Source organism: Streptomyces sp. NPDC046335 (assembly GCF_055587985.1).
In genome coordinates this window covers 167,600-224,509 of record NZ_JBVJFF010000016.1, presented here as the reverse complement: position 1 = coordinate 224,509, position 56,910 = coordinate 167,600, and the positions used below count along the sequence as shown (strand labels likewise).

Annotated in this window: 47 protein-coding genes and 2 pseudogenes (2 of these 49 only partly in view); 17 read left to right on the top strand and 32 right to left on the bottom strand. The window is 71.7% G+C overall.

Annotation, left to right across the window (positions count from 1 at the left end; all coding sequences use genetic code 11):
- A pseudogene (locus ACZ6JY_RS34315) lies at positions 1-83 on the top strand (glycoside hydrolase family 48 protein); its annotated part reaches 1,786 nt to the left of the window's first position; the annotation flags it as partial.
- A 46-nt stretch (positions 84-129) separates the two neighbouring features.
- Positions 130-2,460 carry a WD40/YVTN/BNR-like repeat-containing protein gene (locus ACZ6JY_RS34310; protein WP_469202314.1) on the top strand — a complete coding sequence of 777 codons (2,331 nt, stop codon included), beginning with the start codon at positions 130-132 and terminating at the stop codon, positions 2,458-2,460.
- Here the strand turns inward: ACZ6JY_RS34310 and ACZ6JY_RS34305 are convergent.
- From ACZ6JY_RS34305 to ACZ6JY_RS34235, 15 genes are all read right to left on the bottom strand, one after another.
- Positions 2,418-3,710 carry a pectate lyase family protein gene (locus tag ACZ6JY_RS34305; protein ID WP_469202312.1) on the bottom strand — a complete coding sequence of 431 codons (1,293 nt, stop codon included), beginning with the start codon at positions 3,708-3,710 and terminating at the stop codon, positions 2,418-2,420. The genes ACZ6JY_RS34310 and ACZ6JY_RS34305 overlap by 43 nt on opposite strands.
- A complete protein-coding gene (locus ACZ6JY_RS34300) occupies positions 3,707-4,468 on the bottom strand; it encodes a rhamnogalacturonan acetylesterase (RefSeq protein ID WP_469202310.1) in 762 nt (253 codons plus the stop codon). The genes ACZ6JY_RS34305 and ACZ6JY_RS34300 overlap by 4 nt, the downstream gene beginning before the upstream one ends.
- Entirely contained in the window at positions 4,465-5,805 is a 1,341-nt protein-coding gene (locus tag ACZ6JY_RS34295; protein ID WP_469202308.1) for an ABC transporter substrate-binding protein, read from the bottom strand. Before ACZ6JY_RS34295 ends, ACZ6JY_RS34300 begins: the two co-directional genes overlap by 4 nt.
- A 58-nt stretch (positions 5,806-5,863) precedes the next feature.
- The gene (locus tag ACZ6JY_RS34290; RefSeq protein ID WP_469202306.1) at positions 5,864-7,498 is read right to left on the bottom strand and encodes a glycoside hydrolase family 43 protein; all 1,635 of its coding nucleotides are present in this window, start codon (positions 7,496-7,498) and stop codon (positions 5,864-5,866) included.
- Positions 7,495-8,355 carry a DUF6807 domain-containing protein gene (locus ACZ6JY_RS34285; RefSeq protein WP_469202303.1) on the bottom strand — a complete coding sequence of 287 codons (861 nt, stop codon included), beginning with the start codon at positions 8,353-8,355 and terminating at the stop codon, positions 7,495-7,497. Before ACZ6JY_RS34285 ends, ACZ6JY_RS34290 begins: the two co-directional genes overlap by 4 nt.
- A complete protein-coding gene (locus ACZ6JY_RS34280; RefSeq protein ID WP_469202301.1) occupies positions 8,352-9,596 on the bottom strand; it encodes a Gfo/Idh/MocA family protein in 1,245 nt (414 codons plus the stop codon). The genes ACZ6JY_RS34285 and ACZ6JY_RS34280 overlap by 4 nt, the downstream gene beginning before the upstream one ends.
- Positions 9,593-10,471, bottom strand: a complete 879-nt coding sequence (locus ACZ6JY_RS34275) for a carbohydrate ABC transporter permease (RefSeq protein WP_469202299.1) — start codon at positions 10,469-10,471, stop codon at positions 9,593-9,595. Before ACZ6JY_RS34275 ends, ACZ6JY_RS34280 begins: the two co-directional genes overlap by 4 nt.
- Positions 10,468-11,433: a carbohydrate ABC transporter permease gene (locus ACZ6JY_RS34270; protein ID WP_469202296.1), complete on the bottom strand. Its 966-nt coding sequence runs from the start codon at positions 11,431-11,433 to the stop codon at positions 10,468-10,470. The genes ACZ6JY_RS34275 and ACZ6JY_RS34270 overlap by 4 nt, the downstream gene beginning before the upstream one ends.
- Before the next feature lie 192 nt (positions 11,434-11,625).
- Positions 11,626-13,437, bottom strand: coding sequence for an L-arabinonate dehydratase (gene araD, locus ACZ6JY_RS34265; protein ID WP_469202294.1), 1,812 nt, complete (start codon positions 13,435-13,437; stop codon positions 11,626-11,628).
- Positions 13,434-14,336, bottom strand: a complete 903-nt coding sequence (locus tag ACZ6JY_RS34260; RefSeq protein ID WP_469202292.1) for a dihydrodipicolinate synthase family protein — start codon at positions 14,334-14,336, stop codon at positions 13,434-13,436. Before ACZ6JY_RS34260 ends, araD begins: the two co-directional genes overlap by 4 nt.
- Positions 14,333-15,013, bottom strand: coding sequence for a GntR family transcriptional regulator (locus ACZ6JY_RS34255; protein WP_469202290.1), 681 nt, complete (start codon positions 15,011-15,013; stop codon positions 14,333-14,335). The genes ACZ6JY_RS34260 and ACZ6JY_RS34255 overlap by 4 nt, the downstream gene beginning before the upstream one ends.
- 129 nt (positions 15,014-15,142) lie before the next feature.
- Positions 15,143-15,868 carry a class I SAM-dependent methyltransferase gene (locus tag ACZ6JY_RS34250; protein WP_469202288.1) on the bottom strand — a complete coding sequence of 242 codons (726 nt, stop codon included), beginning with the start codon at positions 15,866-15,868 and terminating at the stop codon, positions 15,143-15,145.
- Positions 15,869-15,970: 102 nt separating this feature from the next.
- Entirely contained in the window at positions 15,971-18,433 is a 2,463-nt protein-coding gene (locus ACZ6JY_RS34245; RefSeq protein WP_469202286.1) for an ATP-binding SpoIIE family protein phosphatase, read from the bottom strand.
- A gap of 156 nt (positions 18,434-18,589) precedes the next feature.
- A complete protein-coding gene (locus ACZ6JY_RS34240; RefSeq protein ID WP_469202344.1) occupies positions 18,590-20,965 on the bottom strand; it encodes an MFS transporter in 2,376 nt (791 codons plus the stop codon).
- Positions 20,966-21,210: 245 nt separating this feature from the next.
- Positions 21,211-21,666 (bottom strand): SRPBCC family protein, encoded by a 456-nt coding sequence (locus tag ACZ6JY_RS34235; protein WP_469202284.1) that lies wholly within the window; start codon positions 21,664-21,666, stop codon positions 21,211-21,213.
- 196 nt (positions 21,667-21,862) lie between these two features.
- On the opposite strand from ACZ6JY_RS34235, the gene ACZ6JY_RS34230 reads away from it, so the two are divergent.
- Complete coding sequence (locus ACZ6JY_RS34230) at positions 21,863-22,888, top strand: Rv2578c family radical SAM protein (RefSeq protein ID WP_469202282.1); 1,026 nt, start codon at positions 21,863-21,865, stop codon at positions 22,886-22,888.
- Positions 22,889-23,066: 178 nt separating this feature from the next.
- On the top strand, positions 23,067-24,671 hold the full coding sequence (locus ACZ6JY_RS34225; RefSeq protein WP_469202280.1) for an alpha/beta fold hydrolase: 1,605 nt from the start codon (positions 23,067-23,069) through the stop codon (positions 24,669-24,671).
- Positions 24,672-24,689: 18 nt separating this feature from the next.
- Here the strand turns inward: ACZ6JY_RS34225 and ACZ6JY_RS34220 are convergent, their stop codons facing one another.
- Positions 24,690-25,271, bottom strand: coding sequence for an adenylosuccinate lyase (locus ACZ6JY_RS34220; protein WP_469202278.1), 582 nt, complete (start codon positions 25,269-25,271; stop codon positions 24,690-24,692).
- Between the two features lie 342 nt (positions 25,272-25,613).
- Between ACZ6JY_RS34220 and ACZ6JY_RS34215 the strand changes: the two genes are divergently transcribed.
- From ACZ6JY_RS34215 to pssA, 9 genes are all read left to right on the top strand, one after another.
- Complete coding sequence (locus ACZ6JY_RS34215) at positions 25,614-27,395, top strand: 3-hydroxyacyl-CoA dehydrogenase family protein (RefSeq protein WP_469202276.1); 1,782 nt, start codon at positions 25,614-25,616, stop codon at positions 27,393-27,395.
- A gap of 112 nt (positions 27,396-27,507) precedes the next feature.
- Complete coding sequence (locus ACZ6JY_RS34210; protein WP_469202274.1) at positions 27,508-28,314, top strand: TetR family transcriptional regulator; 807 nt, start codon at positions 27,508-27,510, stop codon at positions 28,312-28,314.
- A 395-nt stretch (positions 28,315-28,709) separates the two neighbouring features.
- Positions 28,710-30,047: a crotonyl-CoA carboxylase/reductase gene (gene ccrA / locus ACZ6JY_RS34205; RefSeq protein ID WP_469202272.1), complete on the top strand. Its 1,338-nt coding sequence runs from the start codon at positions 28,710-28,712 to the stop codon at positions 30,045-30,047.
- A 21-nt stretch (positions 30,048-30,068) separates the two neighbouring features.
- Positions 30,069-32,096 carry a protein meaA gene (locus ACZ6JY_RS34200; RefSeq protein WP_469202270.1) on the top strand — a complete coding sequence of 676 codons (2,028 nt, stop codon included), beginning with the start codon at positions 30,069-30,071 and terminating at the stop codon, positions 32,094-32,096.
- Positions 32,093-33,052: an HpcH/HpaI aldolase/citrate lyase family protein gene (locus ACZ6JY_RS34195; protein WP_469202268.1), complete on the top strand. Its 960-nt coding sequence runs from the start codon at positions 32,093-32,095 to the stop codon at positions 33,050-33,052. The genes ACZ6JY_RS34200 and ACZ6JY_RS34195 overlap by 4 nt, the downstream gene beginning before the upstream one ends.
- A gap of 4 nt (positions 33,053-33,056) precedes the next feature.
- Positions 33,057-33,578, top strand: a complete 522-nt coding sequence (locus ACZ6JY_RS34190) for a MaoC family dehydratase (protein WP_469202266.1) — start codon at positions 33,057-33,059, stop codon at positions 33,576-33,578.
- Positions 33,575-34,780, top strand: coding sequence for an acyl-CoA dehydrogenase family protein (locus tag ACZ6JY_RS34185; protein WP_469202264.1), 1,206 nt, complete (start codon positions 33,575-33,577; stop codon positions 34,778-34,780). The genes ACZ6JY_RS34190 and ACZ6JY_RS34185 overlap by 4 nt, the downstream gene beginning before the upstream one ends.
- 170 nt (positions 34,781-34,950) lie before the next feature.
- Positions 34,951-35,607 carry a phosphatidylserine decarboxylase gene (locus ACZ6JY_RS34180; RefSeq protein ID WP_447041201.1) on the top strand — a complete coding sequence of 219 codons (657 nt, stop codon included), beginning with the start codon at positions 34,951-34,953 and terminating at the stop codon, positions 35,605-35,607.
- Complete coding sequence (gene pssA / locus ACZ6JY_RS34175) at positions 35,594-36,451, top strand: CDP-diacylglycerol--serine O-phosphatidyltransferase (protein ID WP_469202261.1); 858 nt, start codon at positions 35,594-35,596, stop codon at positions 36,449-36,451. Before ACZ6JY_RS34180 ends, pssA begins: the two co-directional genes overlap by 14 nt.
- 86 nt (positions 36,452-36,537) lie before the next feature.
- Here pssA and ACZ6JY_RS34170 read toward each other — a convergent pair whose 3' ends face one another.
- From ACZ6JY_RS34170 to ACZ6JY_RS34150, 5 genes are read right to left on the bottom strand one after another with little or no spacing between them, the layout of a single operon-like run.
- Positions 36,538-37,797, bottom strand: coding sequence for an ABC transporter substrate-binding protein (locus ACZ6JY_RS34170; protein ID WP_469202259.1), 1,260 nt, complete (start codon positions 37,795-37,797; stop codon positions 36,538-36,540).
- Positions 37,794-38,900 (bottom strand): branched-chain amino acid ABC transporter permease, encoded by a 1,107-nt coding sequence (locus ACZ6JY_RS34165; protein WP_469202257.1) that lies wholly within the window; start codon positions 38,898-38,900, stop codon positions 37,794-37,796. Before ACZ6JY_RS34165 ends, ACZ6JY_RS34170 begins: the two co-directional genes overlap by 4 nt.
- Positions 38,893-39,783, bottom strand: coding sequence for a branched-chain amino acid ABC transporter permease (locus ACZ6JY_RS34160; RefSeq protein ID WP_469202256.1), 891 nt, complete (start codon positions 39,781-39,783; stop codon positions 38,893-38,895). The genes ACZ6JY_RS34165 and ACZ6JY_RS34160 overlap by 8 nt, the downstream gene beginning before the upstream one ends.
- A complete protein-coding gene (locus tag ACZ6JY_RS34155) occupies positions 39,780-40,607 on the bottom strand; it encodes an ABC transporter ATP-binding protein (protein WP_469202254.1) in 828 nt (275 codons plus the stop codon). Before ACZ6JY_RS34155 ends, ACZ6JY_RS34160 begins: the two co-directional genes overlap by 4 nt.
- Positions 40,604-41,452, bottom strand: coding sequence for an ABC transporter ATP-binding protein (locus tag ACZ6JY_RS34150; RefSeq protein ID WP_469202342.1), 849 nt, complete (start codon positions 41,450-41,452; stop codon positions 40,604-40,606). The genes ACZ6JY_RS34155 and ACZ6JY_RS34150 overlap by 4 nt, the downstream gene beginning before the upstream one ends.
- Positions 41,453-41,724: 272 nt before the next feature.
- Here ACZ6JY_RS34150 and ACZ6JY_RS34145 point away from each other — a divergent pair, with 272 nt between their 5' ends.
- Positions 41,725-42,945 (top strand): PucR family transcriptional regulator, encoded by a 1,221-nt coding sequence (locus tag ACZ6JY_RS34145; protein ID WP_469202252.1) that lies wholly within the window; start codon positions 41,725-41,727, stop codon positions 42,943-42,945.
- Here the strand turns inward: ACZ6JY_RS34145 and ACZ6JY_RS34140 are convergent.
- Positions 42,942-43,520, bottom strand: coding sequence for a TetR/AcrR family transcriptional regulator (locus ACZ6JY_RS34140; RefSeq protein WP_469202250.1), 579 nt, complete (start codon positions 43,518-43,520; stop codon positions 42,942-42,944). The genes ACZ6JY_RS34145 and ACZ6JY_RS34140 overlap by 4 nt on opposite strands.
- A gap of 98 nt (positions 43,521-43,618) precedes the next feature.
- Here ACZ6JY_RS34140 and ACZ6JY_RS34135 point away from each other — a divergent pair, with 98 nt between their 5' ends.
- The gene (locus ACZ6JY_RS34135; RefSeq protein ID WP_469202248.1) at positions 43,619-44,005 is read left to right on the top strand and encodes a nuclear transport factor 2 family protein; all 387 of its coding nucleotides are present in this window, start codon (positions 43,619-43,621) and stop codon (positions 44,003-44,005) included.
- 144 nt (positions 44,006-44,149) lie between these two features.
- Here ACZ6JY_RS34135 and ACZ6JY_RS34130 read toward each other — a convergent pair whose 3' ends face one another.
- Positions 44,150-45,421: a glycerate kinase gene (locus ACZ6JY_RS34130; protein ID WP_469202246.1), complete on the bottom strand. Its 1,272-nt coding sequence runs from the start codon at positions 45,419-45,421 to the stop codon at positions 44,150-44,152.
- Between the two features lie 132 nt (positions 45,422-45,553).
- Here ACZ6JY_RS34130 and ACZ6JY_RS34125 point away from each other — a divergent pair, with 132 nt between their 5' ends.
- Positions 45,554-46,054, top strand: coding sequence for an NUDIX domain-containing protein (locus ACZ6JY_RS34125; protein WP_469202244.1), 501 nt, complete (start codon positions 45,554-45,556; stop codon positions 46,052-46,054).
- A 57-nt stretch (positions 46,055-46,111) separates the two neighbouring features.
- Here ACZ6JY_RS34125 and ACZ6JY_RS34120 read toward each other — a convergent pair whose 3' ends face one another.
- The 6 genes from ACZ6JY_RS34120 to ACZ6JY_RS34095 all read right to left on the bottom strand — a co-directional run bounded on the left by ACZ6JY_RS34120 (position 46,112) and on the right by ACZ6JY_RS34095 (position 53,045).
- The gene (locus ACZ6JY_RS34120; protein ID WP_469202242.1) at positions 46,112-46,612 is read right to left on the bottom strand and encodes a methylated-DNA--[protein]-cysteine S-methyltransferase; all 501 of its coding nucleotides are present in this window, start codon (positions 46,610-46,612) and stop codon (positions 46,112-46,114) included.
- A gap of 14 nt (positions 46,613-46,626) precedes the next feature.
- Positions 46,627-48,120, bottom strand: coding sequence for an AlkA N-terminal domain-containing protein (locus ACZ6JY_RS34115; RefSeq protein WP_469202240.1), 1,494 nt, complete (start codon positions 48,118-48,120; stop codon positions 46,627-46,629).
- Between the two features lie 78 nt (positions 48,121-48,198).
- Complete coding sequence (locus ACZ6JY_RS34110; protein ID WP_469202238.1) at positions 48,199-48,747, bottom strand: O-acetyl-ADP-ribose deacetylase; 549 nt, start codon at positions 48,745-48,747, stop codon at positions 48,199-48,201.
- The gene (locus ACZ6JY_RS34105; protein WP_469202236.1) at positions 48,744-50,153 is read right to left on the bottom strand and encodes a phytoene desaturase family protein; all 1,410 of its coding nucleotides are present in this window, start codon (positions 50,151-50,153) and stop codon (positions 48,744-48,746) included. Before ACZ6JY_RS34105 ends, ACZ6JY_RS34110 begins: the two co-directional genes overlap by 4 nt.
- Positions 50,154-50,230: 77 nt before the next feature.
- Positions 50,231-51,058 carry an inositol monophosphatase family protein gene (locus ACZ6JY_RS34100; protein ID WP_469202234.1) on the bottom strand — a complete coding sequence of 276 codons (828 nt, stop codon included), beginning with the start codon at positions 51,056-51,058 and terminating at the stop codon, positions 50,231-50,233.
- Between the two features lie 130 nt (positions 51,059-51,188).
- Positions 51,189-53,045 (bottom strand): gamma-glutamyltransferase family protein, encoded by a 1,857-nt coding sequence (locus tag ACZ6JY_RS34095; protein WP_469202232.1) that lies wholly within the window; start codon positions 53,043-53,045, stop codon positions 51,189-51,191.
- A 213-nt stretch (positions 53,046-53,258) separates the two neighbouring features.
- Here ACZ6JY_RS34095 and ACZ6JY_RS34090 point away from each other — a divergent pair.
- Positions 53,259-53,693, top strand: a pseudogene (locus tag ACZ6JY_RS34090) (helix-turn-helix domain-containing protein); the annotation flags it as partial.
- Positions 53,694-53,816: 123 nt separating this feature from the next.
- Here the strand turns inward: ACZ6JY_RS34090 and ACZ6JY_RS34085 are convergent.
- From ACZ6JY_RS34085 to ACZ6JY_RS34075, 3 genes are all read right to left on the bottom strand, one after another.
- Entirely contained in the window at positions 53,817-54,704 is an 888-nt protein-coding gene (locus tag ACZ6JY_RS34085; protein ID WP_469202230.1) for a sulfotransferase domain-containing protein, read from the bottom strand.
- 18 nt (positions 54,705-54,722) lie between these two features.
- On the bottom strand, positions 54,723-56,126 hold the full coding sequence (locus tag ACZ6JY_RS34080; RefSeq protein ID WP_469202228.1) for an MFS transporter: 1,404 nt from the start codon (positions 56,124-56,126) through the stop codon (positions 54,723-54,725).
- A 234-nt stretch (positions 56,127-56,360) separates the two neighbouring features.
- Positions 56,361-56,910, bottom strand: partial view of a class I SAM-dependent methyltransferase gene (locus tag ACZ6JY_RS34075; RefSeq protein ID WP_469202226.1) — the 3' portion only. It continues 242 nt past the right edge of the window; the window shows 550 of its 792 coding nt (coding positions 243-792); the start codon falls outside the window, past its right edge — the gene reads right to left on this strand; its stop codon occupies positions 56,361-56,363.

Here is a 56,910-nt window from a genome sequence, read left to right as displayed (position 1 = left end):
CGACCTTCACCTACCACCGGTTCTGGGCGCAGGTGGACATCGCGCTGGCCCTCGGCGCGTACGCGGAACTCCTCGAATCCTGAACGCCCGCCGCCCCAGCCCCCCACCCGACGTGCGAAGGGACCCCCCATGCCCCCTGCGCCCCGCGCGCACAGAGCGCGCGTGCTCCCCGCTCTCCTCGGCCTGCTCGGCGGACTGCTCGCCGGTGGCCCGGTGGCGACCGCCGACGACCACACCCCCGCGTCCGCGACGGCCGAGGCGTACGACTGGAAGAACGTCCGCGTCGACGGGGGCGGCTTCGTCCCCGGCATCGTCTTCAACCGCTCCGAGCGCGACCTCGCCTACGCCCGCACGGACATCGGCGGCGCCTACCGCTGGCAGGAGTCCGCCAAGTCCTGGAAGCCGCTGCTCGACTCGGTCGGGTGGGACGACTGGGGCCACACCGGCGTGGTGAGCCTCGCGTCCGACTCCGTCGACCCCGACCGGGTGTACGCGGCCGTCGGCACGTACACCAACGACTGGGACCCGGGCAACGGCGCCGTCCTGCGCTCCGCCGACCGGGGAGAGACCTGGCGCAGGGCCGACCTGCCGTTCAAACTCGGCGGCAACATGCCGGGCCGCGGCATGGGCGAGCGCCTGGCCGTCGACCCGCACGACAACGACGTGCTGTACCTGGGGGCACCCAGCGGCAAGGGCCTGTGGCGCTCCACGGACGCGGGCGCCACCTGGAAGCAGGTCACCGACTTCCCCAACCCGGGCAACTTCCAGCAGGACCCGAGCGACACGACCGGCTACGACTCCGACAACCAGGGCATCGTCTGGGTCACGTTCGACGAGTCGACGAAGGCCGGGGGCAAGACCGGGACGCTCTACGTGGGCGTGGCCGACAAGGCCAACTCCGTCTACCGGTCCACCGACGGTGGCGGCAACTGGTCACGCGTGGCGGGCCAGCCGACCGGTCTGCTGGCCCACAAGGGCGTCCTCGACGCGGAGAACGGCTACCTCTACCTCGCCTACAGCGACCGGGCCGGGCCCTACGACGGCGGCAAGGGCCAGGTCTGGCGGTACGCGACGAGGACCGGCGAGTGGAAGGACGTCAGCCCGGTCGCCGAGGCCGACACCCACTACGGCTTCAGCGGTCTGACCGTCGACCGGCAGCACCCGGGCACCGTCATGGTCACCGGTTACAGCTCATGGTGGCCCGACACCCAGATCTTCCGGAGCAGGGACAGCGGCGCCAACTGGACGCCGGCGTGGAGCTACTCCGCGTATCCGGCACGCGAGAACCGCTACACCATGGACATCTCCTCCGTCCCCTGGCTGTCCTGGGGCGCGAACCCGGCGCCTCCCGAGCAGACCCCGAAGCTCGGATGGATGACGGAGGCCCTGGAGATCGACCCGTTCGACTCCGACCGGATGATGTACGGCACGGGTGCCACGGTCTACGGCACGGAGAACCTCACCCGGTGGGACGCGGCGGGCGGCAAGTTCACCATCACACCCATGGTGAAGGGCCTGGAGGAGACCGCCGTCAACGACCTCGCCGCTCCCCCGTCCGGGGCGCCCCTGCTGAGCGCGCTCGGCGACATCGGCGGCTTCCGGCACACGGACGTCACCAAGGTTCCGCCGCTGATGTACACCTCGCCGAACTTCACGAGTACGACGAGCCTCGACCACGCCGCGGCCGATCCGGACGCGGTCGTCCGGGCGGGCAACGCCGACGCGGCGCCCCGCGTGGCCTTCTCCACGGACAACGGAGCCACCTGGTCGGGCGGGCAGGAGCCCCCGGGCGTCACGGGCGGCGGCACGGTCGCCGCCGCGGCCGACGCGAGCCGCTACGTGTGGAGCCCGGAGGGCGCCGGGGTGCACACCGCCACCGGACCCGGATCCGCGTGGACGGCCGCCGAGGGCATCCCGCGGGGCGCGGTGGTCGAGGCGGACCGGGTGGACCCGAAGAGGTTCTACGGCTTCAAGTCCGGCGTGTTCTACGTCAGTTCGGACGGCGGCCGCACCTTCGCCGCGAAGGCGTCGGCGGGCCTGCCCACCGAGGGCCCGGTGAAGTTCCAGGCCGTGCCCGGCAGGAAGGGTGACATCTGGCTCGCGGGCGGCAAGGCGGGCGGCACGTACGGCCTGTGGCACTCCACGAACGGCGGCACGAGCTTCACCAAGGCCGGCGGCGTCCAGGAGGCCGACACCATCGGCTTCGGCAAGGCGGCGCCCGGCGCCAAGTACCAGACGCTCTACACCAGCGCGAGGATCGGCGGCGTGCGCGGCATCTTCCGCTCCACGGACGCGGGCGCGAGCTGGGTGCGCGTCAACGACGCGAAGCACCAGTGGGGTTGGACGGGGGCCGCCATCACCGGTGACCCGAACGTCTACGGCCGGGTGTACGTGGCGACGAACGGCCGCGGCATCGTCTACGGCGACATCGCGGCCCGGCCTCCGGCACCCGCGCGGTGACCCACCACGTGCGGTACCGCGCGCGGGTGGTCGACGTGGGTGCGCAGGCGCGGGGTCCAGCCCGCACCGGACTGGAGCGTCTCCTCGGGGAACTCCGCGTTGTGCGCGGCGATGAGGTCCACGCGCTTGCCGTTGACGTAGTTGTGGCCGGCGGTGACGGGCGCCTCCTTCCACTTCTTCAGGACGCGTCCTGCGCCGGTCCCGCCCGGCAGGGTGAACGCGTTGGCCTCGGCCACGAGCCGGGATTCGGCGCCGATGCCGAACGAGTACTGGTAGCCGTCGCGCGGCACGACGTAGTGGTTGTTGTAGGCGTCGACCTTGCCGAAGCGCACGCGCGGGGCGCGCTCCACGATGTCCCTGAACAGGTTGTGGTGGAGCGTGACGCGGAGCTTGCCGCGGTCGGTGTCACCCGCGCTGTCACTGTTGCCGATCATGAGGGTCTTGTCGTGGTCGGCGAAGACGTTCCAGGAGACGGTGACGAGGTCGGCGCCGCGCACGATGTCCAGCTCGCCGTCGTGCCGCTGGTAGAGCTCCCCGTAGTAGGAGGGCAGCGAGCTGTCGGGGTGGGCGCCGTCGGTGAAGGTGTTGTGGTCCAGCCAGACGTGTGTGGAGCCGTACACCACCGCGCTGTCGTACTCCGAGTTCCAGGCGCCCCGCTCCCCGTCGGTGGGGTCCCACTGCGGGAAGCAGTCGAGGGGGCTCTCCAGGGTGAGGTTGCGGACGACGACGTTGTCCGCGTCCTTGATCTGGAGGCTGCCGCCGATGATCCCGGCGTCCTCGCCGACCCCCACCACGGTCGTGTCGGAGGGGACGTACGCCTTGACGGCCGCGGCCTGGCGGGCCGCCGAGGCCGCCCGCAGGTCCTCCTGCTCGCCGCTGACCGGCCGGTCCCTGCCCCACACGGCCGGGTCGTACGCGGCGAGGTACTTCTCGAAGTCGTACCCCTGCGCCTCGAACGCCGCGCAGCCGCCCGCCCCGGTGGCGTCGAGGGTTCCCCTGACCTTGATGATCCGGGGGCCCTCGCCGTCCGCCGCGAGCGCGGCGGTGAACTCCTTCCACGTGGTGACCGTGTAGGTGCGCTCGGCGCCCGCGCCCGCGCCGCCGGTCGTGCCGCCGTCGGCGGACGCCCATCCGTCGTGCGCGGGCAGGGTGTCGCGCGGGGGCGCCGGGCGCGCCGACGCCGTCGCGGGGGCGGCGAGGGCTAGGGCCGTGCAGCCCGCGAGCAGGGTGAGGGCGACGCGCATCGTCATGCTCCTTCTTCCGGGAACAGTGCTGGTGCCGGCTGTGGCTCTGGCTCTGGTGGCCAGGTGATCCAGGACGCGGGGACCGCGTCGTCGAGGCGGCGCACATCGCCGCGGGCGAGCACCCCTTCGCGCAGCAGCTCCGCCGCGACCATGCGGGCGAGGGCGATCGCGCCGGGCGGGTTGAAGTGGGTGTTGTCCTGTTCGTACACGGTCCAGTTGAAGTAGCGCTTGGTCTCCTCGGCGCCGAGCCTGTCCCAGAGCGCGAGGGAAAGCGCCTGGACGTCGAGGAGCGCCGCGCCCTCCTCGGCGGCCAGGGCGCGCATCGCGTCCGGGTAGTCGCCGTGGGTGGGCAGGGCGGTGCCGTCCTCGTCGAAGCGCCGGCGTTCCACGGAGGTGAGCAGCACGGGACGCGCGCCACGCGCCCGCGCCCCGGCCACGTACTGCCGCAGGTACTCCTGGTAGGCCGTCCACGGCTCGGTGTACCTGACGGGGTCCTCGCGCTTCTCGTCGTTGTGGCCGAACTGGACCAGGAGGAGGTCGCCGGGGCGGATCGCGGCGAGGACCGCGGCGAGGCGGCCCTCGTCGGCGAAGCTCTTCGAACTCCGGCCGTTCACCGCGTGGTTGGCGACGGACAGCGCGGGGCGCAGGAAGAGGGGCAGGGCCATGCCCCAGCCCGTCTCGGGCGCGGCGGACGCGTACTTCTGGGCGGCGGTGGAGTCACCCGCGAGGTACAGCGTCCGCCGCCCGGGGCCCGCAGCGGTCACTGACGCTCCTTCTTCCACTCCGCCTGCGCCTCGTTGAGCTGCTCGGCGAGCGAGTCGAGGAAGTCCTTCGCCGACATCTTGCCGAGCATCACCTTCTGGAGGTTCGGCTCGTTCTCGGCCTTGCTGATGGTGTTCCAGTCGGGCAGGTAGTACGGCAGCTGCACGATCTTCAGGGAGCCGTCGTTCAGGGCCTCGGCGGCCAGCTTGGTGGGCTCCGACTTCTTCACCCACGGGTCCTTGGCGGCCTCGGTGTTGGCGGGGATGGCGCCCGCCGACTCGTTCCACTTGCTGTTGGACCGGTGGGAGGCCGCGAACTCGATGAACTTCCAGGCCGCCTTCTTGTTCTTGCTCGACTTGAAGAGGCCGAGCCCGTCGACGGGGTTGGACACCTGGACCCGTACGCCCGCACCGGTCGTCGGGTTGGGCAGGCCGCGGAACTTGCTCTCGCCGAGCGCCTTCACGTGGTCCTGGTAGGAGCCGAGGTTGTGGCTGAGCATGCCGATCTGGCCGCTGTCCCACTGGGCGACCATCTTGGTGAAGTCGTTGTTGAGGTCGGCGGACGGCGTGGCCTTCTTGTAGAGGGAGACGTACTTGTCCAGAGCCGCGACGTTCTTGGGGTCGTTGACGGTCGTCTCGTCGCCGTCCCAGAAGTCGCCGATGCCGGACTGCCCGTACATCGCGTCGAGGGCCTGCGCGATGGAGCCCTCGCCGCCGCGGATGGTGTAGCCGAAGCGGTTGTCGCCCTTGTCGGTGAGCTTCTCGGCGGCCTCGTAGAACTTCGGCCAGGTGGTGGGCGCTTGCAGGCCCGCGGCCTTGAACAGGTCCGTGCGGTAGTACAGGACGCCGTTGCTCGCGGAGGTCGGCACGGTGTACAGCTCGACGCCGCCGCCCGCCGACCGCACGCTCTCGACCATCCCGGAGTTCAGCTCGTCCTTCAGCGGGCTCTTCCCGACGCGCTTGTCCAGCGGCTCCAGGGCGTCCTGCGCGGCGATACCGGCGAGCATGGCCGCGCCGACGCCCCCGACGTCGGGGAGGCCACCGCCCTGGATGGCGGTGTCGTACTTGGACTGGACGTTCTCGGCGGGCACACCGACGTACTTGACGTCGATGTCCGGGTTCGCCTTCTCGAAGTCCTTGATGATCTCCTGCCAGATGTCCTGCCGGACGGCCGTGTTGTTGTCCCAGAAGACGATCTCGCCCTTGCCGCTGCCCTCTCCGCCCTTGTCCCCCGCCGCTCCGCTGCCGTCGTCACCGCAGGCGGTGGCGGTCAGCGCGAGGGCGGTGGTGAGGGCGAGCGCGGCGGTGGTGCGGCCTCTGCTGCGGTTGCTCATGGTCATTGCTGCGGCTCTCTTTCGTGAGGTGTCGGACTGTGCTGTACGTGGGTGGGTACGGGCGTCAGTGCGTGATCCGGAAGCCGGTGAACAGGGCGGTCCCCGTGGGCCCCCGGCCCTCTTCCGCCACCGCGAACAGGCCGAGCAGGGCGCCGACCCAGCGCCAGGGCGTCGCGGCGAAGACCGGCCCCGCGGTGGGTTCGAAGCCACTGCCGGTGTCGGCGTGGAAGCGGCAGCGCGCCCCTTGCGTGACGTCGATCCGCAGCCGGGCCGTGCCGTCCGGTGCGGGGCGCGGTGGCGCGGCGTCCCGCTCCGCCTCCGCGCCCGCCTCGGCGAAGCGGTGCACGAGCCTGGTCGTGCCGTCCTCGCCCCGCTCCAGGCCGATCCAGGAGTACGCGTCGCCGAGCACGACGAGCCCGGCGCGCGCCCCGGGTGACTCGGCGTCCAGACGCAGCTCCACCTCGACGGTGCAGGGCCGCAGCGGCAGGCGCTGGGTGAGGGTGTGCGGCAGGGCGCGTACGTCGTGGGCGCGCGCCGCGCGGAGGCAGGACAGGCGGAGCCCGTCCCGGGAGTGCGACGTGGCCCAGCCGTCGCGGGGGTTGGCGGTCCACTGCCACTGGGGGCCGTGGCGGCCGCCGGGGAAGTCGTCGTCGGCGGTGGGGGCGGAGCGGGGCTGCGGTGGCAGCTCCGGTTTGCGGTGTACGTCGACGGGGGCGCCGTCGTCCCCGAGCACCGGCCAGCCGTCGGCGTCCCACCGCATGGGCTGGAGGTGGACGACCCTGCCGTAGGCGCCGCGCTGCTGGAAGTGCAGGAACCAGTCCTCACCGGTCGCGGTGCGCACCCAGCCGCCCTGGTGGGGCCCGTTGACGTCGGTGCCGCCCTGCTGGAGCACGACACGCTGCTCGTAGGGCCCGTGGAACCGGCGGGACCTGAAGGCGCCCTGCCAGCCGGTGGCCACGCCGCCGGCGGGGGCGAGTATCCAGAACCAGCCGTCGTGGCGGTAGAGCTTGGGCCCCTCGATGGTGAACCAGCCGGGTATGCGGTCGCCGTCGACGATCACCTCCCCCTCGTCGAGGAGTTCGCGCCCGTCGGGGCTCATGCGGTGGCCGGTGAGCACGTTCTTGACGCCGGACCGCGACTTCGCCCAGGCGTGCACGAGGTACGCCGTGCCGCTCTCCTCGTCCCACAGGGGGCAGGGATCGATGAGACCCTTGCCGGGCTTGAGGAGGTGGGGCCGGCTCCAGGGCCCGCGGATGTCCGCCGAGTTGACCTGCTGGATGCCGTGGTCGGGGTCGCCCCAGAAGATCCAGAACCGCCCGTCGTGGTACCGCAGGGACGGCGCCCACACCCCGCAGTCGTGCCGGGGCGACGCGAACGCCTCGGCCGGTTCGACGCGGTCCAGGGCGTGGCCGATCAGCGTCCAGTTGACGAGGTCGCGGGAGTGCAGCAGGGGCAGGCCGGGGGCCCGGCCGAAGCTGGACGCGGTGAGGTAGAAGTCGTCGCCGACCCGCAGGACGTCGGGGTCGGACCAGTCGGCGGCGAGGACGGGGTTGCGGTAGAAGCCGTCGCCGAGGTCGCCGGTGACGTGGACGGGTGCGGGGCCGGGGCGGGAGGCGTCGCCCTGCCCGGAGCCCTCGGGCCCGGCGGCCGGGTCGGGTCCGGCGGCCGGGGCGCCGCCCGTGGAGGTACCGGTGCTCATGCCGTCACCGCCTTGCGGGCCAGCGCGGCGGCTTCGCCGCGGTCCAGGGTGCCGTCGGCCACGACGGTGACGATCCGGCGTACCACCGTGTCGCCCGGGGCGACCGGCAGCCGGTCGGCGGACGCCAGCGAGGAGCCGACGCCGGGGTACTCGGCCGCCCGCACGAACCACGGGTCGCGGCGGGTCTCCGCGGTGGCCCCCGCGAAGACCAGCGTCCAGCCGTCCCCGGCCAGCGCGAGCCACTTCGCGCGGGTGGCGTGCGCGGCCTCCTCCCCCTCGGCCTCCGGGGTGAAGACCCTGGGGGGCGCCGCCGCCTTGGGGGCGCGCCAGAAGTAGCCGCCGTACGCGGCGCCGGGGCGGCCGTTGGTGGCGGGGCTGCCGATGGTCAGCTCGCCGCCGGTGGCGTTGGTGAGCGAGAAGGTGAAGTCGAGCGCCCAGGCGGTGTCGGTGAGTGCGGCGGCGGCGACGGTACGCCGCTCGCGCAGCAGGACCTCGCCGTCCGCCGCCCAGGCGACCTCCTGCACGAAGCCGTCCGGGTCCCGCAGCTTGAACGCCTGGTGACATTGGACCCCGTGGTTGTCGAGCTCCGTCGGCCCTTGCCCGCGCACGAAGGTCCGTCCGCCCCAGAAGTTGCGCCCCGCCACATCGGGCACGGCCACACTCACCCCGAAGTGATGCGGGTGGTCCTGGGGGCCCGACTCGGTGACGGCGGTCCCGGAGAGGGTGGTGACGGGATGGAGGTAGGGACGGGGGGCCGTGCTCCGCCCCGGCTCGGGCCGGACGACGTAACGCGCCACGGGCCGCCCGGCGCAGCGCAGGACGAGGGGGCCGGGGCTCTGGTGCGGGGAGATGCTCATCGCGTCCTCAGCTCGTCGTGGAAGTCACCGCGGAGGTCACCGCGGAAGTCACCGCGGAGGTCACCGTGGAGAGGCCGGGGGTGCGGCGGGGCCCAGGGCGCGCCCAGCTCCGAGTACAGGCTCAGCGAGTCCGCCGCCACCGCCACCAGGCCGTCGATGCCCTGGACGATCCGCCGCTCCGCGCGCTCCCCCGGCGCGGCGCGCCACGCCTCGGGGGGCAGCGGCTCGGGGTCCGGCGCCACCCGTACCGCCTCGACCACGCGCATGAACGCCCCGGTGGCCGCGGGCGGGGCCAGCAGTCCGGCGTGGCCGAGCACATGGTCGACCAGGTTCCGCAGGAGGTCCGTCCTGCCGTACAGGGCGGGTGCCGCGGCCGTCGCGGCGCCGTGCCGCACCAGCACGCGGTCCTGCTTGTACCAGAAGGTGATGCGGCCCTCGCTTCCGTGCACCACGACGTACGGCTCCTCCTGCGTGTGCGCGCACAGCGTGGCGGCGACGGCGACCTTGATGCCGCGCGCCGTGGAGACCCGTACGCACGAGGTGTCGTCGGACTCGATCGCGTGGGCGCGGAAGAGCTCGGTCTCCACGGCGGTGACGTCCTCGGCGGCGGCGCTGTCCGCCAGGGCGAGGGCGGTGGCGACCGCGTGCGCGAGGGGGTTGGTCAGGACGCCGTCGACGACGTCCGCGCCGTCCAGGCGCCTCCGCCCCGACCACGGCGCCCGCCGGAAGTACGCCTCGTCCCGCACCCACGCCCCCGCGCCGCCCACGCCCGTCACCTCGCCGATCGCCCCTTCGGCGATGAGCCGGCCGATGGCGGGCAGCGCGTGCGAGCCGAGCGACTGGAAGCCGATCTGGACGGCGGTCCCCGCCGCGGCGGCGCCGTCGGCCATCCGCAGGAACTCCGCGTACGACGGAGCGGGCGGCTTCTCCAGGAGTACGTGGACGCCGCGCGCCGCCGCCGCGAGCGCGAGGCCGGTGTGGGTCGGGATGGGCGTGCAGATGACGGCGACGGCGGCGCCCGTGGAGTCCAGCAGCCCGGCGAAGTCGTCGGACTGCGCGACCGCCCCGAAGCCGGTCAGCTCCTCGGCGTCCAGGGGGCGCAGTTCGCAGACGCCCACCAGACGGACGTACCCCTCCCGCTGAAGGCGGCGGATGTTCTCCAGGTGCCAGATGCCGTGCCCCCGGGCACCCGCGAGGACCACGGGCAGCGGCAGCCGCGGGTCGAGCGAGCGCGTGCTCATCCCTTCACCGCCCCCGCGCTGAACCCGGTGACCAGCCACTTCTGGATGAACGCGAAGACGATGACGACGGGCACCGCGGCCACCACACCACCGGCGGCGAGCGCCCCGAGGTCGACGCTGTCGGCGCCCATCAGCGTGGCGAGGCCCACCGGGATCGTCTGCTTGCCCTGGTCGCTGAGGAACATCAGGGCGAACAGGAAGTGGTTCCAGCTGTGCACGAAGGCGAAGGAGCCGACCGCGATGAGGCCGGGCCGCAGCGCCGGCAGGACGACGGCGCAGAACGCGCGGAAGCGTCCGCAGCCGTCGACCCAGGCGGCCTCCTCCAGGACGTAGGGCACGTTCTTGATGAAGCCGCTGAGGAGGATCATCGACAGCGGGAGCTGGAAGACCGTCTCGGCGACGATGACACTGGCCAGCGAGTTGATCATCCGCAGCTCGGCGAAGATCTCGAAGAGCGGTACGAGCATCAGCGCGCCCGGGATGAACTGCGAGCAGAGCAGCGCCAGCATGAACCCGCGCTTGATCCGGAAGTCGAAGCGGGCCAGCGCGTAGCCGCCGGCGAGGGCGACGAGCGTGGTCATCACCATGGAGACGACGCCGACGAGCAGGCTGTTCTGGAAGAACGTGGCGAAGCTGCGCTCGGTCCACACCTTGTCGAAGTGCTCGAAGGTGATGGGCCACGGCACGAGCGAGGTGGAACCGGTGGGGCGGACCGCGAAGAGCAGGATCCAGTAGAAGGGGATGAGGGTGAACAGCAGGTACAGCCCGAGCGGGAGGTAGATCTGCCAGCGGGGCGTCCGCCCGATGGTGGTGGACCCGTTCCCTGCGTCGGCGGCAGTCTTGCCCTTGCCCGGCGCGGTGAGTGTGGCGGTCATTTGTCCTGGCCCCCGAACTTGCTGAGCCGCAGATACAGCAGCGAGCAGAAGAGAAGGATCACGAAGGCGATGGCGGTCAGCGCGGACGCGTAGCCGAAGTCGTGCGAGTCCACGGCGATGGACGCGATGCGCAGCGGCAGCGTCGTCGTCTCGCCCGCGGGACCACCGCCGGTGAGGGTGTAGAGCAGGTCGACGTTGTTGAACTCCCAGACCGCGCGCAGCAGCGTGGAGAGGATGATCGCGTCCTTCAGGTGCGGCAGCGTGATGTGGAAGAACTGCCGCCAGCGGCTCGCGCCGTCGACCTCGGCCGCCTCGTACAGGTCCTTCGAGACGGACTGGAGGTCGGCGAGGATGAGGATCGCGAAGAAGGGGACGCCCCGCCAGAGTTCGGCGACGACGACGGCGGGGAAGACCGTGCCGGTGTCGGAGAGCCAGGACGTCCCGTACGAGCCGATGCCGGCGTCGGCGAGGTAACGCGTGATGCCGGTCTGGGAGTTGAAGATCAGCAGCCAGATCGTCGAGGTGAGGACGCCGGAGACGGCCCACGGCGAGAAGACCAGGGCGCGGGCCATGGCGCGCCCCACGAAGGTCTGGTTGACGAGGAGGGCGAGCGCGAGGCCGAGCAGCAGTTGCAGGACGACCTCGACGGCCACCCACTGGAGGCTGAAGCCGAGGGTGCTCCAGAACTGCGGGTCGTCGGTGAAGGCGGTGACGAAGTTGTCGAGGCCCGCGAATCCGTTGCGCCACGGCTTGGTGGGGTTGTAGTGCCGCAGGCTGTAGTAGAAGACGCTGACCACCGGGTACGCGATGAAGCCGAGCATCAGCAGGACGGCGGGGGCGATCAGCAGATAGGGCAGGCGGCGCGGGCTCGCCCCGGTCCTTCGGCGGTGCCGCCGCTCCTTGCCGCGCGGCGGCTGCGCGGTGCTCGGCGGCGGCTTCGCCACGGCTGCGGCCTGTGCCATGACAGTTCTCCGATCCTGGGGGTGCGTGAGGTGCGTGTGCGTCATGTGCGTGTGCGTCATGTGCGTGTGCGTGAGGTGCGTGTGCGTGAGGTGCGTATGCGTGCGGGAAGTTGCGGGTGAAGCGCTTTCCGCACGATGTTCGATATCTCGGACATACGTGGGCGGTGGAGATGGAGGTGGCGCGGCCGGGCGTCAGCCCGCGTACGGGTCCGGCACCGTGCCGGGACGCGCGAGGAACGCGAAGTCGCAGCCGGTGTCGGCCTGGGTGATCTGCTCGCTGTAGAGCGCCCCGTAGCCCCGCTCGTAGCGGGCGGGCGGCGGCGCCCACTCGGCACGCCTGCGCTCCAATTCGGCGTCGTCCACGCCGAGATGAAGCGTCCGCCCCGCCACGTCGAGGGTGATGGGGTCCCCGGTACGGACGAGCGCGAGCGGCCCGCCGACGTACGACTCGGGCGCCACGTGCAGCACACACGCGCCGTACGACGTGCCGCTCATCCGCGCGTCGGAGATCCGCACCATGTCCCGTACGCCCTGCTTGAGCAGGTAGTCGGGGATGGGCAGCATCCCGTACTCGGGCATGCCGGGCCCGCCCTTGGGGCCCGCACCGCGCAGCACGAGGACGTGGTCGGGGGTGATGCCGAGGGACGGGTCGTGGATGGTCCGCTGCATCGTGCGGTAGTCGTCGAAGACGACGGCGGGCCCGGTGTGCTGGAGCAGCCTCGGCTCGGCGGCGATGTGCTTGATGACGGCGCCGTCGGGGCAGAGGTTGCCGCGCAGGACGGCGACGCCGCCCTCCCCGGCGACCGGGTTGCTCCGGGGCCGGATGACGTCCTCGTCGTGCACCCGCGCCCCGGCGAGCTGTTCGCGCAGGGTGTCGTGGGCGACGGTCGGCCGGTCCAGGTGCAGCAGGTCGGTGATGCGCGACAGGAAGCCCGGAAGGCCGCCCGCGAAGTGGAAGTCCTCCATCAGGTACTTCTCGCCGCCCGGCCTGACATTGGCGAGCACCGGCACCGTACGGGCGACACGGTCGAAGTCGTCCAGCGTGAGCTTGACCCCGGCGCGTCCCGCCATCGCGATGAGGTGGATGACGGCGTTGGTGGAGCCGCCGAGCCCGAGGACCGTGGTCACCGCGTCCTCGAAGGCGTCCGCGGTGAGGATGTGCGAGAGCCGCCGGTCCTCGCGTACGAGGTCGACGATCCGCAGCCCCGACGCCGCCGCCATCCGGTCGTGCCCGGAGTCGACCGCCGGAATCGAGGAGGCGCCGGGCACGGTCACACCGAGCGCCTCGGCCGCCGCGGTGAGGGTGGACGCGGTGCCCATCGTCATGCAGTGCCCGGGTGAGCGCGCGAGGCCGCTCTCCAGCTCGGTCAGCTCGCAGTCGCCGATGAGCCCGGCGCGGTGGTCGTCCCAGTACTTCCACATGTCGGTGCCCGAGCCGAGCGTCTCGCCGCGCCAGTGGCCCGGCAGCATCGGCCCGGCCGGCACGAAGACGGCGGGCAGGTCGACGCTGGCCGCGCCCATGAGCAGCGCGGGTGTCGTCTTGTCGCAGCCGCCGAGCAGCACGGCGCCGTCCACCGGGTAGGAGCGCAGGAGCTCCTCGGTCTCCATGGCGAGGAGGTTGCGGTAGAGCATCGGGGTGGGCTTCTGGAAGGTCTCGCTGAGCGTCGAGACCGGGAACTCCAGGGGGAAGCCGCCGGCCTGCCACACGCCGCGCTTGACGGCCTGGGCGCGGTCGCGCAGGTGGGAGTGGCAGGGGTTGATGTCGGACCAGGTGTTGAGCACCGCGATGACGGGCTTGCCGAGGTGCTCCTCGGGGAGGTAGCCGAGCTGGCGGGTGCGGGCCCGGTGACTGAAGGAGCGCAGCCCGGACGAGATGCCGTCCCCGAACCACTGGCTGCTCCGCAGCTCCCGCCGCCCCGCGTCCTGACCCGCGCCACCGCTCTGACCCGCGCCCCTGCCCTGCCCTGCCTGCCGCCCGCCCCGCTCCACGTCGGGCCCGGTCATATCGACCACCCCTCGACGATCGCGGCCACCTCGGCGCGCTCGGCGTCCGGCAGGAGACTGCTGGGCGCCCGCACGTCGCGCCGGCACAGGCCCAGCGCGGCGAGGGCCTCCTTGACGACCGTGACGTTGTGCGCGGAACCGTCGGCGGCCCGCAGCTCCTCGAAGCGGCGGATCTGCTCCCACACCTTCATGGCCTGCGGATGGTCACCGGATCGAAGCGCTTCGATCATGCGCAGCGAGAGCCCCGGGGAGACGTTCACGAGCCCGGAGGTGAAGCCGGTGGCGCCCGCCGAGAAGTACGAGGGCGCGTACGGCTCGGCGAGCCCGGCCACCCACACGAAGCGGTCGAGCCCCGCGTCCCGCGCGAACCCGGCGAAGCGCGCGGCGTCCGGCACGGCGTACTTCACGCCGATGACGTTGGGGCAGGCGTCGGCGAGCTCGGCGAGGCGCGCGCCCGGCAGGCCCGCGTCACGCAGGTAGGGGACGACGCCGAGCCCCGGCACGGCCTCGGCGATCGCCCGGTGGTAGGCGACCCAGCCCGCGTCGGAGACGTAGGGGTGCACGGGCTGATGGACCATCACCATGCTCGCCCCGTGCTCCCCGGCGTGCCGGGCGGCGGCGACGGCGGTCGGCACGTCGTGCCCCACCCCGGCGAGCAGCACCGCACGACCCGCGGCCCCGGCGTGCGTCAGCTCCACGACCTCGCGGCGCTCGTCGGGCGAGAGGGCGTAGAACTCCCCGGTGTTGCCGTTCGGCGTCAGGGTGCGCACGCCGCCGTCGAGCAGGCGCCGCAGGATCACCCCGTGGGCGGCGCGGTCGATGCCGCCGTCCTCGGTGAACGGCGTCACCGGGATGGCCACGACGTCGGCGAGCGCGGCGCGCTGTGTCTCGAAGCTCACTTCGTCTGCCCCTCTCCCGGGAAAGCGCGCCGTACGAACGACTCGATGTGCTGGTGCAGGGCCTCGGCGGCCCCGTCCTGGTCCCCGGCGAGGGCGAGCCGCAGGATCTGCTCGTGCTCGGTGGCCTCGCGGGCCCACGAGGGGTCGGCGGCCCACGCCACGGCGGAGACGAGCGCGGCCTGGTCCCGCACGCCGTCGAGCAGCCGCCCGAGCAGCGGGTTGCCGCAGTCGATGTAGAGGGCGCGGTGGAACTCCCGGTTGGCGAGGGAGCGTTCGGCGGCGTCGTCGGCCTCGTCGGCCCGCTTCAGCGCGTCGCGCGCCGCCTCCAGCGGGGCACCGCGCAGCACGGTGCGGCGCAGCGCCTCCGGCTCAAGGAGCAGCCGTACGTCGTAGACCTCGCGGGCCATGGCCGCGTCGACGGTGCGCACGGCCCCGCCCTTGTACTGGCTCATCTCGACGAGGCCGGTTCCTGCGAGGGTCTTCAGTGCCTCGCGGACGGGCGTCTTGGAGACGCCGTACTCGCGGGCCAGTTCCGTCTCGATCAGTGGCTGCCCCGGGGTCAACTCGCCCGTCAGAATGCGGTGCTTGATCGATTCGAGCACGTACTGCGTGCGCGAGGGGATCGGCACCGGGCCCGGCGCGGCAGCCACCGGGGTCGGAGTCGGGACGGACGTCATGGGCTCCCTCAGATCTCACATATCGCGTCTCATATATGACGTACGAAGTACGACGCGTTGAAGCTAGGAGGGCGACCGGAGTTCGTCAACGGTTCTGACGAAAACAAATGCGATCAGTGTCCCCGCGGGTCAGCGCGCCCGCCCCACCGCCAGCCACCGCGAGGGCAGTTCGATGCGGGAGCCGTCGGGCGTGAACTCCGTGGTGGCGAGCGGGAGTTCACCGATCGCCAGGACGGCGAGGCCCGCCGCCGCGAAGTGCCGGGGCACGGCGTCGTCCAGCACTTCGGCGGGCGCGAGGCCGTGCGCGAAGACGGGGGCGAGCTTCGGCGGCGGCCCCTCCGGGCGCGTGGCCAGGCCGAGCAGGACGGGCTTGGCCGTCTCGGAGAGTTCGACGACGAAGGCCCTGCCGCGCTCACCGGTCAGCGCCGCGATGGCGTCGGCCAGGGGCTGCCGGTCGGCGGGGTCGCACTGGTGGAGGACGCCGCGCATGTAGACGTTGGCGTCCCCCAGCTCCTCGTGCAGCAGCCGGGCCGCGCCCTTCTCCACGGCGTCGAGCTGCCGGAACTCCGCCTCGCCCGCGGGGTCGGCGCGCCGGGCGCGCTCGATCGCGGCGAGCGACAGGTCGACGCCGACGACGCGCGGGAAGCCGCCGGCGAGGAAGCGGGTCTGCGTGCCGTTGCCGCAGCCCAGGTCGACGAGGGGCAGGCCATCGGCCCCCAGGTGGGGTTCGAACAGGGCCATATGCAGTGCCGCGGTGAGGGCGGGCTCGGCGTCCCAGAACACGGCGCCCGGCTCGGCGGGCGCCGCCTGCCAGAACGCCTCCCAGGCCTCCTTGTACCGACTCGTGACGCTCATGCGTGACTCCCCGGGGTGCGACGCGAATCCGCCGTAGCGGGCGGTCAGATCGGTCTACCGCCCCCGGGCCGCGCCCACAAGGCATCGGGCCGGCGCCCGCGGTCACCGCGAGGGCAGGTCCAGTTCGCACCAGACCGTCTTGCCGGAGTTCGTACGGCTCGTGCCCCACTCCCTGGCGAGCGCGCTGACGACGCCCAGGCCGCGCCCGAACTCGTCGTCGGGGCCCGCGCTGAGCAGCGTGGGCAGCGTGTGGTCGTCGTCCTCGACCTCGCACACGAGCGATCCCGAGCGGACCAGGCGCAGGTCGACGCGGCTGCTGCGCGAGTGCCGTACGACGTTGGTGACCAGCTCGCTGACCAGCAGTTCGGCCGTGCCGGCGAGCGCCTGGAGCGACCAGGCCCGAAGCTGCCCGCGGACCAGCTCGCGGGCCCTGCCGACCTCGCTCGGGTCGAGGGCGAACCGCCAGTGCGCGACGTCCTCCCCCGCGACGCCGTTGAGCCGGGCCATCAGGAGCGCCACGTCGTCCTTGCGTCCGCCGCTGCCCGCGTCGGCGAAGGTCGCGGCGAGAGTCCGGATGATCGTGTCGCAGGCGTCGTCCATGGACGCCGCGGGATGCGCGGCGGACTCGGTGAGCGTGGCGAGGCCGACGCCGATGTCCTCGCCACGCACCTCGACCAGGCCGTCGGTGCACATGAGCAGCCGGTCACCCGGGGCCACGCGGACGCGGACCGACTCGAAGGGGACGCCGCCGACGCCGATGGGCGCCCCGGTGGGCAGGTCGAGGAGTTCGCTGCGGCCGTCATCGGCGCGGACGAGCACCGGCGGTATGTGTCCCGCGTTGGCGAGGCACAGCTCGCCCGCGATCGGGTCGTAGACCGCGTACAGACACGTCGCGAGATAGTGCTCGCCGAGGCGCTGCGCGAGGTCGTCGAGGTTGCGCAGGAGCTGCTCTGGCGGCAGGTCGAGGGCGGCCATGGTCTGCACGGCCGTGCGCAACTGTCCCATCATGGCGGCGGAGTTGAGCCCGTGGCCCATGACGTCGCCGACGACAAGGGCGGTCCTCGACCCCGGCAGCTTCACGGAGTCGAACCAGTCGCCGCCGACCCGGCCGAGGAGCGTGCCCGGCAGATAGCGGGTGGCGATGTCGCAGCCGGGCATGCGCGGCTGGATGTGCGGCAGCATGCTGTCCTGGAGGGTGTCGGCGACGCTCTCCTGGTAGGTGTACATGCGGGCGTTGTCGAGCACGAGCCCGGCGCGGGCGGCCAGTTCGGCGCCGGTGACGCGGTCCATGTCGTTGAAGACGGGCCGCTCCCGGTGCCGGAGCAGGATCATGAAGCCGAGCACCACCTGGCGCGCCTTGAGCGGTACGACGAGCATCGAGCGGTGGTTGATCAGCGGGCGGATGTCGCGCTTCTCGAACTGCGAGGCGATGGCGTTGCCCATCTCCTCGGTGATGCGCGGTACGAGCACCGGGTCGCCGGAGGTCATGCACTGGAAGAACGGCGTGTGTGCCGGGAAGGGCATGGACTCGCCGACCGGCACGACGTCGTCCCAGCGGCCCGGCTCGTCGGTGTGCTCCACGGCGACCCGGTGCCACAGGGTGGTCTCGTCCGGCGGGCCATCGGGAAAGCCCTCGCCCGCCACGACCTGCTCGCGCAGATAGGTGCCCGCGACATCCGTGAAGCGCGGCACGACCGCCCTGCTGACCTCCAGGATCGTGCGCGACAGGTCGAGCGAGGAGCCGATGCGGCCGCTGACCTCGTTGAGGAACTCCAGACGCTCGCGCACCGCCGCGTATTCGAGGTCCTCGCCCTCGTCGTCGTCCGGCCCGGGACGGGGAAGACCGCGCGCGGCGTCCCGCTCGGCGCGCTCCTTGCGGGCCTTGCGCTCGGCCCGCCGCGCGACGCCCCAGTCGGGGGTGACGGGCACCCGGTCGTGGCGGCTGAACTCCAGGACGGGATAGCCGAGGTCGAGGACCTGGGAGACGATGCGGGAGCTCTCCCCCACGCTCATGCTGGGCAGGATCTCGGGCAGCCGGTCCGCGAGCTCGTCGGCCTCGGGGAAGTCCGTGTGCAGGGCGAAGCCGGGAGCGATGCGCTCGACCCGCTCGCCGCGCCCTGCCCCGGCGCCCCGCGGCGCACCCTCGGCCCCGGCCGGGCGCTCGGCGTCGGCCGCCAGCACGAGGAGCCGCTCGGGACCCGGCCCGACCAGCGGATACGCCCACCAGAGCACATCGACGCGGTCGCCCCGCGGCCCCGGCCCCGTCAGCCGGGCGCGTCCGGCGGCCGGGTAGGAGACGCGGCGGTCGAGGGACATCTCCAGGTCGGGGCCGAGCCCGTCGTAGGCGCCGTAGGGCTCGTGGTCCTGGGGGATCGCGCCGTGCACGGGCAGCAGATCGCCCACGGGGCGGCCGATGGCCTCTGCCCTGGCGCACCCGAAGAGGCGGCGCGCGCCGACGCTCCAGTGCGAGACGAGACCGGCGGCGTCGACGACGACCACGGCCAGCGGTATGCGTCCGGCCACGGCACCGCGCGCCACCGGTCCGTCCGGAGTGCCCTGTCCCATGGCCGTGCTCCTTCCGCGGCGGCGCGGAGATCCGAGGCGGCGCGGGAATCTGAGGCGCCATCAACCACCGTACGACCGGCGCACGTCGCGGTGCGGGGCAATGGGGGAATTGCCCGGAGGCCACAGTCCTCCGGCGCACGCCCCCCCACCGCGGCCTCAGTCCTCGTGGCCGAGCTGGAGGTCCCGCTCGGTGCGGCCGCCGCCCGCGACCTGGAGGACGGTGGCGACCGGCGGGTAGCCCGCCGCGATGACGGTGTACTCACCGGACGACAGGTCGACGAAGCGGAACGTGCCGTCCGCCTCCGTGGTGAGGGTGTCCACGACGTTGCCCGCGGCGTCGAGCAGCGTCACGCGCGCGTCCTCGACGGGACGGCCGCCGCCGGCCCGCACGGTGCCGCGCAGCACCGCCCCGCCCGCGAGCTCCACGTCCTGGCGGGTCTCGCGCGCGGCCTGCACGCTGACCGGCAGCGCGGCGGGCCGGAAGGCGGGGGCGCTGGCCGCCAGGGTGTACTCGCCGGCCACCAGCTCGGTGATGACATAGCCGCCCTCGCGGCCGCTGCGGGTGGTGGCGACGACCTCCCCGCGTACGTCGGTGAGGGTGACGGCGGCGTCCCTGACCGGCGTTCCGTCGGCCGTCACCACCGTGCCCGCGAGGCGGCCCGCGCCGCCGAGCACCACGTCCAGCTCGACGGGCCGCTCGCCGACGGTGACGGTCACGGCCTGCGGCTGGTGCCCGCCGGCCGCCGCGATCAGCACGAAGGAGCCCGCCCCGGGCGTCGCCAGGGCGTACCGCCCGTCCTCGCCGCTCGCGCCGCGCCCGATCTGCTGCCCGGCGACGTCGATGAGGGTCAGGGCCGCGCGGGGCACCACGGTGCCGTCGGCGTGCTGCACGGTGCCGCAGACGGGGACGCCCGCCGCGGGCCCTGCGGCGCGGGCGTGCGGGACAGCCGTGGGCTCGGCGGCGGTCGCGTCGGGAGAGGCTGCGCTGGACAACAGGGGGGTCTCCTTGAGGAAGAAGGTGATCAGCATGCCGAGGACGAGCACCGGCACGAGGTAGAGGAAGATGCGCGGCATCGCGTCGGCGTAGGCCTGGATGTAGCCCTCGCGCAGCGGCGCGGGCAGCGCGTGGACGAGCTGCGGGGTGAGGGACTCGGCGTCGGGCAGCTTCCCGCCGGAGCCCGCGGGGATGCGGTCGCCGAGGGCGTCGGCGAGCCGGTCGGCGAAGAGGGTGCCGAAGATCGCGGCGCCCACGCTGCCGCCGATCTGCCGGAAGTAGTTGTGCGCGCTGGTGGCGGTGCCGAGGTCGGTGGGGCGCACGGCGTTCTGCACGGCGAGGACCAGCACGGGCATGATCAGGCCGATGCCCGCGCCGAGGACCGCCATCCAGAGGCTGTACTGCGTTCGGGAGGTGTCGGTCTCCAGCCGCGAGAGCAGCCACATGCCGGCGACGGAGAGGGCGCCGCCGAGGACCGGATAGATCCTGTAGCGGCCGGTGTGGCTGATGAGCTGCCCGGAGATGATCGAGGCGCCGACGATGCCGCCCATCATCGGCAGCATCAGGAGCCCCGACTCGGTGGCACTCGCGCCGTCGACCATCTGAAGGAAGGTCGGCAGGTAACTGGCCGCCCCGAAGAGGGCGACGCCCACGATCATGCCGACGAGGCCGGTGATGTTGAAGACCGGGTCGCGGAAGAGGCGCAGCGGGATGATCGGTTCCGCGGCGAACTTCTCGGCGACGAGGAAGAGCGCGCCGCTGACGGCCGCCCCGGCGGCGAGAGCGAGGCTGACCCGGTCGCCCCACGCGTACTCCGTCCCGCCCCAGCTCGTGAGCAGCACCAGACAGGTCGAGGCGGCGGCGAGCAGCAGCGCGCCCAGCACGTCGAGGCGGGCCTTGCCCGTGGGCTTGGGCAGCTTGAGCACGAGGCTGACGACGAGCAGCGTGACCAGGCCGAAGGGCACGTTGAAGTAGAAGCACCAGCGCCAGGAGGCGTGGTCGGTGAAGAAGCCGCCGAGCAGCGGTCCGGCGACCGAAGCGAGGCCGAACGCGGCGCCGATCAGGCCCATGTAGCGGCCGCGCTGCCGGGGCGGCACGATGTCCGCGATGATCGCCTGCACGCCGATCATGAGACCGCCCGCGCCGACGCCCTGGATCGCGCGGAAGGCGATGAGCTCGTCCATCGTCCGCGACCAGCCGGCCAGCGCCGAGCCCACGACGAAGACGACGATCGCGAACTGGAAGACGCCCTTGCGGCCGAAGAGGTCGCCGAGCTTGCCGTAGATGGGCAGGCCGATGGTGGAGGTCAGCAGATAGGCGGTGATGGTCCAGGACATCTTGTCCAGGCCGTGCAGCTCTCCGACGATCTTGGGGAGCGCCGTGGCGACGATCATCTGCTCCAGGGCGGCGAGCAGCAGGGCGAGCATCAGCCCGAAGAACACCATCCGTACCCGGCGGGGGCTGAGCCCGAGCGCCGCCGGATCAGGTGGCGGGGGCGGCGCCTGGCCGGCTCCCGGTTCCCCGGCCCGCAGCGGCACCGTCTCCACGGCCGCCGCGCCGTTCCGCCCGGCGGCCTTCACCAGCGTCGTCCCGCCCACGTACTGCTCCCCTCGTCGCGCCTGCGCCGCCCATTTCTCGCATTACGCGACAACTACGAGCAAGCGCGACGAGTCGCCCCCACGGGGGCCGCTCGGACGTTAGCGCCGGTGGGAGCCCTACGGCGTACAACGGGACCGAACGGAAAACCACTCGAAACGGTGAGCGTGAAAGCAGCTCCGCCGGGTCAGGCGGCGGCCGGGTTCTCCACCTCGCGGGCGAGGTTGTCGAGCACCACGCCGTAGATCCGGCCGAGCCCCTTGGGCGCGAAGGTCTTCTCGAAGAAGCCGCCGATGCCGCCCGCGCCGTTCCACACGCTGGAGACGACCACACGCGACTTGCCCTCGCCTGCCGGGGTCACCGTCCAGGTGGTGACCATGGAGGAGTTGCGGTCCTTCTCGACCAGCTCGCCGTCGGTGGGCTCGCTGACCTCCAGGAGGCAGTCGCGGATGCGCTTGCTGGTGGCCTGGAGCTTCCAGTGGACGAGAGTGCCCTCGCCGTCACCGCCCTCGCGCACCTCGTACTCGCTGAAGTGTTCCGAAAGGAGCTTCGGACGCGTGCCGTTGTAGTCGGCCAGCGCGTCGAAGACCTCATCCGGCTTCGCCGCTACGACCCGCTCCGTGACAGCTTCGACCTGCGCCATGGCACTTCCTCCAGCTTTGTTTTTCGGGGAGTTCACGGAAAGCCAACCACCCGGCACACCGGGCCCCCAAATCGTGGCCATGGCCGCGGCCGCGCTCGGCCCGGCGGCAGCCGGTACCGGGCCGTCGCGCCGTGCCGGTCGCACGATCAAGGGAACATGTGTTCTATTCTGTGGCCAGTGCTATCTAGGAGGCGTCATGCGCTGGGAGAATCTCTCCGACGGACCGCGTCAGGGCCCCGCCGATGCCGCGCTGTTCGGCGCGGACGCGATCACCACACGGACGTTCGACACCCCGGAGTTCAGGGGAATCACCTTCCACGAGATACGGGCCAGGTCGATCGTGAACCGCGTGCCGGGCGCGTCCCGGATGCCGTTCGAATGGACGGTCAACCCCTACCGCGGCTGCACGCACGCGTGCGTCTACTGCTTCGCCCGCAAGACCCACAGCTACCTCGACCTGGACACCGGCCTCGACTTCGACAGCCAGATCGTCGTCAAGGTCAACGCCGCCGAGCTGCTGCGGCGCAGGCTCGCCTCGCCCCGCTGGCACGGCGACCACATCGCCATGGGCACCAACGTCGACTGCTACCAGCGGGCCGAGGGCCGCTACGGCCTGATGCCGGGGATCATCAGCGCGCTGCGCGACCGCGGCAACCCCTTCTCGATCCTGACCAAGGGCACGCTGATCCTGCGCGACCTCGACCTGCTGCGGGAGGCGGCCGCGGTGACGGACGTCGGCATCTCGGTCTCCGTCGGCTTCACCGACCGGGAGCTGTGGCGCACCGTCGAGCCGGGCACGCCCGCCCCCGAGCGGCGCCTGGACGTCGTACGCACCCTGAGCGAGCACGGCATCGACTGCGGGGTCCTGATGGCCCCCGTCATCCCCTTCCTCGGCGACCACCCCGACCAGCTGCGCGCCACGGTGCGGGCCGTCGCCGCCTCAGGGGCGACCTCGGTGACGCCCCTGGTACTGCATCTGCGGCCGGGCGCGCGCGAGTGGTTCATGGCCTGGCTCGGGCAGCACCACCCGCATCTCGTACGGCGCTACGAGCGGCTGTACGCGGAAGGCGCCTATGCCCCGAAGTGGTACCAGCGGCGCATCACCCGCCATGTGCACGAGCTGGCCGAGGAGTTCGGCATCGGGCCCACGCGCGCGGGCGCCGCCCGGCGGATCCGGGTGCCGGAGCAGCCGGCGGGCCCCACGCAGCTCACCCTGCTCTAGCGGCCGGCGGCCGAGCGGCCCGGCGCCTTCCTCGGTACTGCTCCTTTCGGGTCATTCATCAGCAGAGCAGCAGAATTCGGACGCGACTTGCGGGGACGATACGCCCGAGGTCGTTGCGTCCACGGCCCCGGATGACCTCGCCCTGAACAGCTGGGAAGCCGATGGAGCCGATGAGCCGATGAAGCTGACGAACAAGCGCGCCCTCGCCCTCTGCTCCTTCGTCGCGCTCGCCGGGACGGCCGCCGCGGTGGCACCCGCCGCGGGCGTCACCCCGGAAGCCGCCGCCCCGGCAGCCGCCGCCGAAGCCGCCCCCGAAGCCGCCGCCCCGGCGTGGAAGAAGTGCGCCACCGAGGCCCACCCGACGCTCCAGTGCGCGTCCCTGAAGGTGCCCCTGGACCACCGCGACCCCGGCGGCAGGAAGATCACCCTCGCCCTGTCCCGGGTCCCGCACACCGCGCGGACCTCGCAGGGACCGCTCCTGGTGAACCCCGGCGGCCCGGGCGGCAGCGGCCTCGCCATGGCCGGGGCCGTGGCGAAGAAGCTGCCGAAGAAGGTCGCGGCGCAGTACGACGTCATCGGCTTCGACCCGCGCGGCGTCGGCCGGAGCGAGCCCGCGCTGAACTGCCGCCCCGGCCACTTCACCCCCGTACGGCCCCGCAGTCTCCCCGCCGGCACGGCGACGGAGAAGGCCAACCTCGACCGCGCCCGTGCCTTCGCCGACGCCTGCCACGCGAAGTACGCGGACGTGCTGCCGTTCATCGACACGGTGAGCACGGCGAAGGACATGGACGCCATCCGCGCGGCCCTCGGCGCCAGGCGCGTCAGCTTCTTCGGCTACTCGTACGGCAGCTACCTGGGGGCCATGTACGGCAAGCTCTACCCGCACCGCGTGCGCCGCATGGCGCTGGACTCGATCGTCGACCCGACGGCCGTCTGGTACGACGCCAACCTCCGCCAGAACCGCGCCTTCGACGTCCGCCACAAGGCGCTGATGGCCTGGATCGCCCGGCACGACTCCACGTACGGGCTCGGCGGGGACCCCGCCCGGGTCGAGGCCCGGTGGCACGCCATGCGCGAAGATCTCGCCGCGCGGCCCGCGGGCGAGAAGGTGGGCGCCGCGGAGCTGGAGGACACCTTCATCCCCGGCGGCTACGACAACGGCCACTGGCCAGTGCTCGCGCGGGCGTTCGCCGCGTACGCGAAGGGTGGCGACGCCCGGCCGCTCGTCGCCGCGTACGAGGAGCTCGCGGCGCCCGACGCGGTGACGGAGAACGGCTACAGCGTCTACACGGCCGTGCAGTGCAGGGACGCCCTGTGGCCGCGCGACTGGGCGACGTGGCGCGCGGATCACGCGGAGATCCACGCGAAGGCCCCGTTCTCCACCTGGAACAACGCCTGGTACAACGCTCCGTGCGCCTTCTGGCGCACCCATCACCTGAGCGCCCCGGACGTCTCCAGCACGGAGCTGCCCCCGGTACTCCTCTTCCAGGCGACGGACGACCCGGCGACGCCCTACGAGGGCGCCCTGGTGCTGCACCGCAGGCTCTCCGGCTCCCGCCTGGTGGTCGAGTCCGGCGGCGGCAACCACGGCATCACCCTGAACGGAAACGCCTGCCTGGACGCCCACTTGGCGTCCTACCTGGCGACGGGCGAGCTGCCGCGGGCCTCCGGCGAAGAGGCCGACGCGACCTGCGAGGCGGGACCGGACCCGAAGCCGCTGAGCGCCGAGGCCGGAACACGGGCCGTCGCGGAGGCCCGGCGCGGGGCACTGTCACCGCGCTGACCGGCCCCCCTTGCCCCCTCACCCCGGCAGCCGCGCCAGCGCCGCCGCGGCGGCCGCCGCCAGGCGCGGGTGGCTCCGGGCCGCCGTCAGGACCGGGCGGGCGCGTTCGTCGCCCAGGGCGCCGAGTCCCTCCACGCAGGCCAGGGCTATCTTGCCGAAGGGGTCGTGCGGGACCAGCCTGCGTCCGAGGGTGGTGATCAGGGCGGGGGCCGACTCGGGGGCGCGGAGTTCGGTGAGGAGGCGCACGGGGTGCAGGGCGTAGGCGACGCGGAGTTCGTTCGTCGCCAGGGCCGCCGCCGCGCGGGCCGTACGCGGGTCGCCGAGGCGCGCCAGGGCGTGGGCCGCGGCGGCGCAGCGGGGCGGGTCGCGGTGGTTGAGGAGGAGGACCAGGGACTCGAAGGCCCTGCGGTCACCCGCGACGCCGAGGCGGACCGCGGCCAGCTCCCGGGTCCACAGGGGCTGCCCCGGAGAGACGAGCACCTCGGCGAGCTCGTCGAGGTCCTCCGTGGCGACCAGCTTCTCGTACAGCTTCACGTGCCCGGGCGAGGCCTCCGCCTCGCGGCGTAAACGTGCCGTCACCCTCCGCGACTCGTCATCCATGGCCGTGAGCCTAATGGGCGGTGGTGGGTGGCGACGCAGGTCACAGAGACTCAGGACTGGCGCGCTCGTTACCCGCCGGTTAACCTCATGTGAGCGGGGCACACTCCCCGTAGCAGTTCCTTTCCCGCGGTGGCCTGGTGACGCAGCCGCCGCGGGGTGTTGGTCGGTTCGGTACTTCAGGTACCTCAGTACGACGTCGGCTCCGGGACAGGGCCCGTCGGCTCCTCACCGGTGCGCGCGGCGACGCCGCCCGGACACGACAGGCATCACCTTCCGCACGCCTCAAGGCGCCAGTCGCCCGCGTGCGCCCCTCAGTCGTCACTCTCCTCCTGGAGTCCACCCATGGACGCTCCCCTGAACACCGTCGCCGTCGTCGGGCTCGGCACGATGGGCACCGGCATCGCCGAGGTCCTGGCCCGCGGCGGCCGCGAGGTCATCGGCATCGACATCAGCCAGGCCGCGGCCACCCGCGCGGTCACCGCCCTGGAGGCGTCGACCGCCCGCGCGGTGCGCCGCGGACACCTCACCGAGGAGGAGCGGCAGGGCATCCTGGCCCGCTTCCGCACCTTCACGGACCTCCAGGCCGCCGCCGACGCCGACCTCGTCATCGAGGTCGTCCCCGAGTCGTACGAGATCAAGCAGCAGACCATCCGCGGCCTCGACGCCGTGGTGCGCCCCGAGACGATCATCGCCACGGGCACCAACGCGCTCTCCGTGACCCGCCTCGCCGCCGAATCGGCCCGGCCCGAGCGCGTGTTGGGCCTGCACTTCTTCAACCCGGCGCCCGCCATGAAGCTCGTCGAGGTCGTCTCGTCCGTCCTCACCGCGCCCGCCGCCGTGGCCACGGTCACCGAGCTGGCCCAGGCGCTCGGCAAGGAGCCCGTCGCGGTCGGCGACCGCCCCGGCTTCGTCGCCGACGGGCTGCTCTTCGGCTACCTCAACCAGGCCGCGGCGATGTACGAGGCGAAGTACGCCTCCCGCGAGGACATCGACGCCGCCATGAAGCTGGGCTGCGGCCTGCCGATGGGTCCGCTCGCCCTGCTCGACCTGATCGGCGTGGACACCGCCCGCACGGTCCTCGACGCCATGTACGCCGAGTCCCGCGACCGGCTGCACGCGCCCGCCCCGATCCTCAAGCAGCTCAGCGAGGCCGGCCTGACGGGACGCAAGGCGGGCCGCGGCTTCTACACGTACGCGGCGCCCGGCGGCGAGGACGTGGTGGACGACGCGCTCACCCCGCGGGAGGACGGGCGGCGCGTCCAGGGCCGGGCGGTCCGCTCCGTCGGCGTCGCGGGCTCCGGGACGATGGCGTCCGGCATCGCGGAGGTCTTCGCCAAGGCGGGCTACGACGTGGTGCTCGCCGCCCGCACCGACGAGAAGGCGGCGGCCGCCAAGGCCCGTATCGGCAAGTCCCTCGCGCGCTCGGTCGACAAGGGCAGGCTGACGGCCGGGGCCGCCGCCGAGACGCTGGAGCGCATCACTCCGGCCGCTTCGTACGAGGCGTTCGCCGGCGTCGACCTGGCCCTTGAGGCCATCGCCGAGGACCTGGAGGCCAAGCGGCAGCTCTTCGCGGCGCTCGACAAGGTCTGCAAGCCGGGCGCGATCCTGGCGACCACGACCTCGTCGCTGCCGGTGGTGGCCTGCGCCCGCGCCACCACGCGTCCGCGCGACGTGATCGGCATGCACTTCTTCAACCCGGCCCCGGCGATGAAGCTCGTCGAGGTGGTCCGCACGGTGCTGACGGCCGACGACGTGCACGCCACCGTCCGTGAGGTCTGCACGAGCATCCGCAAGCACCCGGTGGACTGCGGCGACCGGGCGGGCTTCATCGTGAACGCCCTGCTGTTCCCCTACCTCAACAACGCGATCAAGATGGTCGAGGAGCACTACGCCTCGCTGGACGACATCGACGCCGCGATGAAGCTCGGCGGCGGCTACCCCATGGGCCCCTTCGAGCTCCTGGACGTCGTCGGCCTGGACGTCTCGCTGGCCATCGAGAAGGTCCTGCACCGCGAGTTCCGCGACCCGGGCCTGGCCCCGGCGCCGCTGCTCGAACATCTGGTGGCCGCGGGCTGCCTCGGCCGCAAGACGGGCCGCGGCTTCCGCGAATATGCCCGGCGCTGAGCCGGCCGAGGACCGCGCGGACGAACGGACGGACTGGGGCGGGCTGCTCGGGCCCCCGGGCGGCCCCGTCCCTCAGGAGCACCATGGCGCGCACATGCAGTACGTTCATGGCATGTCCAAGGCCGTCAAGTCCTCACGTAACGCAACCCCCGACGCTCCGGAGAGCGCCGCGGGCAGCCGCGCCGCCGCCCAGCGGCTCAAGATGCGCAGGGAGCTGGCGGCGGCCGCCATGGAGCTCTTCGCGTCCAAGGGGTACGAGGCGACGACGGTCGACGAGATCGCGGCCGCCGCCGGGGTCGCCCGCCGGACCTTCTTCCGGCACTTCCGTTCCAAGGAAGAAGCGATCTTCCCCGACCACGACGACACCTTGATCCGCGCGGAGGCGGTCCTCAACGCCGCTCCCCCGCACGAGCACCCGCTGGACACGGTGTGCCGCGGCATCAAGGAAGTCATGAAGATGTACGCGGCGTCGCCCGCGGTCTCCGTGGAGCGCTACCGCCTCACCCGTGAGGTACCCACGCTCCGCGAGCGCGAGATCGCCTCGGTGGCCCGTTACGAGCGGCTCTTCACGCGCTATCTGCTCGGCCACTTCGACGAGCAGGCGCACCACGACGGCAACGACGACCCGCTGCTCGCCGAGGTCGCCGCCTCGGCCGTGGTCACCGCCCACAACCACGTCCTGCGCCGCTGGCTGCGGGCCGGCGGCCAGGGCGACGTGGAGACGCAGCTCGACCGCGCCTTCGCGATCGTCCGCCGCACCTTCGGCTCGGGCATCGGCGCGGGGCGCGACACGCTGCCCGCCACGGCGGCCGCGACGGCGTCCTCACAGGGTGAGGTCCTGGTCACGGTGGCCCGCACGGACGCCCCGCTGGATGAGGTCATGCGGACCATCGAGAAGGCGCTGCGCGAGCGCTCGTAGTCGTTGTTCGACCCGTTTCGTCCTGGATTTACGAGGGGGCGCTACCCACCGGTAGTGCCCCCTCTGCCATGCCCAGCGCGCCCCTGACCTGCACTGATCGATCATCGGTCAAAAGTTTCTGGCACCCAGTGTCTTGCCCACTGGCACGCGGTGCCATACGTTGAAGGTGTCCGGGCGGCCGGCGTGCGGAGATCCTCCGTACGCCGGCTGTCCCCACAAGCCACGGCTTGCGCGCCCGGACGCCTGCGTCACAGGCACCTCCCACGCCCCACCAGGGCGTCGCCGAGCACCACCCTTCGCCGAACCGACGGCACACCTCCACAGCACAGCAAGCACCCCGACGTAACCCTCAAGCAGCGCATCCCCCGATGCGCTTCTTCGCCGGAGGCAAAACCGTGAAGGAAATCCTGGACGCGATTCAGTCCTCGGACGCCCAGTCCGCCGACTTCGCCGCTCTTCCCCTGCCCGACTCGTACCGCGCGATCACCGTGCACAAGGACGAGACGGAGATGTTCGCGGGCCTCGAAACCCGCGACAAGGACCCCCGCAAGTCGATCCACCTGGACGACGTGCCGGTCCCCGAACTCGGCCCCGGCGAGGCCCTGGTGGCCGTCATGGCCTCCTCGGTCAACTACAACTCCGTGTGGACCTCGATCTTCGAGCCGGTGTCCACCTTCAGCTTCCTGGAGCGCTACGGCCGCCTGAGCGAGCTCACCAAGCGCCACGACCTGCCGTACCACATCATCGGCTCCGACCTGGCGGGCGTCGTGCTGCGCACCGGGCCCGGCGTGAACGCCTGGAACCCGGGCGACGAGGTCGTCGCGCACTGCCTGAGCGTCGAGCTGGAGTCCTCCGACGGGCACAACGACACGATGCTCGACCCGGAGCAGCGCATCTGGGGCTTCGAGACCAACTTCGGCGGCCTCGCCGAGATCGCGCTCGTCAAGTCCAACCAGCTCATGCCGAAGCCGGACCACCTGAGCTGGGAGGAGGCGGCATCGCCCGGCCTCGTGAACTCCACCGCGTACCGCCAGCTCGTCTCGCGCAACGGCGCCGGCATGAAGCAGGGCGACAACGTGCTGATCTGGGGCGCGAGCGGCGGTCTCGGCTCGTACGCCACCCAGTTCGCGCTGGCCGGCGGCGCCAACCCCATCTGTGTGGTGAGCAGCTCCCAGAAGGCGGAGATCTGCCGCGCGATGGGCGCCGAGGCGATCATCGACCGCAACGCCGAGGACTACAAGTTCTGGAAGAGCGAGCACGAGCAGGACCCGCGCGAGTGGAAGCGGTTCGGCAAGCGCATCCGCGAGCTCACCGGCGGCGAGGACGTGGACATCGTCTTCGAGCACCCGGGCCGCGAGACGTTCGGCGCCTCGGTGTACGTCACGCGCAAGGGCGGAACCATCGTCACATGCGCCTCGACGTCCGGCTACAACCACGAGTACGACAACCGCTACCTGTGGATGTCCCTCAAGCGCATCATCGGCTCGCACTTCGCCAACTACCGCGAGGCGTGGGAGGCCAACCGCCTGATCGCCAAGGGCAAGATCCACCCGACGCTCTCCAAGGTGTACTCCCTGGAGGACACCGGCCAGGCGGCCTACGACGTGCACCGCAACCTCCACCAGGGCAAGGTCGGCGTCCTCGCGCTCGCGCCCCGGGAGGGCATGGGCGTGCGCGACCCGGAGAAGCGGGCCGAGCACATCGACGCGATCAACCGCTTCCGGAACGTCTGAACCCGCTAGGAGCAGCGTCACATGACAGAGCGTCAGAAGGACCGGCCGTGGCTCATGCGGACCTACGCCGGTCACTCCACGGCGGAGGCGTCCAACGAGCTGTACCGGCGCAACCTCGCCAAGGGGCAGACGGGCCTCTCGGTCGCGTTCGACCTGCCCACGCAGACCGGCTACGACCCCGACCACATCCTCGCCCGCGGTGAGGTCGGCCGGGTCGGCGTGCCGGTCTCGCACCTCGGCGACATGCGGCGGCTGTTCCAGGACATCCCCCTGGACCAGATGAACACCTCGATGACGATCAACGCCACCGCCATGTGGACGCTGGCGCTCTATCAGGTGGTCGCCGAGGAGCAGGGCGTCGACATCAGCGAGCTCCAGGGGACGACGCAGAACGACATCGTCAAGGAGTACCTCTCGCGCGGGACGCACGTCTTCCCGCCGGTGCCCTCCCTGCGCCTGACCACCGACATGATCACGTACACGGTGGCCCGCATCCCCAAGTGGAACCCGATCAACATCTGCAGCTACCACCTCCAGGAGGCGGGGGCCACGCCGGTCCAGGAGATCGCGTACGCGATGTCCACCGCCATCGCGGTCCTCGACGCCGTACGCGACTCGGGGCAGGTCCCCGAGGAGAGGTTCGGGGACGTCGTGGCCCGCATCTCCTTCTTCGTGAACGCGGGTGTCCGCTTCATCGAGGAGATGTGCAAGATGCGGGCGTTCGGGCGCATCTGGGACCAGGTCACCCGCGAGCGGTACGGCGTCGAGAACCCCAAGCAGCGCCGGTTCCGCTACGGCGTGCAGGTCAACTCCCTGGGGCTCACCGAGGCGCAGCCGGAGAACAACGTCCAGCGGATCGTGCTCGAAATGCTGGCCGTCACCCTCTCCAAGGACGCACGCGCGCGTGCCGTGCAGCTCCCCGCCTGGAACGAGGCGCTCGGCCTGCCCCGCCCCTGGGACCAGCAGTGGTCGCTCCGCATCCAGCAGGTCCTCGCGCACGAGAGCGACCTCCTGGAGTACGAGGACATCTTCGCGGGCTCGCACGTCATCGAGGCCAAGGTCGCCTCGCTGGCCGAGGAGTCCCTCGCCGAGATGGCCCGCATCGAGGAGATGGGCGGCGCGATGGCCGCCGTCGAGTCCGGCTACCTGAAGTCGCAGCTCGTCTCCTCGCACGCCGAGCGCAGGGCCCGCATCGAGTCCGGCGAGGAGAAGATCGTCGGTGTGAACTCCTACGAGTCCACCGAGCCCAGCCCGCTCACCGCCGACCTGGACGCGGCGATCATGACAGTCGACCCGGCCGTCGAGGCCCGCGTCGTCGCCGCCCTGAAGCACTGGCGCGACACCCGCTACCAGCCGCCGTTCAACCACCCCCGCCCCTGCAAGGCCCTCCAGCGGCTCAAGGAGGTGGCCGCGGGCACGGGCAACCTCATGGAGGCGACCCTGGAGTGCGCGCGGGCCGGCGTGACGACCGGCGAGTGGGCGGGCGCCCTGCGGGAGGTCTTCGGCGAGTTCCGCGCCCCCACGGGCGTCTCAGGCGCGCCCGTGGCCGTCACCGCCGAGGCCGGCACACCGCTCGCCCGCGTCCGGGACAAGGTGGCCGCGACCGCCGCCGACCTCGGCGTCGGCAAGCTCCGCTTCCTGGTCGGCAAGCCCGGCCTCGACGGCCACTCCAACGGCGCCGAGCAGATCGCGGTGCGCGCCCGTGACGCCGGCTTCGAGGTGGTCTACCAGGGCATCAGGCTCACGCCCGAGCAGATCGTCGACGCGGCGCTGGCCGAGGACGTGCACGCGGTGGGCCTGTCGATCCTCTCCGGCTCGCACGCCGAACTCGTGCCGGACGTCCTGGTGCGCCTGCGCCGGGCGGGCGCGCCGGACATTCCCGTGATCGCGGGAGGCATCATCCCCAACAGCGACGCCGAGGACCTTCTGGCGGCGGGTGTGGCCGCCGTCTTCACCCCGAAGGACTTCGGCATCACGGAGATCATCGGCCGTATCGTCGACGAGATCCGGAAAGCGAACAAGCTCGACCCTCTGGAGGTCCCCGCATGACCGTGAACCGTCTTCGCCCCCGCCGCTCCTGTCTCGCGGTGCCCGGCTCGAACCCGCGTTTCCTGGAGAAGGCCCAGGGCCTCGCCGCCGACCAGGTCTTCCTCGACCTGGAGGACGCCTGCGCGCCGCTGGCCAAGCCGGAGGCCCGGCACACCATCGTCAAGTTCCTCAACGAGGGCGACTGGACGGGCAAGACGCGGGTCGTGCGCGTCAACGACTGGACGACCGAATGGACGTACCGCGACGTCGTCACGGTCGTCGAGGGCGCGGGCCAGAACCTCGACTGCATCATGCTGCCGAAGGTGCAGAGCGCCGAGCAGGTCGTCGCGCTCGACCTGCTGCTCACCCAGATCGAGAAGACCATGGGCTTCGAGACCGGCAAGATCGGCATCGAGGCGCAGATCGAGAACGCGCGGGGCCTGAACAACGTCAACGCCATCGCCGAGGCCTCGCCGCGCCTGGAGACCATCATCTTCGGCCCGGCCGACTTCATGGCGTCCATCAACATGAAGTCCCTGGTCGTCGGCGAGCAGCCGCCCGGCTACCCGGCCGACGCCTACCACTTCATCCTGATGAAGATCCTGATGGCCGCCCGCGCCAACGACCTCCAGGCGATCGACGGCCCCTACCTCCAGATCAAGAACGTCGACGGCTACCGCGAGGTCGCGGGCCGCGCCGCCGCCCTCGGCTTCGACGGCAAGTGGGTCCTGCACCCCGGCCAGGTGGAGGCCGCCAACGAGGTCTTCTCCCCCTCCCAGGAGGACTTCGACCACGCCGAGCTGATCCTGGACGCGTACGAGTACTGCACGTCGGAGGCGGGCGGCAAGAAGGGCTCGGCGATGCTCGGCGACGAGATGATCGACGAGGCCAGCCGGAAGATGGCGCTGGTCATCTCGGGCAAGGGGCGCGCCGCCGGCATGACCCGTACCTCCAAGTTCGAAGTCCCGGAGGCCTGATCCCATGCAGTTCGGCCGCACCTACGAGGAGTTCGAGGTCGGTGCCGTATACAAGCACTGGCCCGGCAAGACGGTCACCGAGTACGACGACCACCTCTTCTGCCTGCTCACCATGAACCACCACCCCCTCCACATGGACACGAACTATGCGGAGAAGACGACGGACTTCGGCAAGAACGTCGTCGTGGGCAACTACATCTACTCGCTGCTGCTCGGCATGTCCGTGCCGGACGTCTCCGGCAAGGCGATCGCCAACCTGGAGGTCGAGTCGCTCAAGCACGTGGCGCCGACCTTCCACGGCGACACCGTCTACGGCGAGACCACCGTCCTGGACAAGACGCCGTCCCGGTCCAAGAGCGACCGCGGCATCGTGTACGTGGAGACCAGGGGCTACAAGCAGGACGGCACCGTCGTCTGCGTCTTCCGCCGCAAGGTGATGGTTCCCACCGAGACGTACATCAAGGAGCGCGGCGGGGAGCAGCCCGGCCGCCCGGAGCCGAAGAGCCAGGAGAAGAAGCAGCCATGAGCCGACTCGCGCAGACCGCCGGTCTCACCGACATCCAGCAGGAGATCCTGGCGACGGTCCGGGACTTCGTCGACAAGGAGATCATCCCGGTCGCGACGGAACTCGAACACCGTGACGAGTACCCGCAGGCCATCGTCGACGGCCTCAAGGAGTTGGGCCTGTTCGGTCTGATGATCCCGGAGGAGTACGGCGGCCTGGGCGAGTCGCTGCTCACGTACGCCCTGTGCGTCGAGGAGATCGCGCGGGGCTGGATGTCGGTCTCCGGCATCATCAACACCCACTTCATCGTCGCCTACATGCTCAAGCAGCACGGCACGCAGGAGCAGAAGGAGACCTTCCTGCCGCGCATGGCGGCCGGCGAGGTGCGCGGCGCGTTCTCCATGTCGGAGCCGGCGCTCGGCTCGGACGTGTCGGCGATCACGTCCAAGGGCGTCCGGGACGGTGACCACTATGTCCTCAACGGCCAGAAGATGTGGTTGACGAATGGCGGAACGTCCACCCTGGTGGCCGTTCTGTGCCGAAGTGACGAAGGACACCCCGAGGGCACCGCCCCTCACAAGTCGATGACCACTTTCCTGGTCGAGAAGGAACCAGGCTTCGGAGAGGTCCGCCCCGGACTCACCATTCCGGGCAAGATCGACAAAATGGGCTACAAGGGTGTCGACACGACCGAACTCATCATGGACGGACTGCGAATTCCGGCCAATCGCGTGCTCGGCGGGACCACCGGCCGCGGGTTTTACCAAATGATGGACGGCGTGGAAGTCGGGCGTGTCAATGTCGCGGCGCGTGGCTGCGGCGTCGCACAGCGTGCTTTTGAACTGGGTGTCTCATATGCCCAGCAACGCCACACTTTCGGTAAAGCCATCGCCCAGCACCAGGCGATCCAGTTCAAACTGGCCGAGATGGCTACCAAGGTCGAGGCCGCCCATGCGATGATGGTCAACGCAGCACGCAAAAAGGACTCCGGGGAGCGAAACGACCTCGAAGCAGGGATGGCGAAGTACCTCGCCTCCGAGTACTGCAAGGAAGTCGTCGAGGACGCGTTCAGGATTCACGGCGGTTACGGCTTCTCGAAGGAGTACGAGATCGAGCGCCTCTACAGGGAGGCGCCGATGCTGTTGATCGGTGAAGGTACCGCCGAGATCCAGAAAATGATCATTGGTCGTCGACTGCTCGAAGAGTATCGATTCCAGGGCTGAATGTCCGCTTCAAGGGGTTATCTCCGCGAAGAACATCACACCCTGTCAACACTCTTCGGCCGCCGACTCGGCTTCCTGGCTTGCCCAGTTGTGGCCCGCAACCGATACCATCCGGAGAAAGCCGCCGTCCCCCAGTCACTGCGCGGCATCATCCGCTACGAAGGTCATCCATGCCCCACAGCCAAACCTCTGCACCACGCGACGGCATTCTCCAGGGACGCCTTGCCCGCGGAGCATCGCCGTGGCTCCTGCCGACCGTCGCCACCGCGGCAATCAGCCTCGCCCGCGCGCGCCGCTCCAAGAGCGCCGCGGCCGTCGCCGTGCCCGCCACCGCGCTCGCGGCGGGCATGCTGTGGTTCTTCCGCGACCCCGAGCGAGAGATCGCTCAGGGCCGGGTCATCTCCCCCGCCGACGGCGTGGTGCAGAGCATCATGCCGTGGAAGGACGGGCGTACCCGCGTCGCCATCTTCATGAGCCCGCTGAACGTCCACGTCAACCGCGCCCCCCTCGCGGGCACCGTGACGTCCGTGGAGCACATCCCCGGCGGGTTCGTCCCGGCGTTCAACAAGGAGAGCGAGAACAACGAGCGCGTTGTCTGGCACTTCGACACCGAGCTCGGCGACATCGAGATGATCCAGATCGCGGGCGCTGTCGCGCGGCGCATCGTCCCCTACATCCCGCAGGGCACGAAGGTGGAGCAGGGCGAGCGGATCGGCCTGATCCGCTTCGGCTCACGCGTGGACATCTACCTCCCCGAGGGTGTCGAGGTGGACGTCGAGGTCGGTCAGAAGACCGTGGCTGGGGTGACTCGCATTGACCGTGGTTGATCCTGAGACACAAGCCGGCGGCTGGGTGCCCGAGGCCGTGGAGGACGAGGCCGACGAGGAGATGCCCCTCTCGCTGCGCCTGTCGATAGCGGACACGCTCACGCTCGGCAACGCCACGTGCGGCTTCATGGCGGTGTACTTCACCACCACGGGCATCCTCATCCCGTACGTGCAGGGCAGCACCGAGAGCGGCATGGCGCGGCACTCCGCCGCGACCGCCGTGATCCTGATGCTCTGCGCGGCCGTCTTCGACCTCTTCGACGGGCTCGTGGCCCGCAAGCTGCGGTCCTCGCCGATGGGCGCGGAGCTGGACAACCTGTCGGACCTGATCAGCTTCGGTCTGGCACCGGCGTACTTCGTCCTCGTCTACGGCATGGTCGCCGACGACGCCCACCAGCGGGTGGCTGCGGTCGGTGCGATCGTCGTGCTGTTGGCGGTGGTGCTGCGGCTTGCGCGGTTCTCGTGCGTGACCGTGAAGGACGGCACCTTCCAGGGCATGCCGTCGCCCTTCGGGGCGCTCACGGTCGTCTCGATCGTCCTCCTGGAGCTGCCCTTCGTGGCGACGCTCCTGGCGATCATCGGCACGGCGTGGCTCATGGTCAGCCGTGTGGAGTACCCGAAGCCGCGTGGCCCGCTCGCGATGGCCATGCTCTCGTGGATCGTCGCGGCCATGGGGCTGCTCGCGGCCTGGGCCTTCGAGGCCCCGGGCGGCCAGCTCCTGCTCCAGACCGGCTGTGCGCTCCAGCTCGTCCTCGGGGCGGTGATCCCGCTCTTCGCCACGGCTCGGCGGGTGAACAACTTCCGGGGGAACCGGCGAGAGGCGCGGGCCGCGCAGCTCCCGTAGGCAGGGCTTATAGGCAGGGTTCATAGGCAGTGCTTAAGGGGCCCGGATCTGATGATCCGGGCCCCTTTCGCGTGCCGGGCCGGGTATCACACGCCGGGGGTGTACCCCTCGGCCTCCTTCGCCGCCTGCGGTTCCCGTACGACCTTCATGCCGCCCGTGGCCTTCTCCGAGGGCTGGAGGATGACGCTCTGCTCGGACGACGGAGCCTTCGGGTCCGTGAAGTTCTGGGGGACGCCGAAGCCCGAGTCGAAGGCGTCGATGGTCAGCAGGGCCTTGTCCACGCCGGCCCGTGTGAGGTCCTTGCTCTCGCAGGCCTTCTTCAGGGCCTCGCCGAAGACGGCGGCCGCCGTCCAGCCCGCCACGACGCCGTTGTCCAGGGCGTCCTTGGGGTGGGCCTTCCTGTAGTCGGCGACGAGCTTCTTCGCCGCCGCGGTGTCCGCGCCGATGGGCAGCGTGGGCGAGGCGACGTAGTAGTTCTTCTGGAGGGCGGGGCCCGACTGCGTGGCGAGGAGCTGCGGGGCGTAGGCCGAGTTGTTGCCGATGACCGGGACGTCGAAGCGGCCCGCCGCCGCGACACCCACCAGGGACGCGGCCTGGCGCGGCCCCGCGCTGATCACCACGCCCTTGACCCCGGCCTTCTTCAGGGCGGAGACCTGGGCGGTCATGTCGTTGTCCGTCGGCTTGATCTTCTGCTCGACGACCGTGAGGCCCGCCTCCTTCGCCATGTACGTGGAGCCCTTCAGGGCGCTCTCCCCGTAGTCGCCCTCGAAGTAGACGTGGCCGAGCTTGTCGCCCTTCTTCAGCCCCTTCTCCTTCATCAGGAAGTCGATCGCGTTGATCGTCTCCAGGTCGTACGTGGAGCCGATCACCCGGATGTACGGGTTGCCCAGGAGGTTCGACGACCAGGCCTGCGGCAGGACGAGGCCCTTGTTGCCCTCGATCCGCTGCTCGACGGCGGCGACGAACGGCGAGCCGATGAACTGGGCGAAGCCGAGGACCTTCGGTTCCAGCTCGGTGTAGGCGGCGACGGCCTTCTGCGGGTCGTAGCCGTGGTCGCGGACGGTCAGCTTCAGCTTGTGGCCGCAGATGCCGCCGTCCGCGTTGGCCTGGTCGACGTAGAGCTGCTGGGCCTGGGTGACGCTCTTGCCGAGGGTGGCGTAGACCCCGGTCATGTCGGTGAGCACCCCCAGGTTGATCGTCTTGCCCGAGACGCCCTCGCCGGTCTTCACGCCTCCCGCGCTCCTGGAGTCGTCGTCACCGTCCTTCGCCTTTGAGCTGCACGCGGTGAGCGCGAGGAGCGCCGCGAGCGCGGTGGCGGCCGCCGTGGCCCTGGTCAGTGCATTCATGCTGTCTCCCCTGGAGTGCCTGGAGTGGGTTTGCTGCGCCGGGCGGCGAGCCTGACCAGGCCGCCGGGCAGGAAGAGCACGACCGCCACGACGGCGGCGCCGTACAGGTACCGGGACGCCTCGCCCGGTGAGACGCCGCCGCTGCCGGGGGCCGAGACGAGGGGCAGCGCGTCGCTGTACCGCGTCAGGAGCTGCGGGAGCAGGGAGACCAGCGCCGCGCCCGCGACCGCCCCGGAGACCGAGCCGAGGCCGCCGATGACGATCATGGCGAGGTACTCCAGCGACAGGGTCATGCCGAAGTAGTCCGGCACGGTCCGCTGGAAGACGAGGGCGAGCAGCACCCCGGCGAGGCCCGCGTACATCGACGACAGGACGAAGACCCCGGCGCGGTAGCGGGCCACCGGCACGCCGATGACGCCCGCGGCGACCCGGTGGTCGCGGATGGCGTTCATGGCCCGGCCCGGGCGCCCGCGCAGCACGCCCCTGGCGAAGAGGCCGCAGGCCAGGAGCGCCACGAGGCCCGCGTACCAGAGCTTCTCCGCGGACCCGAACGGGACGGCGGCCACGACGGCCTCGCTGTCGTCGAAGGTGAGGCCGAAGAGGTTCATGGGCGGGACTTCGCGCCCGTTGGAGCCGCCCGTCAGATCGTGGGCGTTGAACAGCACGTGCTGCCCGATGAAGATCAGCGCGAGTGTCGCGATGCCCAGGTACGCGCCTCTCAGCCGCCCCGCGATGGGGCTGAAGATCCCGCCGGCGACCCCGGCGAGCGCCACCGCGAGCACGGCCGCGAGCCAGGTCGGCAGGGAGAGCCCGGTCAGGCCGTCGCCGCCGTCCCCCGCGAGGACGCAGTACCCGTACGCCCCGATGGCGAGGAAGAAGGCGTGCCCCATGGAGAGCTGCCCTGTCGCGCCGGTGAGGAGGTTGATGCCGATGGCACCGATCGCCGCGGCCATCGCGAACAGACCGGCCTGGAGCCAGAAGCGGTCGAGGTAGAACGGCATGGCGAGCAGGACGGCCGTGGCGGCGGCCCATACGTAGGTGCGGCGGCGCTTGAGCAGCGTCAGGACCGCGGAACGGGCGGAGCGTGCGATGACGTCAGACACGGGCCAGCTCCTTCGTGCCGAAGAGCCCGGCGGGCCTGATCAGCAGGATCACGGTCATCACGAGGTAGGGCGCGAGGTCCCCGAGGCCGCGCCCGAGGAAGCTGAGCTCGCTCTGGTAGCCGGTGGCGAGGGACTCCGTCACGCCCACCACGAGGCCGCCGACGAGGGCGCCCGTCGTGGAGTCGAGGCCGCCGAGGATGGCGGCGGGGAACGCCTTCAGGGCGGCGAGGGACGTGGCGCGCTCCAGGCCCGGCGTCGGGAAGACGGTGAGGAACAGCGCGGCCACGGCCGCGAGCGCCCCCGCGACCGCCCATGCGCCGAGGGACACCCTTCCCAGCCGTACGCCCATCAGCGCGGCGGTCTCCGGGCTCTCGGCGGCGGCGCGCATGGCCACGCCCCAGGAGGTGTAGCGGAAGGCGAGCAGGAAGACGGTGATGAGCAGGGCCGCGGCGACGAAGGCGGCGATGCGGGTGTGGGCGATGGAGATCGGCCCGACGGTCAGCACGTCGTCGCCCCAGGGGTCGCCGAGCGGCAGGACGTCGGTGCCGAGGCGCCGGGCCAGCTCGGTGGTGAGCAGGATGTCGACGCCGATGGTGACGATGGCGAGCACGCTGTGGTCGCTGCCCCGGTAGCGGCGCATGACGAGGAACTCGACGGCCGCGCCCACCACGGCGGCGCCCGCGATGCCCACGAGCAGCGCCGGCCAGAAGCCGAGGTCGTCGTGGAGGGAGGCGGTGATGTAGCCGCCCGCGAGGAGCAGGGAGGCGTGGGCGAAGTTCACGACCTCGGTGGCGCGGAAGATGACGACGAAGCCGAGCGCGATGAGGGCGTAGACGGAGCCCATCGACAGGCCGTTGAGGAGGAGCTCGAAGAACGTGCTCATGGGCGGGGCTCCTCTTCGTCCGTACGGTCGTGCGCGATCCCGTCCGCGGTGTCGCCCTCGCCGAGGTAGGCGCGTACGACCGCCGGGTCGTTCTGTACGTCGGCGGGGGCGCCGTCGGCGATCCGGCGGCCGAAGTCCAGTACGGTCACCGCGTCCGCGAGCCGCATCACCACCCCCATGTCGTGTTCCACCAGGACGATCGAGATGCCGAGGCTGTCGCGGACGCCCGCGATGACGGCGGCGGTGCGGCGCCGCTCGTCGGCGGTCATGCCCGCCACGGGCTCGTCGAGGAGCAGCAGCCGCGGCTCCATGCACAGGGCGCGCGCCAGTTCGGCGAGTTTCTGCTGGCCGTAGGGCAGGGCGCCCGCGGGCAGGTCGAGCTGGCGTTCCAGGCCGACGAAGGCCGCGATCTCGCGGACGCGTTCGCGGTGCCTGCGCTCCTCCCTGGCCGCCGCGGGGAGCCGCAGGCCCGCGGCGACGAAGCCGGTGCGGGTCAGCCGGTGGCGGCCGAGCAGCAGGCTGTCGGCGACCGTGGCACGGGGCGGCAGGGCGAGGTTCTGGAAGATGCGGGCCACGCCGAGTCCCGCGATGCGGTGCGGGCGCATGCCGGTGAGCTCGTGTTCCCCGAAGCGGACGCTGCCGCTGGTGGCGCGGTAGACGCCGGACAGGACGTTGAAGCAGGTGGATTTGCCCGCGCCGTTGGGGCCGATCACGGCGTGCACGGTGCCGGGGCGGACCGTGAGGCTGACGGCGTCGAGGGCGGTGAGCCCGGCGAAGCGGACGGTCAGGTCGCGGACTTCCAGGGGAGGCGTCTGCGAGGTCATCGGCCGGCCTCCCAACGCGGCAGGGCCGGCAGCGCGCCCAGACCGCGGGAGGCGTCGGCCGCGGCGTCCTCGTCGACCACGCCGAGGTAGCGGCGCCGCACCTCGTCGGAGGCGGCGAGTTCGTCCGCCGGTCCCGACAGGGCGACCTCGCCGACGTCGAGCACGTACGCGTGGGAGGCGAGCCGCAGCGCGAGGGCGGCGTTCTGTTCGACGAGGAGCACCGAGGTGCCCTGCGCGTTGATCTCCCGGACGGTGTCGGCGATGCGGGCGGCCATCAGCGGCGCGAGCCCCAGGGACGGCTCGTCGAGGAGCAGCAGCCGCGGCGAGGCCATCAGCGCCCTGGCCACGGCGAGCATCTGCTGTTCGCCGCCGGAGAGCAGCCCCGCGCGCTGCCCGCCGCGGTCGGCGAGTACGGGGAACAGCTCGTGGACGCGCCGCAGGGCGTCCGCCTTGGCGCCGCGCGAGCCGGTGGAGCCGAGGGCGCCGGCGCGCAGGTTGTCGGTGACGGTCATCCGGGCGAACACCTGTCTGCCCTCGGGGACCTGCGAGATCCCGGCGGCGACGACGCGTTCCGGCGCGAGGCCGTCGGTCCGCCTGCCCTGGAAGCGGATGTCTCCCGAGGTGAGCGTCCCGCCCTGGAAGGAGAGGGTGCGGGAGACGGCGCGCAGCAGCGTCGACTTGCCCGCGCCGTTGGAGCCGAGCACCGCGACGACGGCGCCGTCCGGCACCTCGAGCGAGACCCGGCGCAGCGCGCGCACGGGGCCGTAACCGACCGACACCTCCCGTACGACGAGACCTCCGCCCGGCACGGCGCCGCCCCCTGGGCCGGGGTCGCGCGCGCCCATGCCGAAGCCCTTCACATTCCTGCCGACCACGTACCGACCCCCAAGTCCCCGCACGGCCCGTCCGCCGTCGCGTGGCGCTCACCCCAGCACCGCGGGACCCGCCCGTCCACGGCCCGGCGGGGAAACGCTGCGGGGGCCCAGCGGTGGCGCCCCGCCGTTGTGCAGCCGCACAACACCGCGTGTCAGGGGCCTGACCGAGGGGGGCGTCGCATGGCATCCTCCGCAGCAACGACGTCCCGACGACGTCCGGGAGCACGGCGATGGGGGGATCCATGACCGGGCCCACGAACGGGCGCAGGCCACGGACCGGACACGACTGGAGACTGCTCAAGGAGGCGTGCACGGCTCTGCTGCCGCGCGTGCCCGAACTGGTCGACGAGCATCTGCGGCAGCTCTCCGACCACTCACCGGTGTTCGGGCGTGTGCTGCCGCACGACGTGCACTGGCGGGAGGCCGAGGAGGCCATGCGGATCGGCATCGAGGCGATCTCGGCGCCGCGGGCCTCGCCGCGCCGCGACCTGGAGTACGCGGAGGAGTCCGGGCGGCGCAGGGCCCAGCAGGGGCTGCCGCTCGACCTGCTGATCCACTCGTACCGGAACGCGGGCTACCTGGTGTGGGACTCGCTCCTGGAAGGCGTCGTGGGCCGCGACCCCGAGAAGCTTGCGGTCCTGATGCGCTCGGCGACGATGGTGTGGTCGGCGGTGGACGCCCAGGCGGCGGCCGCCTCCGACGCCTACCGCGCGACCGAGCTGGAGCTGCGGCGACGCACCGACGAACAGTTGCAGGCGCTGCTCGACGCGCTTCTGGAGGGCCAGTCGGCGCCGGGTCTCGCGGCGCGCGCGGCGGCCGGGCTCGACCTGCCCGAGCACGGCCCCTACGCGGTGGTGGTGCTGCGGGTGGAGCGGCGTGACGGGCGCGAGGCGTTCCACCGGCAGATCCAGCGGACGGGGTTCCGTTTCATCTGGCGGATGCGGACGGACTGCGAGGTCGGCGTGGTCGCGCTGCACGCGGAGGAGGGCCTCGACGGTCTCGCCCGCCTCCTGGAGGGGCGGTGTCCCGGCCCCGGCGGGATCAGCCCCGTGGTCGGCGGCCTGGCGGACCTCGGCCACGCGCGCCGCCTCGCGGAACTGGCCCTGCGCACCTGTCCCCCGGACGCGACCGGCATCGTACGGCTCGACCAGCGGATGCCGGCCGCCCTGGTGGTGAGCCAGCCGGAGCTGGCGGGGCGCCTGGTGGCCGACGTCCTCGGCGAGGTCCTCACCGTGGAGCCCTCGGACCGCGCGGTGCTCCTGGAGACCCTTGACACCTGGCTGGACTGCGAGGGCTCGGCGGGCCGAGCGGCAGCCCGCCTCTACTGCCACCGCAACACGGTGTTCAACCGCCTGCGCCGCCTGGAACAACTGACCTCCCGATCCCTGACGAGACCCAGGGACCTGGTGGAGGTCTCCTTGGCCCTGGAGGCCCACCGCCTGACCTCCGGCGCACGGGACTAGCCAACCTGCTCCCCGAGGAATTCCGCGACGAGTTCGCGGACGTATGCCTCGTCCGTACCGGGAATCGAGAAGACCACCCGGAAGTAGAGCGGCGCGATGATCCGGTCGAGGACCTGTTCCAAGGACGGGGGCGGGGGCGCGTCGCCGCGTTCCCGTGCGGTGTCGAGGACCGGGCGGAAGCGCTCGCTGACCCTGCGCAGGCACTCGCGCAGCCCGTCGTGCCGCTCGTCGACGTCGGACGCGACCTCGGCGCGGAAGAACGCGATGCCGCCGGGCCGGGAGAGCTCCGTCAGCGTCCAGAGCGCCTGGTTCTCCAGGTCGGTGCGCAGATTGCCGACGAGCGGGGGCGCGCCCGCCTCGCCGCGGTGCTTGGCGACGTCGGCCAGAAGCGCGGCGAGCGTGCCCCAACGCCGGTAGAGAGTGCTGGAGTTGACCCCCGCCCGCTGCGCCACGGCCGGGAGGGTCACCTGGTCGGCGCCGCGCTCGCCCACCAGCGCGACCGCGGCGCTGTGTACGGCGTCACGGACACGGGTGCTGCGGCCGCCCGGCCGCTTCGTCGATGCGTCAGCGTTCACCCCTCCACTCTAAAGCAAAGAGTTGCGCCTTAGCGGACGGTACGCCTACAGTCGCACTAAAGCGGAGATCGCCGCTTTAGTGCTGTGAAGGGAATGCCATGTCCACCAACGAAGCCGCTGCCGCCCTCGGGCGCAGCTTCCACCAGGCCCTTGTCTCGCGCGACTGGGACGGCATCCGGGCCCTGCTGCATGACGACGCCACCTGGACCCTGCCCGGCGACAACACCATCTCCGGCACGGCCGACGGCGCCGACGCCGTGGTGGAGCGCGCTCAGCGGATCGCGTCGTACGGCCTCGACTTCAAGCTGCTGCATCTCCTGGTCAGCAAGGAGAACATGGCGCTCTCCCTGCACAACACCGCGCGCAGGGAGGACGCCGTGCTGGACGAGCACCTGGCCACGGTCTGCCGGCTCCGCGACGGAAGGATCGCGAGCATCGAGACCTATCTCTCCGACGTGCCCGGGATGAACGCCTTCTTCGTCTGACGGCGCTCGGGGCGCCCCGTAAGGGGCGCGGGGAACCGCGCGAGCAACCCAAGCCGACCCGCACCCGCGCAGGGCCCAAGCCAGGCGGACGCAGCCCTGGCCTGAGGCCTCAGGCCAGGCACACGTACCCCCAGGCCGGAGGCCTCAGGCCAGGTAGTCCCGGCCCAGAGCCTCCGCGAGTTCCTCCAGGATCGGGCCCGCCTCGGCGATGCACCGGTCGACATCCGGCTCCACGTCGGTGAGGGCGTACGCCCGCCGGATACCGGCGCGGCCGAGGGCCTCCGCCGGAAGGGCAAGACGCCCGCAGACGGCGACGACCTCGACCCCGGCGGCCCGAGCCGCGGCGGCCACCCCGGCGGGCGCCTTCCCGTGCAGGGTCTGCTCGTCGAGCGACCCCTCACCGGTGATCACAAGCGTGGCCCGTTCGAGCGCGGGCGCGAAGCCGAGGACGTCGAGCATGACGTCGATGCCCGCCCGGAAGCTCGCCCCGAGCCCGACGAGCGCCCCGTACCCGATGCCGCCCGCGGCTCCCGCGCCGGGCGACAGCGCGTACTCCGCGGCCCGGGGCCCGACGGCCTTCTCCAGGACCGTCGCGAAGTGCGAGAGCGCCGCGTCGAGCGCGGCGACGTCCTGCGGGGTGGCCCCCTTCTGCGGTCCATACACCGCGGGCGCGCCCTTCGGCCCGGTCAGCGGGTTGTCGACATCGCTGGCCAAGACGGTCTCGACGTCCTTCAGCCGCGGGTCGAGGCCCGAGAGGTCTGCGGTGGCCAGCGACTTGAGGGGTCCGCCGCCCGGCCCGACGGGCGCACCGTCCGCGTCCAGGAAGCGCGCGCCGAGCGCGGCCAGCATGCCCGCGCCGCCATCGGTCGTGGCGCTGCCGCCGACGCCGAAGACGATGGTGCGGGCGCCCGCGTCCAGCGCGGCCCTGATCAGCTCGCCGGAGCCGTACGTCGTGGCCGTGAGCGGCGCGAAGACACCCTCGGGGAGCAACTGGAGCCCCGAGGCCTCGGCCATCTCCACCACAGCGGTGCCGTCCTTGAGCGCGTACGCCGCCGTCACCCGCTCGCCGAGCGGCCCCGTGACGCCGACCTCGCGGCGCTCGAAACCGCCCGCGACGGCCGCGGCGACCGTGCCGTCACCGCCGTCGGCGACGGGCAGGGCCTCGACCTCCACGCCGGGGTCGACGCGGTGGAGCCCGGCCGTCACCCGCTCCGCGACCTGCACGGCCGTGAGTGAGCCCTTGAACTTGTCCGCGGCGATGAGCACATGCGGCGCCCGCTCGCGCCGCGCCTGCTGCTCGCGTCCCGCCGTCCCTGCAGCGTCCGCCACCTTGCATTCCCCTTGCTTCTTGGCCTTGCTCGCGTCAAGGCAGTCGCGCCGCTGCGACCATAACCGCAGGAGGGCTCCCCTGCCCATGGCCGCCCACGCGGCGAGACGGCTCAGGGGGCGGGCTCGTCATGTTTTGGCACTACATTTCGGGTGCCTCTGAGGGAGATCGGGTGACTCTGAGGGAGAAATGATCGATCAGCTCCTGGGTACGCTTCCCCGATGACCATCCAGGACTACGCCACGTACATCGCGGGCCTGCCGCGCGTCATCGTCGGGGCCGCCGCGCTCTTCAGGGACGCGGAGGGCCGGCTGCTGCTCGTCGAGCCCAACTACCGCGAGGGGTGGGCGCTGCCCGGCGGCACCGTGGAGTCGGACGACGGGGAGACGCCGCGCCAGGGCGCCCGCAGGGAGACCGCCGAGGAGATCGGCCTCGACGTCGAGCTGGGGCGGCTGCTCGCGGTGGACTGGGTGCCCTCGGGGGCGGAACGCGTACGGCCGCCGCTGGTCGCCTACCTCTACGACGGCGGCGTGCTCACCCCCGAGCAGCTCAAGTCGGTCCGGCTCCAGGAGGATGAGCTGCTCTCCTGGCGCCTGGTGGACCCCGAGGACATCACCGAACTGCTGCCCGAACCCCTGGGCCGCCGCGTCACGGCCGCGCTCGGCGTGCTGGCGCGCGACGGCCACACCGCGGAACTGGAGAACGGGCACCGGGTCGGCTGAACCCGGCGCCCGCCGGTCACAGCGACCCGGCGGCCACAACGACCGCGGCGCCCGCTCTCAGAACAGGGCGTCCACGGCCGCCGCGGTCCCGCCCTCGAAGGCCAGGAGCCGCTGCTTGCGGTCGAGCCCGCCGCCGTACCCCGTCAGGCTGCCGTTGGCGCCGACGACGCGGTGGCAGGGCACGATGACGCTGATCGGGTTCTTGCCGTTGGCGAGACCGACGGCCCGGGACGCGCCCGGCCTGCCGAGGATCTCCGCGAGTTCGCCGTACGTACGGGTCTCCCCATAGGGAATGCGTACGAGCTCGTCCCAGACCGTGCGCTGGAACGGTGTCCCGTCGAGCCGGAGCTCCAGGTCGAACTCCGTCAGCTCCTCCGCGAAATAGGCCTCCAGCTGGCTGATCGCCTCCTTGAAAGGGCCCTCGTCACGGTCGCCGAAGGTCTCCTGCGCCGGGCGGTGGCGCTGATCGGTCATGTACAGGCCGCTGAGGACGCCGTCGGTGGCGACGAGCGTCAGCGTCCCGTACGGGCTGTCCATCAGGGTGTGCACGCGTTCCATGGTCACGTCCTCATTCACGCATCCCGCGCCGGGATGACGTTGATCGGGTGGTCGTCGATGGCCCAGAGGTACTGCACCGCGTAGGCCCGCCAGGGCCGCCAGGCGGCGGCGCGGGCGGTGAGCGCGGCGGGCGTGTGCGGCAGGCCCAGTTCGCGGGCGCTGCGCCGGATGCCCAGGTCGGAGGGGAGGAAGGCGTCGGGATCGCCGAGCGCGCGCATCGCGATCACCTCGACCGTCCAGGGCCCGAAGCCGGGCAGCTCGGCGAGCCGGGCGCGTGCCTCCTCCCAGCCGCTCCCCGAGCCGAGGCCGATGCCGCCCTCGGCGAGATGGCGTACGAGGGTCGTCAGCGTGGTGCGGCGGCTGCGGGGCAGCGCCAGCGACTCGGGGTCGAGCGAGGCGAGCCGCAGCGGGCCGGGGAACAGGTGGGTGAGGCCGCCCTCCGGGTCCTCGACGGGCTCGCCGTGGGCGGTCACCAGACGTGCCGCGTGCGTGCGGGCGGCGGCGGTGGAGACCTGCTGGCCGAGAACGGCACGCACCGCGAACTCGGCCTCGTCGACCGTACGGGGCACCCGTCGTCCCGGAGCCTTGTCGACGAGGGGCGCGAGCAGCGGGTCGTCGCGCAGCAGGCCGTCGATGGCCGCCGGATCGGCGTCCAGGTCGAGCAGGCGGCGGCAGCGGCTGATCGCGATGGTCAGATCGCGCAGGTCGGTCAGGCTGAGTCGGCAGCCGATGTGGTCGGGGTGCGGGGTGAGAGCGACGATCCCGTGCCCGTAGGGGAGGCTCAGGGTCCGCCGGTACGCGCCGCCGCGCCACTCCTCCACCCCCGGCACGCCGGTCGCGATGAGGTGCCCGAAGAGGTTGTCGGGGTTGAGCGGCGCACGGAACGGCAGCCGCAGGCTGATCACGCCGGACGTACCGGAGGCCGCGGCCCCGGCGGCGGCCCGCTTCGGCGCGCGGGCCCGCAACTCCCCCGGGGCGAGCGCGAAGACCTCGCGGACGGTGTCGTTGAACGTACGGATCGACGAGAACCCGGCGGCGAAGGCGATGTCCGCCATGGGCAGCGCGGTCGTCTCGATGAGCAGCCGCGCGGTCTGCGCGCGCTGGGCCCGGGCGAGCGCGAGGGGGCCCGCGCCCAGTTCGGCCAGGAGCTGGCGCTCCACCTGCCGGGCGCTGTAGCCGAGCCGGGTCGCGAGGCCCGGGACGCCTTCGCGGTCGACGACGCCGTCGGCGATGAGGCGCATGGCGCGGGCCACGAGGTCGGCCCGGTGGTTCCACTCGGGCGAGCCGGGGCTGCTGTCGGGGCGGCAGCGCTTGCAGGCCCGGAATCCGGCCTGCTGGCAGGCTGCCGCGCTCGGGTAGAAGGTCATGTTCTCGGCCTTCGGCGGCACGACCGGGCAGCTCGGCCGGCAGTAGATGCGGGTGGTGAGGACGGCGGTGAAGAACCAGCCGTCGAAGCGGGCGTCCTTCGACCGCACGGCACGTACGCAGCGCTCGGTGTCGGTGTGCATGCGCTCCAGCATTCCGGATGCCCCCACTCGTGACTGGCGAGAATCCGACATCAACCTCACGCTGCCAGGACCGGCGCGTTACGCGTCTTCCTGGGCGGCCAGCTCCGCCGCGAACGCGTCATGGGCCGCCCGGCCGAAGAGCACGAAGCGCACCTCGTCGAGGAGCGCGGGGTCGGCGGCCTCTCTGACCGTGCGGATGGCGATACGCGCCGCGTCGTCGACCGGCCAGCGATAGACCCCGGTGGAGATCGCGGGGAACGCGACCGTGCGCGCCCCGAGCTCGGCGGCGACGCGCAGGGATTCGCGGTGGCAGGAGGCGAGCAGCTCGGAGCGGTCCTCCGTGGCGGACCAGACGGGCCCCACCGTGTGGATGACGTGCCGCGCGTCGAGGCGTCCCGCGACGGTGGCGACGGCGCGGCCGGTGGGCAGCCCCTTGCCGTACCGCGCCGCGCGCAGCCGCCGGCAGTCGGCGAGGATCTCGGGGCCCCCGGCCCGGTGGATGGCGCCGTCGACGCCACCGCCGCCGTAGAGCGAGGAGTTGGCGGCGTTGACGACGGCGTCGACGCGCTGGCGGGTGATGTCGCCTTGGACGAGCACGATGGGCACGGTCACGCTTGTCTCCCTCATACGGCGCGCAGCCGCTTCCAGACCGCCTTGGCGGCGTTGTGCCCGGACATGCCGTGGACGCCGGGTCCCGGCGGTGTCGCCGACGAACAGAGGAAGACGGCCGGGTGCCGGGTGCCGTACGGGAAGAGGGAGAGCTTGGGCCGAAGCAGCAGTTGCAGCCCGCTCGCGGCACCGCAGGCGATGTCGCCGCCCACGTAGTTGGCGTTGCGCGCCGCGAGTTCCGGCGGTCCCGCGGTGGCGCGGGCGAGGACCCGGTCACGGAAGCCCGGCGCGAAGCGCTCCAGCTGCCGCTCGATCGCATCGGTCAGGTCGCCCTGCCAGCCGTTCGGCACATGGCCGTACGCCCAGAACACGTGCTTGCCCGCCGGGGCGCGGGAGGGGTCGACGAGGCTGGGCTGCACGGTGATCAGGAACGGGGCGTCCGGCGCTCGCCCCGCGCGTGAGACGGCCCGCAGCGCGGCGCCGATCTCCCGGCTGCTCGCGCCGACCTGCACGGTCCCGGCGGACCGCGCCTCTTGCGCCGTCCAGGGCACGGGCCCGTCCAGGGCGTAGTCGACCTTGAAGACACCGGCTCCGTAGCGATAGTTCTCATACACGCTCCCCAGGCCGGCGATCCGGGCGAGCGCGGTCGGCGAGGTGTCGAAGACGTAGGCACGCGCGGGGGGCAGGTCGTCGAGCCGCTTGACCTCGTAGTCCGTGTGGACGGAGCCGCCGAGGTCCTTCAGATACGCGGTGAGGGCGTCGGCGATCGACTGCGATCCGCCGCGTGCGACGGGCCAGCCGCGGGCGTGCGCGGCCAGCGCGAAGACCATGCCGACGCCGCCGGTGACGATGCCGTCGAGGGGCGCGATGACGTGCGCGACGAGACCGGCGAAGAGGGCGCGGGCCTTGTCGTCGCGGAAGCGCCGCATCAGCCACGTCGAGGGGGGCAGCCCGGCGAGCCCGAAGCGGGCGAGGGTGACGGGGTCGCGCGGCAGGGAGCTCATGGGCAGCGACATGAAGTCCCGCAGGAGCATGTCCCACTTGGGGAGGAAGGGCTCTACCAGGCGTCTGTAGGCCCCCGCGTCCCGCGGTCCGAAGGAGGCGGCGGTCTCCCCCACGGAACGGGACAGCACGGCGGCGCTGCCGTCCAGGAAGGGGTGCGCCATGGGCAGCGGTGGCTGGAGCCACTCCAGGCCATACCGGTCCAGGGGCATGTCGCGGAAGGCCGGGGAGTTGACGCCCAGCGGGTGGGCCGCGGAGCAGGGGTCGTGCCGGAAGCCGGGCAGGGTCAGCTCCTCGGTGCGCGACCCGCCCCCGACCGTGCTCTTCGCCTCGAACACGGCTACGGAGAAGCCGCGACGGGCGAGCTCGACGGCGGCGGTCAGCCCATTGGGTCCCGCTCCCACGATGACGGCATCAAGCATCGACGGCACCTTCGGACTCCTTCGTCAGCCGGTGGCCACTGCCGCACAGGATAGGCCGGACGTCCCGGCCGGCCGGCTCAGGCCCCCGCGGCGAGAAGATCCACGACCCGGCGGGCCGTGGCGGCGTCGCGCGCCGCGGTGAACGGCAGCGCGTTGCCACCGGCTATGCGGAACTGTTCGCCGGACAGGGTCAGCGAGGCGCCTCCGGCCTCGGCGACGAGCAGCAGCCCGGCGGCGTGGTCCCAGGCCAGCTCCCACGAGAAGGCGACGGCGTCCAGCTCGCCCCTGGCGATGGCGAGATACTCGAGACCGGCCGAGCCGCAGGGCCGGGGGCGCACACCCTCGGTCCGCAGCCCGAGGAGGGCGTGCTTCTGCTCCTCGGTGGTGAAGTCGGGGTGGGAGGTGGCCACTTCGAGCGCCTTGCCCGCCTCGGGCGCACCGGCGGTCAGCCGCTGTCCGTCGAGCCAGGCACCCTTGCCGCGGACCGCCACGGCGAACTCGTCCAGGGCCGGGGCGTACGTCCAGGAGGCCTGGACCTCGCCGCCGACCGCGAGGGCGACGAGCATGCAGAAGCCGGGGTCGCCCCGGACGAACTGCCGGGTCCCGTCGACGGGGTCGACGATCCAGACCGGGGCGTCGCCGCTTATCGCCTCGTAGATCGTCGGGTCGGCGTGGACGGCCTCCTCGCCGACGACGACCGAGCCCGGCAGGAGGGCGGCCAGGTCGGTGGTGAGCTGCTCCTCCGCGCGACGGTCGGCCACCGTCACGACGTCGTGGGGCCCGCTCTTCTCCACGACGTCGCCTTCGGCGAGCTGCCGGAAGCGGGGGATCACCTCGGTCGCGGCGGCCTTCCTGAGGGCCTCCTCGACATCGTGAACGCCTTGCGTCAAGAACTCTTCGATCATGTCTCCATGAGAGCACGCCCCACTGACAACGCGTACGTCCCGGCTGAACGCGGGGTGAATCCCGGGGGAACCCCTGGCTTCGCCCGGCGAGGCCACTGGACCGCGCTCACCGCCGTACTCACCGGCGTACTCACCGGCCGACCGCGTACCCCTGCATCCCCCGCGCGTTCGCCGCCCCCGACAGCACGCCGGTACGCGGATCCCGCGCCACCGCGCACAGCCGGCCCTCCGACCAAGGACCGCCCACCAGGACGTCGTGCCCCCGGCGCCGCAGCTCAGCGACGACCTCCGGAGGCGTCCGGGACTCCACCGTCACGCTGCCCGGACGCATCCCGCGAGGGTGGAAGGAGCCGGGGAAGCTGTCCGTGTGCCAGGCGGGGGCGTCGATCGCGCCCTGGAGGTCCGGGCCGCCCCGCACCGGTTCCCGCAACGCCACGCCGAGGAAGAAGTGCACCTGCCACTGGTCCTGCTGGTCGCCACCGGGCGTACCGAAGGCCATGACGGGCACGCCGTCCTTCAGGGCGAGGGAGGGAGTCAGCGTGGTGCGCGGGCGCCTTCCCGGGGTCAGGGAGTTCGGCAGCCCCTCGTCGAGCCACGCCATCTGCAACCGCGTACCCAGTGGAAACCCCAGCTCGGGCACGACGGGGTTGGACTGGAGCCACCCCCCGCTCGGCGTGGCGGAGACCATGTTCCCCCAGCGGTCGACGATGTCGATGTGACAGGTGTCGCCCCGCGTCCCGCCGTCCCCGGCCACGGTCGGCTCCCCGCCCCCGAAGGCCTCGACGGCCGCGACCGCCCCGTCCCCGGAGGCCACCGCGAGGGCGTGCGCGGACAGCCGTGGGGAACGCCCGCCGGGCGCGCCGGGCCGCAGCTCGTACGAGGCCGTGTCCCCGACCAGCTTCCGCCGGGCGGCGTTGTACTCCTCCGAGAGCAGCTCGCCCACCGGGACGCCGCCGTCGGCCGCCGCGTCCCCGTACCAGGCCTCCCGGTCGGCCATGGCCAGCTTGCACCCCTCCACCAGCAGGTGGACGTACTCGGCGGACCCGTACGCCGGAAGCTCCGCGACGTCCCGGGGCAACAGCGCGAGCTGCTGCAAGAACGCGGGCCCCTGGCTCCAGGGCCCCGCCTTGCACAGCGTCCAGCCGTTCCAGTCGTACGTGACCGGGTCCTCGTACGAGGCCGACCAGCCCCGCAGGTCCCGCGCCGACAGCGTCCCCGTGTGCCGCGCCCCGCTGGTGTCCATGGTCGGCACCCGGGCCTGCCGGACGAGCGCCTCGGCGATGAATCCCCCGCGCCACACCTCCCGCGCGGCCTCGATCACCGCCACGCGCGTGCCCGCGCCGCCCGAGCCACCGGCCCCGGCTTCCGCCTTCGCTGCCGCCTTCGCTTCCGCCTCCGCGAGCAGCCGCCGCCACGTCGCCGCCAGCGCCGGGTTGCGCAGCAGCTCACCGGGGCGCGGCGGCTCACCGCCCGGGAGGTACACCTCGGCCGATGACGGCCACTCGGTCTCGAAGAGTCCCCGCACCGTCTCGACGGTCTCGGTGACCCGCTCCACGGGCGCGTGCCCGTCCTCCGCGTACCCGATGGCGTACGCGAGGACGTCGGCGAGCGGCTTCGTGCCGTGGTCCCGCAGCAGCACCATCCACGCGTCGAACGCCCCGGGCACGGCCGCGGCGAGCGGTCCTGTGCCGGGTATGAGGTCGAGGCCGAGGGAGCGGTAGTGGGCCACGGTCGCGCCCGCGGGCGCGGGGCCCTGCCCGCAGAGCACGCGCACGTCGCCGCCCGCGGGCGCGAGGATGACGGGCACCTCGCCGGCGGGCCCGTTGAGGTGCGGTTCGACCACGTGCAGAACGAACCCGGCGGCGACCGCGGCGTCGAAGGCGTTGCCTCCGTCCTCCAGCACGGCCATCGCGGACTGCGAGGCGAGCCAGTGGGTGGACGACACCATGCCGAAGGTTCCCTGGAGCGTGGGGCGGGTGGTGAACATACGGCTCTCACCTCGATGTTTCCGCGTATCGGCCAAACCGATGGGGGCTCAGGATCGATTCTGGGGAGAATCTGGGGAGTTCGGGCCGGAGCTCTCCTCGGCCCGCTCCGCCAGTAGGCTATCGATCGCCCCGCGCCCCTTCTTCCCCGCCTCCGGCACGACCGACTCTTGCCATTGCCACAGTTTCGCCCCCTTCGACCGCGGGGGGGGATTATGCCCACCTTGGCCAGCGCAGGCGGAACGCGGCATGTCTATCGAGGTCAACCGACACACGGCAACGCGCCCCTGCGCATCGAAGGACGGCGGCGGTTGGTCGAGCGCTGCCAAACCCGGCCCATCGCGCACGTCGCCGCCGCGACGGGAATCTCGCGAGCCTGCGCGAGCAGGTGGGTGATCCGTTGGCGCCGCCACGGCGAACTCGGGCTCCACGATCGGCACTCGGCTCCGCACGCCAGTCCGCGGGCAACTCCGGCATGGGTGGCCGAGCAGATCGAGACCTGGCGGCGAGAGCACAAGTGGTCAGCACAGCGGATCACCCACGAACTGGCTGACCTCGGCTTCGCCAGCAACCGCCGCACCGTCACCAGACACCTGGACCGGCTCGGCCTCGGCCGGCGCCGGTTCCTCGATCCCAACGGAGACAACAACCCCGTCCACCGTGTCGTCACCGACAACGGTGCCTGCTGCCGCTCGGGGGACTTCACCCGCATCGTCGGCACTCAGACCGCGCCGCGGGTGGATCACCGCCAGCTTCTCGACTCAAGACAGGCGTCACCAACGTCCGGCTTGATAGCCGTACCGGCGGGCCGCGCCGGACAAAGGCATGGCGGAGAATTTCTCCCGCAGTGAGGGCGTCATCCACGATTTCCACTCATTGGCAGTTCCGCTCCGCATGATGCGCGCCTTCGACGCGTCGTGAGTATCTCGGGCAGCTTCGCGCTGCTCGCCCTCGTGAGTGCGCATCGCGGTGAAGCTGCTGTTTTCGACAGCTCGGGGAAGATCTGGTTCGGGAACTTCGACATCCAGTTCCTCAAGGGCGGCACGCATGGATGCGATGGGTGCAGTTTTCAGATCTTCGAAGGTTGTCACTGCAGTCCGTTGGAAACCCTCTCGCGCATCGGCCCACTGATCGTAGAAGTTTCCCCAGTCCTCAAGGCGGCTCACTCCGTTCGGGCCCGGCTGGTCAAGCCACTGCTCGAAGGATCCTGCCCGGATGTCCAGAGGGTCCTTGGCGAAATTGATGCGGAAGTTGTACCAGGAGTACAGGGCGTCGCGTGGGTCGCGGACCAGTACCCATACGCCCTGCAACGGACGTTCGGTGAAGAATTTCGGGGTGAGGTGAGTTTTCACGAAGCGTGGCCACCTGCGTTTCGGGAGGGTGGTGTCGCCGTCGCGTTTCGCGGTGGCTGCCAGACGACTGCGGTAGTCGGCGTACGCCGGCTCGGGAGCGGTCGTGCCGTCTGTGTTCAGCACCTCGGTGTATGCGTCCGCGTAGTTCAGTCCCAGTTCGAGCAGGATATTGCCCAGGAAGGATTGCCCCGAGCCGCCGATGCTGGCGACCAGAATGTCTTGGTTCCCTAACTTGTTGATGTTCTCCTGGTACAGCGCGTTGTACCTGTCCTGTATGCCATGGAGAAGGTAATGGATCTCCTCGCTCACGGTTTCTCCTTCGATTGCCTATCGTGACTTCTGTGTGGTCCGGTGCTCTCCTTTCTCGCCTGTGGCCGCTCGGTCGCCCAGGAGGAGGACGAGGACTCCTCCGAGCACAGATACTGCCGCAGCTACCAGAAAGGCCGCCCGGTAACCGGACGCAAGAGTTGATGTGTGGTTGTCGGAAGCAATGGCATCGCTCACGGCGACGGCCACCGTGTTCAGGCCGGCGATGGCGAAGGCGCCCGCCGTGTATTTCGCGGTTTCGAACGCTCCGTAGCCGGCTCCCTTGTCGCCGGGGGCTACGTCCTTTCCGGCTGCCACGTTGAAGGCGACGGCTCCCAGAACGGTGCCCAGTCCCAGGGTGAGAAAGCCGGGCAGAATATGCTGGAAGTACGTACTGTCGGCCGAGGCGAAGGACAGAAACACAAGGCCGCCGGCGCTGATCAGTTGTGCTGCTGCCGCCACCTGAGTCCACGGAAAACGGCGTAGCAGCCGGTCGGCCAGGGCTGACCCGCACAGCACGACGAGGCCGAGGGGGCTGAAGGCCAGTCCGGCGGTCAGGGCGCTGTAGCCGAGCACCTGCTGGAGGAAGAGCAGCCCGACGAAGATGCTTCCTTGGTAGGCAAACTCGTTCGCAGGCATGGTGAGCACTGCGGTACGCAGCGAGGGAATGCGTAGCATGTCGAGCCGTAACAGCGGTTCCGTCGCCATGCGTTCCCGGACAAGGAAAGCTGCCAGGCAAAGAACGGACAGGCCGAAGGCCGTTCCCGTGGAAAGCGACAGCAGGCCCCGGCTCTCCGTGCTGGTGATGGAAAGTACAAGGAGCATGAGCCCGACGGTTGACAGCACCGCCCCCGGCACATCGAGGGAGCGGGGACCTGTCCGGGGTTTCGCCCCCGCCAGCAGCACGGGCACTGTTGCAGCGGCCAGCAGCGCGACGGGCGCGGACAAGAGGAACACATACCGCCATCCGAGCCCTTGGGTCACCACTCCGCCGATCACCGCACCACCCGCCGCACCCAGGCCCCCGGCCACCGCGACGGCCGCGAACAAGCGGGTGCGCTGTGCGGGTGAGGGGAGGGAACTGATGACCGCGAAGGTGGTCGGTACGGCGAAGGCCGCCCCTGTTCCCTGAATCGCGCGGCCGGCTAACAGCAGCCATGTATGGGGAGCCAGCCCAGCAAGCAGGAGACCGGCAGCGAACAGTGTCAGACCCGTGGTCAGGACGCGGCGCCGACCGAACCGGTCGCCCAGCCGGCCCCCGAGCAGAAGGAGTCCGCCCAGGGGAAGAGAATAGGCGGTCAACACCCACTGGGCGTCCGTCTGCGCCAGGGAAAAGCTGTGCTGAATCGTCGGAAGCGCCACGGTGACGACCAGTCCGTCGAAGACGACCAGGAAGTTGGTCACCGTCAGCAGAATCGCCAGCAACGCCGTTCGACTCGTTGGCCGCAGGTCGCCGACCCTCGAACTAGCCGTAATGGGCATCGACTCCGCACTCCCCGCGTCGACACGTTGCTCGGTCCGTTACGCACTGCATCCCGGCCCGGTTACTGCCGCGACGGCGTCCCAAAAGGTGCGTACGGAAAGTTTCCCTGAAATGGATCGCTTCGGCCGACAGCGCGCCGAGGAATCCCGCGGGTTGCCGTGGCCCGGTTTCCGGGTTCACGGGGCGGCGCGTCGGGCGGCCCATGCCCGAGTGAGGTACGTGGTCTCCACGGCTTCCAGGCCGTCCAGGCGTTCTGTGACGTAGGCGAGGAATCGGGAGAAGCCATCCTCACCCAGTTGCACCCTGACGTCGTTGACGGAGCGCCAGGCGCCCAGGTAGTGCTGAGGGCTTTGACTTACGGTGTGCCGGCCTTCCAGATAGATGACTCGGTCGAATGCCGGATGGGATGAGAGACGATCGGTGAGGGTGCTCGTCGTGCCGGACCGACCGGATGAGACGCGTTTGAGGTCGGGCTTGAGCCTGGCGAGTTCGGCTTCGATGTCGCTGAGCAAGGGGCTGGCCTCGATGTCGCGAGGATTCCACAGGGCGGCGAACCAGCCTCCGGGGCGCAGGACACGAGCGAATTCCGCCGTGCCGCGCTCGAAATCGACCCAGTGGAACGAGGAGGCCATGGTGACCAGGTCCGCGCTCTCGGCGGGCAGGGTCGTGTCCTCCCCGGTTCCGGGCCGCCAGGAGATGGTGGTTGCCGCGCTGTCGTCGATGCCG

Coding starts and splice junctions, on each gene's coding strand:
- ACZ6JY_RS34270 (WP_469202296.1), bottom strand. CDS start 11,433: ATGGCACAGGCCGCAGCCGTGGCGAAGCCGCCGCCGAGCACCGCGCAG.
- ACZ6JY_RS34170 (WP_469202259.1), bottom strand. CDS start 37,797: ATGAATGCACTGACCAGGGCCACGGCGGCCGCCACCGCGCTCGCGGCG.
- ACZ6JY_RS34250 (WP_469202288.1), bottom strand. CDS start 15,868: ATGAGCGTCACGAGTCGGTACAAGGAGGCCTGGGAGGCGTTCTGGCAG.
- ACZ6JY_RS34285 (WP_469202303.1), bottom strand. CDS start 8,355: ATGAGCATCTCCCCGCACCAGAGCCCCGGCCCCCTCGTCCTGCGCTGC.
- ACZ6JY_RS34235 (WP_469202284.1), bottom strand. CDS start 21,666: ATGGCGCAGGTCGAAGCTGTCACGGAGCGGGTCGTAGCGGCGAAGCCG.
- ACZ6JY_RS34310 (WP_469202314.1), top strand. CDS start 130: ATGCCCCCTGCGCCCCGCGCGCACAGAGCGCGCGTGCTCCCCGCTCTC.
- ACZ6JY_RS34190 (WP_469202266.1), top strand. CDS start 33,057: ATGCAGTTCGGCCGCACCTACGAGGAGTTCGAGGTCGGTGCCGTATAC.
- ACZ6JY_RS34125 (WP_469202244.1), top strand. CDS start 45,554: ATGACCATCCAGGACTACGCCACGTACATCGCGGGCCTGCCGCGCGTC.
- ACZ6JY_RS34230 (WP_469202282.1), top strand. CDS start 21,863: ATGCGCTGGGAGAATCTCTCCGACGGACCGCGTCAGGGCCCCGCCGAT.
- ACZ6JY_RS34135 (WP_469202248.1), top strand. CDS start 43,619: ATGTCCACCAACGAAGCCGCTGCCGCCCTCGGGCGCAGCTTCCACCAG.
- ACZ6JY_RS34295 (WP_469202308.1), bottom strand. CDS start 5,805: ATGACCATGAGCAACCGCAGCAGAGGCCGCACCACCGCCGCGCTCGCC.
- ACZ6JY_RS34245 (WP_469202286.1), bottom strand. CDS start 18,433: ATGGGACAGGGCACTCCGGACGGACCGGTGGCGCGCGGTGCCGTGGCC.
- ACZ6JY_RS34290 (WP_469202306.1), bottom strand. CDS start 7,498: ATGAGCACCGGTACCTCCACGGGCGGCGCCCCGGCCGCCGGACCCGAC.
- ACZ6JY_RS34220 (WP_469202278.1), bottom strand. CDS start 25,271: ATGGATGACGAGTCGCGGAGGGTGACGGCACGTTTACGCCGCGAGGCG.
- ACZ6JY_RS34115 (WP_469202240.1), bottom strand. CDS start 48,120: ATGCACACCGACACCGAGCGCTGCGTACGTGCCGTGCGGTCGAAGGAC.
- ACZ6JY_RS34210 (WP_469202274.1), top strand. CDS start 27,508: ATGTCCAAGGCCGTCAAGTCCTCACGTAACGCAACCCCCGACGCTCCG.
- ACZ6JY_RS34150 (WP_469202342.1), bottom strand. CDS start 41,452: ATGGGCGCGCGCGACCCCGGCCCAGGGGGCGGCGCCGTGCCGGGCGGA.
- ACZ6JY_RS34160 (WP_469202256.1), bottom strand. CDS start 39,783: ATGAGCACGTTCTTCGAGCTCCTCCTCAACGGCCTGTCGATGGGCTCC.
- ACZ6JY_RS34120 (WP_469202242.1), bottom strand. CDS start 46,612: ATGGAACGCGTGCACACCCTGATGGACAGCCCGTACGGGACGCTGACG.
- ACZ6JY_RS34305 (WP_469202312.1), bottom strand. CDS start 3,710: ATGACGATGCGCGTCGCCCTCACCCTGCTCGCGGGCTGCACGGCCCTA.
- araD (WP_469202294.1), bottom strand. CDS start 13,437: ATGACCGGGCCCGACGTGGAGCGGGGCGGGCGGCAGGCAGGGCAGGGC.
- ACZ6JY_RS34275 (WP_469202299.1), bottom strand. CDS start 10,471: ATGACCGCCACACTCACCGCGCCGGGCAAGGGCAAGACTGCCGCCGAC.
- ACZ6JY_RS34095 (WP_469202232.1), bottom strand. CDS start 53,045: ATGTTCACCACCCGCCCCACGCTCCAGGGAACCTTCGGCATGGTGTCG.
- ACZ6JY_RS34225 (WP_469202280.1), top strand. CDS start 23,067: ATGAAGCTGACGAACAAGCGCGCCCTCGCCCTCTGCTCCTTCGTCGCG.
- ACZ6JY_RS34110 (WP_469202238.1), bottom strand. CDS start 48,747: ATGAGGGAGACAAGCGTGACCGTGCCCATCGTGCTCGTCCAAGGCGAC.
- ACZ6JY_RS34195 (WP_469202268.1), top strand. CDS start 32,093: ATGACCGTGAACCGTCTTCGCCCCCGCCGCTCCTGTCTCGCGGTGCCC.
- ACZ6JY_RS34280 (WP_469202301.1), bottom strand. CDS start 9,596: ATGAGCACGCGCTCGCTCGACCCGCGGCTGCCGCTGCCCGTGGTCCTC.
- ACZ6JY_RS34155 (WP_469202254.1), bottom strand. CDS start 40,607: ATGACCTCGCAGACGCCTCCCCTGGAAGTCCGCGACCTGACCGTCCGC.
- ACZ6JY_RS34200 (WP_469202270.1), top strand. CDS start 30,069: ATGACAGAGCGTCAGAAGGACCGGCCGTGGCTCATGCGGACCTACGCC.
- ACZ6JY_RS34180 (WP_447041201.1), top strand. CDS start 34,951: ATGCCCCACAGCCAAACCTCTGCACCACGCGACGGCATTCTCCAGGGA.
- ACZ6JY_RS34105 (WP_469202236.1), bottom strand. CDS start 50,153: ATGCTTGATGCCGTCATCGTGGGAGCGGGACCCAATGGGCTGACCGCC.
- ACZ6JY_RS34100 (WP_469202234.1), bottom strand. CDS start 51,058: ATGATCGAAGAGTTCTTGACGCAAGGCGTTCACGATGTCGAGGAGGCC.
- ACZ6JY_RS34215 (WP_469202276.1), top strand. CDS start 25,614: ATGGACGCTCCCCTGAACACCGTCGCCGTCGTCGGGCTCGGCACGATG.
- ACZ6JY_RS34185 (WP_469202264.1), top strand. CDS start 33,575: ATGAGCCGACTCGCGCAGACCGCCGGTCTCACCGACATCCAGCAGGAG.
- ACZ6JY_RS34255 (WP_469202290.1), bottom strand. CDS start 15,013: ATGACGTCCGTCCCGACTCCGACCCCGGTGGCTGCCGCGCCGGGCCCG.
- ACZ6JY_RS34130 (WP_469202246.1), bottom strand. CDS start 45,421: ATGGGCAGGGGAGCCCTCCTGCGGTTATGGTCGCAGCGGCGCGACTGC.
- ACZ6JY_RS34145 (WP_469202252.1), top strand. CDS start 41,725: ATGACCGGGCCCACGAACGGGCGCAGGCCACGGACCGGACACGACTGG.